Origin of the sequence: Rhizobium hidalgonense, from assembly GCF_002914525.1 — a bacterium.
Lineage (GTDB): Bacteria > Pseudomonadota > Alphaproteobacteria > Rhizobiales > Rhizobiaceae > Rhizobium > Rhizobium hidalgonense.
Genome location: NZ_LODW01000065.1, coordinates 1 through 52319 on the forward strand (window position 1 = coordinate 1; position 52319 = coordinate 52319).

47 protein-coding genes, 1 tRNA gene and 1 pseudogene are annotated in these 52319 nt (G+C 60.6%); 26 read left to right on the forward strand and 23 right to left on the reverse strand.

Annotated elements, in window-relative coordinates; all coding sequences use genetic code 11:
- The 5 genes and pseudogenes from ATY29_RS21080 to ATY29_RS21105 all read right to left on the reverse strand — a co-directional run.
- A pseudogene (locus tag ATY29_RS21080) lies at positions 1 to 141 on the reverse strand (electron transfer flavoprotein subunit beta/FixA family protein); the annotation flags it as partial.
- Positions 142 to 303: 162 nt separating this feature from the next.
- Positions 304 to 1101, reverse strand: a complete 798-nt coding sequence (locus ATY29_RS21090) for a rhomboid family intramembrane serine protease (RefSeq protein WP_097537236.1) — start codon at positions 1099 to 1101, stop codon at positions 304 to 306.
- Between the two features lie 33 nt (positions 1102 to 1134).
- Complete coding sequence (locus tag ATY29_RS21095) at positions 1135 to 1713, reverse strand: cob(I)yrinic acid a,c-diamide adenosyltransferase (RefSeq protein ID WP_097537237.1); 579 nt, start codon at positions 1711 to 1713, stop codon at positions 1135 to 1137.
- 422 nt (positions 1714 to 2135) lie between these two features.
- Positions 2136 to 2339 (reverse strand): twin transmembrane helix small protein, encoded by a 204-nt coding sequence (locus tag ATY29_RS21100; RefSeq protein ID WP_003567034.1) that lies wholly within the window; start codon positions 2337 to 2339, stop codon positions 2136 to 2138.
- A 14-nt stretch (positions 2340 to 2353) separates the two neighbouring features.
- Entirely contained in the window at positions 2354 to 3187 is an 834-nt protein-coding gene (locus ATY29_RS21105; protein ID WP_003567033.1) for an SDR family oxidoreductase, read from the reverse strand.
- Between the two features lie 76 nt (positions 3188 to 3263).
- Between ATY29_RS21105 and ATY29_RS21110 the strand changes: the two genes are divergently transcribed.
- Positions 3264 to 4187: a YihY/virulence factor BrkB family protein gene (locus ATY29_RS21110; RefSeq protein ID WP_097537239.1), complete on the forward strand. Its 924-nt coding sequence runs from the start codon at positions 3264 to 3266 to the stop codon at positions 4185 to 4187.
- Here ATY29_RS21110 and gluQRS read toward each other — a convergent pair.
- Complete coding sequence (gene gluQRS, locus ATY29_RS21115) at positions 4152 to 5033, reverse strand: tRNA glutamyl-Q(34) synthetase GluQRS (protein WP_097537240.1); 882 nt, start codon at positions 5031 to 5033, stop codon at positions 4152 to 4154. The two genes, ATY29_RS21110 and gluQRS, sit on opposite strands and share 36 nt — an antisense overlap.
- On the opposite strand from gluQRS, the gene ATY29_RS21120 reads away from it, so the two are divergent.
- Both ATY29_RS21120 and ATY29_RS21125 read left to right on the forward strand, forming a co-directional pair.
- A complete protein-coding gene (locus ATY29_RS21120) occupies positions 5032 to 5724 on the forward strand; it encodes a DNA-3-methyladenine glycosylase family protein (protein WP_097537241.1) in 693 nt (230 codons plus the stop codon). The genes gluQRS and ATY29_RS21120 overlap by 2 nt on opposite strands.
- 111 nt (positions 5725 to 5835) lie before the next feature.
- Positions 5836 to 6393, forward strand: coding sequence for an HNH endonuclease (locus tag ATY29_RS21125; protein WP_097537242.1), 558 nt, complete (start codon positions 5836 to 5838; stop codon positions 6391 to 6393).
- A 10-nt stretch (positions 6394 to 6403) separates the two neighbouring features.
- Here ATY29_RS21125 and ATY29_RS21130 read toward each other — a convergent pair whose 3' ends face one another.
- Positions 6404 to 6919, reverse strand: coding sequence for a disulfide bond formation protein B (locus ATY29_RS21130; RefSeq protein WP_097537243.1), 516 nt, complete (start codon positions 6917 to 6919; stop codon positions 6404 to 6406).
- Positions 6920 to 6941: 22 nt separating this feature from the next.
- Positions 6942 to 7532 (reverse strand): YqaA family protein, encoded by a 591-nt coding sequence (locus ATY29_RS21135; protein WP_003567027.1) that lies wholly within the window; start codon positions 7530 to 7532, stop codon positions 6942 to 6944.
- 258 nt (positions 7533 to 7790) lie between these two features.
- Between ATY29_RS21135 and ATY29_RS21140 the strand changes: the two genes are divergently transcribed.
- Positions 7791 to 8075 carry a hypothetical protein gene (locus ATY29_RS21140; RefSeq protein WP_173883749.1) on the forward strand — a complete coding sequence of 95 codons (285 nt, stop codon included), beginning with the start codon at positions 7791 to 7793 and terminating at the stop codon, positions 8073 to 8075.
- A 56-nt stretch (positions 8076 to 8131) separates the two neighbouring features.
- Here the strand turns inward: ATY29_RS21140 and ATY29_RS21145 are convergent, their stop codons facing one another.
- Positions 8132 to 9880 (reverse strand): cation:proton antiporter domain-containing protein, encoded by a 1749-nt coding sequence (locus ATY29_RS21145; protein WP_097537245.1) that lies wholly within the window; start codon positions 9878 to 9880, stop codon positions 8132 to 8134.
- A 213-nt stretch (positions 9881 to 10093) separates the two neighbouring features.
- Between ATY29_RS21145 and ATY29_RS21150 the strand changes: the two genes are divergently transcribed.
- The 3 genes from ATY29_RS21150 (at position 10094) to ATY29_RS21165 (ending at position 12420) form a co-directional block, all read left to right on the forward strand.
- A complete protein-coding gene (locus ATY29_RS21150; RefSeq protein ID WP_003567024.1) occupies positions 10094 to 10378 on the forward strand; it encodes a hypothetical protein in 285 nt (94 codons plus the stop codon).
- A 167-nt stretch (positions 10379 to 10545) separates the two neighbouring features.
- Positions 10546 to 10833 (forward strand): hypothetical protein, encoded by a 288-nt coding sequence (locus ATY29_RS21155; protein WP_003567023.1) that lies wholly within the window; start codon positions 10546 to 10548, stop codon positions 10831 to 10833.
- Positions 10834 to 12030: 1197 nt separating this feature from the next.
- Complete coding sequence (locus ATY29_RS21165) at positions 12031 to 12420, forward strand: hypothetical protein (protein WP_097537247.1); 390 nt, start codon at positions 12031 to 12033, stop codon at positions 12418 to 12420.
- A 453-nt stretch (positions 12421 to 12873) separates the two neighbouring features.
- Here ATY29_RS21165 and ATY29_RS21170 read toward each other — a convergent pair whose 3' ends face one another.
- The 3 genes from ATY29_RS21170 to ATY29_RS21180 all read right to left on the reverse strand — a co-directional run bounded on the left by ATY29_RS21170 (position 12874) and on the right by ATY29_RS21180 (position 16307).
- Positions 12874 to 14175: a hypothetical protein gene (locus tag ATY29_RS21170; protein WP_097537248.1), complete on the reverse strand. Its 1302-nt coding sequence runs from the start codon at positions 14173 to 14175 to the stop codon at positions 12874 to 12876.
- Positions 14172 to 14741, reverse strand: coding sequence for a hypothetical protein (locus tag ATY29_RS21175; RefSeq protein WP_133118204.1), 570 nt, complete (start codon positions 14739 to 14741; stop codon positions 14172 to 14174). Before ATY29_RS21175 ends, ATY29_RS21170 begins: the two co-directional genes overlap by 4 nt.
- Before the next feature lie 891 nt (positions 14742 to 15632).
- The gene (locus tag ATY29_RS21180) at positions 15633 to 16307 is read right to left on the reverse strand and encodes a recombinase family protein (RefSeq protein WP_088686542.1); all 675 of its coding nucleotides are present in this window, start codon (positions 16305 to 16307) and stop codon (positions 15633 to 15635) included.
- Between the two features lie 429 nt (positions 16308 to 16736).
- On the opposite strand from ATY29_RS21180, the gene ATY29_RS21185 reads away from it, so the two are divergent.
- Positions 16737 to 18830 (forward strand): AAA family ATPase, encoded by a 2094-nt coding sequence (locus ATY29_RS21185; protein WP_097537250.1) that lies wholly within the window; start codon positions 16737 to 16739, stop codon positions 18828 to 18830.
- A 272-nt stretch (positions 18831 to 19102) separates the two neighbouring features.
- On the opposite strand, the gene ATY29_RS21190 is transcribed toward ATY29_RS21185, so the two are convergent.
- The 3 genes from ATY29_RS21190 to ATY29_RS21200 all read right to left on the reverse strand — a co-directional run bounded on the left by ATY29_RS21190 (position 19103) and on the right by ATY29_RS21200 (position 22080).
- Positions 19103 to 20485 (reverse strand): site-specific integrase, encoded by a 1383-nt coding sequence (locus tag ATY29_RS21190; RefSeq protein WP_103671212.1) that lies wholly within the window; start codon positions 20483 to 20485, stop codon positions 19103 to 19105.
- A gap of 90 nt (positions 20486 to 20575) precedes the next feature.
- Positions 20576 to 20660: transfer RNA gene (locus ATY29_RS21195), tRNA-Leu, on the reverse strand.
- A gap of 124 nt (positions 20661 to 20784) precedes the next feature.
- A complete protein-coding gene (locus ATY29_RS21200; protein WP_097537252.1) occupies positions 20785 to 22080 on the reverse strand; it encodes an MFS transporter in 1296 nt (431 codons plus the stop codon).
- 127 nt (positions 22081 to 22207) lie between these two features.
- On the opposite strand from ATY29_RS21200, the gene ATY29_RS21205 reads away from it, so the two are divergent.
- Entirely contained in the window at positions 22208 to 22786 is a 579-nt protein-coding gene (locus tag ATY29_RS21205) for a TetR/AcrR family transcriptional regulator (RefSeq protein WP_003567021.1), read from the forward strand.
- Positions 22787 to 22834: 48 nt separating this feature from the next.
- Here the strand turns inward: ATY29_RS21205 and ATY29_RS21210 are convergent, their stop codons facing one another.
- A complete protein-coding gene (locus tag ATY29_RS21210; RefSeq protein ID WP_025417165.1) occupies positions 22835 to 23815 on the reverse strand; it encodes an aldo/keto reductase in 981 nt (326 codons plus the stop codon).
- A 233-nt stretch (positions 23816 to 24048) separates the two neighbouring features.
- Here ATY29_RS21210 and ATY29_RS21215 point away from each other — a divergent pair, with 233 nt between their 5' ends.
- A complete protein-coding gene (locus ATY29_RS21215) occupies positions 24049 to 25680 on the forward strand; it encodes an AMP-binding protein (RefSeq protein WP_097537253.1) in 1632 nt (543 codons plus the stop codon).
- Positions 25681 to 25684: 4 nt separating this feature from the next.
- Here the strand turns inward: ATY29_RS21215 and ATY29_RS21220 are convergent, their stop codons facing one another.
- From ATY29_RS21220 to secA, 3 genes are all read right to left on the reverse strand, one after another.
- Complete coding sequence (locus tag ATY29_RS21220; protein WP_003567016.1) at positions 25685 to 26962, reverse strand: GNAT family N-acetyltransferase; 1278 nt, start codon at positions 26960 to 26962, stop codon at positions 25685 to 25687.
- The gene (locus ATY29_RS21225; protein ID WP_097537259.1) at positions 26963 to 28378 is read right to left on the reverse strand and encodes a lipopolysaccharide biosynthesis protein; all 1416 of its coding nucleotides are present in this window, start codon (positions 28376 to 28378) and stop codon (positions 26963 to 26965) included. It abuts the gene before it with no gap.
- 179 nt (positions 28379 to 28557) lie between these two features.
- On the reverse strand, positions 28558 to 31275 hold the full coding sequence (secA, locus tag ATY29_RS21230; protein WP_003567012.1) for a preprotein translocase subunit SecA: 2718 nt from the start codon (positions 31273 to 31275) through the stop codon (positions 28558 to 28560).
- 246 nt (positions 31276 to 31521) lie between these two features.
- Here secA and ATY29_RS21235 point away from each other — a divergent pair, with 246 nt between their 5' ends.
- The 6 genes from ATY29_RS21235 (at position 31522) to ATY29_RS21260 (ending at position 35753) form a co-directional block, all read left to right on the forward strand.
- Entirely contained in the window at positions 31522 to 32403 is an 882-nt protein-coding gene (locus ATY29_RS21235; protein WP_003567010.1) for a peptidylprolyl isomerase, read from the forward strand.
- A gap of 112 nt (positions 32404 to 32515) precedes the next feature.
- Complete coding sequence (argJ, locus tag ATY29_RS21240) at positions 32516 to 33757, forward strand: bifunctional glutamate N-acetyltransferase/amino-acid acetyltransferase ArgJ (RefSeq protein ID WP_025417162.1); 1242 nt, start codon at positions 32516 to 32518, stop codon at positions 33755 to 33757.
- On the forward strand, positions 33738 to 34544 hold the full coding sequence (locus ATY29_RS21245; protein ID WP_003567006.1) for a GNAT family N-acetyltransferase: 807 nt from the start codon (positions 33738 to 33740) through the stop codon (positions 34542 to 34544). The genes argJ and ATY29_RS21245 overlap by 20 nt, the downstream gene beginning before the upstream one ends.
- Positions 34541 to 34969 (forward strand): 8-oxo-dGTP diphosphatase MutT, encoded by a 429-nt coding sequence (gene mutT, locus ATY29_RS21250; RefSeq protein WP_003567004.1) that lies wholly within the window; start codon positions 34541 to 34543, stop codon positions 34967 to 34969. Before ATY29_RS21245 ends, mutT begins: the two co-directional genes overlap by 4 nt.
- Before the next feature lie 230 nt (positions 34970 to 35199).
- A complete protein-coding gene (locus ATY29_RS21255; RefSeq protein ID WP_003567002.1) occupies positions 35200 to 35517 on the forward strand; it encodes a hypothetical protein in 318 nt (105 codons plus the stop codon).
- A 68-nt stretch (positions 35518 to 35585) separates the two neighbouring features.
- A complete protein-coding gene (locus ATY29_RS21260) occupies positions 35586 to 35753 on the forward strand; it encodes a Flp family type IVb pilin (protein WP_025417160.1) in 168 nt (55 codons plus the stop codon).
- A gap of 15 nt (positions 35754 to 35768) precedes the next feature.
- On the opposite strand, the gene ATY29_RS21265 is transcribed toward ATY29_RS21260, so the two are convergent.
- Positions 35769 to 36653 (reverse strand): methyltransferase domain-containing protein, encoded by an 885-nt coding sequence (locus ATY29_RS21265; RefSeq protein ID WP_097537260.1) that lies wholly within the window; start codon positions 36651 to 36653, stop codon positions 35769 to 35771.
- Between the two features lie 77 nt (positions 36654 to 36730).
- Here ATY29_RS21265 and ATY29_RS21270 point away from each other — a divergent pair, with 77 nt between their 5' ends.
- The 4 genes from ATY29_RS21270 to ATY29_RS21285 are packed head-to-tail and all read left to right on the forward strand — an operon-like array spanning position 36731 to position 39104.
- A complete protein-coding gene (locus ATY29_RS21270; RefSeq protein WP_097537254.1) occupies positions 36731 to 37507 on the forward strand; it encodes a ComF family protein in 777 nt (258 codons plus the stop codon).
- Between the two features lie 31 nt (positions 37508 to 37538).
- Entirely contained in the window at positions 37539 to 37796 is a 258-nt protein-coding gene (gene grxC, locus ATY29_RS21275; RefSeq protein ID WP_003566994.1) for a glutaredoxin 3, read from the forward strand.
- 10 nt (positions 37797 to 37806) lie between these two features.
- Positions 37807 to 38679, forward strand: a complete 873-nt coding sequence (locus ATY29_RS21280) for a carbon-nitrogen hydrolase family protein (RefSeq protein ID WP_097537255.1) — start codon at positions 37807 to 37809, stop codon at positions 38677 to 38679.
- Entirely contained in the window at positions 38676 to 39104 is a 429-nt protein-coding gene (locus ATY29_RS21285) for a DUF1178 family protein (protein WP_097537256.1), read from the forward strand. Before ATY29_RS21280 ends, ATY29_RS21285 begins: the two co-directional genes overlap by 4 nt.
- An 82-nt stretch (positions 39105 to 39186) precedes the next feature.
- Here the strand turns inward: ATY29_RS21285 and ubiG are convergent, their stop codons facing one another.
- Positions 39187 to 39933 carry a bifunctional 2-polyprenyl-6-hydroxyphenol methylase/3-demethylubiquinol 3-O-methyltransferase UbiG gene (gene ubiG / locus ATY29_RS21290; protein WP_097537261.1) on the reverse strand — a complete coding sequence of 249 codons (747 nt, stop codon included), beginning with the start codon at positions 39931 to 39933 and terminating at the stop codon, positions 39187 to 39189.
- Positions 39934 to 40228: 295 nt separating this feature from the next.
- Between ubiG and ATY29_RS21295 the strand changes: the two genes are divergently transcribed.
- The 6 genes from ATY29_RS21295 (at position 40229) to clpB (ending at position 49851) form a co-directional block, all read left to right on the forward strand.
- Entirely contained in the window at positions 40229 to 41503 is a 1275-nt protein-coding gene (locus tag ATY29_RS21295) for an aspartate kinase (RefSeq protein WP_097537257.1), read from the forward strand.
- A gap of 89 nt (positions 41504 to 41592) precedes the next feature.
- Positions 41593 to 43860 carry a phosphoenolpyruvate--protein phosphotransferase gene (gene ptsP, locus ATY29_RS21300; protein ID WP_003566984.1) on the forward strand — a complete coding sequence of 756 codons (2268 nt, stop codon included), beginning with the start codon at positions 41593 to 41595 and terminating at the stop codon, positions 43858 to 43860.
- Positions 43861 to 43992: 132 nt separating this feature from the next.
- Complete coding sequence (prfA, locus tag ATY29_RS21305; RefSeq protein WP_049732792.1) at positions 43993 to 45072, forward strand: peptide chain release factor 1; 1080 nt, start codon at positions 43993 to 43995, stop codon at positions 45070 to 45072.
- The gene (gene prmC, locus ATY29_RS21310; RefSeq protein ID WP_097537258.1) at positions 45069 to 45929 is read left to right on the forward strand and encodes a peptide chain release factor N(5)-glutamine methyltransferase; all 861 of its coding nucleotides are present in this window, start codon (positions 45069 to 45071) and stop codon (positions 45927 to 45929) included. Before prfA ends, prmC begins: the two co-directional genes overlap by 4 nt.
- 343 nt (positions 45930 to 46272) lie before the next feature.
- Positions 46273 to 47001 (forward strand): DUF4167 domain-containing protein, encoded by a 729-nt coding sequence (locus ATY29_RS21315; RefSeq protein WP_003566979.1) that lies wholly within the window; start codon positions 46273 to 46275, stop codon positions 46999 to 47001.
- 249 nt (positions 47002 to 47250) lie between these two features.
- Positions 47251 to 49851: an ATP-dependent chaperone ClpB gene (gene clpB, locus ATY29_RS21320; RefSeq protein WP_003566978.1), complete on the forward strand. Its 2601-nt coding sequence runs from the start codon at positions 47251 to 47253 to the stop codon at positions 49849 to 49851.
- An 89-nt stretch (positions 49852 to 49940) separates the two neighbouring features.
- On the opposite strand, the gene ATY29_RS21325 is transcribed toward clpB, so the two are convergent.
- Both ATY29_RS21325 and ATY29_RS37320 read right to left on the reverse strand, forming a co-directional pair.
- Positions 49941 to 51881 (reverse strand): M23 family metallopeptidase, encoded by a 1941-nt coding sequence (locus ATY29_RS21325; RefSeq protein ID WP_003566976.1) that lies wholly within the window; start codon positions 51879 to 51881, stop codon positions 49941 to 49943.
- A 95-nt stretch (positions 51882 to 51976) separates the two neighbouring features.
- On the reverse strand, positions 51977 to 52319 hold a 343-nt coding region (locus ATY29_RS37320), incomplete at its 5' end, for a hypothetical protein (protein ID WP_133118205.1).

Genomic DNA, 52319 nt, shown 5'->3' on the forward strand with positions numbered 1-52319 from the left:
CAGCGCCTCTTCCACCGAGATCTCGTCGAACGGGTTCATCGACATCTTCACATTGGCAAGCTCGACACCGGAACCATCCGGCTTCACCCGGATCTTCACGTTGTAGTCGACAACCCGTTTGACTGGGACGAGAATCTTCATGGGGTCCTTCCTTCAGGGAAATTGGCTTCAGCGAAAATGCGCCCTCGCGCGCCATTTCGATTGTCGAATGGCGACATGGATACGCGCTTTTCCTCCAAATACAACGCTTCCATGCCGCAGGCGGGCGATTTGCCGGGCAATATATGGACGTTTACGTTCACGTCAATATTCTTGTCGACGCCGCCCCCAGGGAAGACGTTGTGCGTTCCGCCCGGCTGCGTCGGCGGTGATGGCCGGACCGGTGCCGGCATCGCTTCTGACGGCGCGGGGCGTGACGATCTCCCTGTCGAAGAGCGGCACACCTGGTCGGCGCAACACCAGAATCAGAAGAGCGCCGGCAAGGATGCCGCCGACATGCGCGCCCCAGGAAACGTCGCCGTCGGGTGCGATTGCCAGCATGAAGAACTGCTGGCCGATCCACAAAAGCAGCGGCACGAAGGCCGGTAGCGGCAGCGGCAGGCGGAAGAACACCAGAACCCAGACCCTGACGCGCGGATGCAGCAAGACATAGGCGGCAACCACACCGGAAATCGCCCCCGAAGCGCCGACCAGCGGCGCTTGCGACGTCATGGCCAGCAGGCCGTGGCAGAGCGCGCCGGCGGCTGCGCAGGCGAGGTAGAAAATCAGGAAGCGCAGATGTCCCATGGCGTCCTCGACATTGTCGCCGAAGACCCAGAGGAAGATCATGTTGCCGGCGAGATGCCAGAAGCCGGAATGGACGAAGGCATAGGTGAGGTAGGTCAGCGGCTCCGGCACGATTTCCAGCCCTTGCGCCAGCACCGCGTCGCCAAAGGCGATCGCCGGGATATAGCCGAGCCCGACCGTCGTTGCCTGGGCTGCATGCTCGCTTTCCAGGCTGGTCAACAGCCAGATTGCGACGTTCAGGGCGATCAGCAAGAGCGTCACCCACTGGACCTTGATGTGTTTCAGCGTATTGGCGTCGTGAAGTGGTATGAACATAAAGGCCCCCCGGCGATCGTCGTCACGGCGAACCTATCTGTTTTTTCCGGGAACCCAAAGCACATCCGCTTGGCCCCGGTTATTTGCATGTCGCGCGGCGACGAAGAGGAAATCGGAGAGCCGGTTGACGTATTTCCTTGCCGGCTCGCTGACGATTTCGCCGTCGATGCGGGCAAGCGCCACCATCAGACGTTCAGCGCGCCGGGCAATCGTGCGAGCCAGATGCAGATGTGCGGCAGCGGGGCTGCCGCCCGGCAGGATGAAGGATTTCAGCGGCTCGAGATCGGCGTTCAACTGATCGATGTCGTGCTCGACGCGGTCCACCTGGGTCTCGACGATCCGCAGCGGCTCGTAGGCCAGCGTCTCACCGGTATCAGGCGTGGCGAGATCGGCGCCGAGGTCAAAGAGGTCGTTCTGGATCGACATCAGCATGGCGTCGAGCTCGGGCAAGCCTGATGTGTGCAGCCGCGCCAGGCCGATCGCAGAATTGGCCTCGTCGATCGTGCCATAGGCTTCGACGCGCAGGTCGTCCTTTGTCCTGGGCGGGCCGGAAACCAGACCGGTCGTGCCGTCGTCGCCGGTTTTGGTGTAGATTTTGTTGAGTTTCACCATGTCGCACCGTCCATAGGCGGGAGGGCTTTCGCAAGGCAGGAGATCGGCGAGGCCGGCCCCTCATCCGGCTGCCGCCACCTTCTCCCCGTGTTTACGGGGAGAAGGGAAGATGCCGCACCCTCTCCGCTCCTCGACGACATCTCGGAGGGCACGTCCCCTCTCCCCGTCAGAACGGGGAGAGGGTTAGGGTGAGGGGCAGCCATTGGTACGAACCGGGCAACCGCGGGCTTGACCCGAGCATCCACACGGCGCCCACCAGCAGCCAAGGCATGGATCCTCGGCTCAAGGCCTGGGATGACGGAGAGTGGGGTTGGCTTTTTCGCCAAACTTGACGCTGCCTGGAGAGACACCTCATCCGGCATCGCCTCGCCTCTGTCATTGCCATTCGTGCCCATCTTCGGAATCCCCACTCCACGATCTTCTCAAGTCGGCCGGCCGCCCCCGGTGATCCAGAGTGTGATCATGATCAGGATGACGGCGATTGCCTGTAATAGGACGCGAAGCTGCATCAGCTTATTGGAACGGTTGGCGTCGCCGCCCTTCATCATGTTGAAGAGGCCGCGGATCAGGACCAGGGCAACGCAGCCCATGACGATGATCGCGAGGATATAGGTGACCGTGGACATGGCATTCAGCTTTCTCAGTCCGTCCAGCGCATCAGGCGGTAGAAGAGGTCTGCCGGAAGCAACCGCTTCAGGACCATGCCCTGTTTAGCCGGTGTCGTTACAGGATAATGTGGCCTTGGATTTTGCGAGTTCAATGCGTGCTTCAATACCGAATAGACCGCTTCCGGGCCAAGCTTGTGGCGGTTGACCGGCCCCGATCCGTCGAGCCTTGCCAGTTGCCTGACATAGTCGGCCGCGTGCGGCGAATTCCGGACGTCGATATGCTCCTTGATCTTGGCGAGCGCATTGGCGGTGAAACGGGTGGCGATCGGTCCCGGCTCGATCAGGCTCACATGGATGCCGCTACCCTGCAACTCCATGCGCAGCGTGATGCTGAGGCCTTCGAGCGCGAATTTGGATGCGGTATAGGCGCCGCGATAGCGATAGGGCACGACACCGAGGATGGACGAGCATTGCACGATCCGGCCCTCTTTGCGTTTGCGCATCGCCGGGATTACCTGCCGCGTCAGTTCATGCCAGCCGAAGAAATTCGCCTCGAATTGGGCGCGTAGCGCTGATGTCGAAAGATCCTCGACGGCGCCCGGCTGGCCATAGGCGCCATTGTTGAAGAGCGCGTCGATGCGGCCACCGCTGCGTTCGAGAACAGCGCCGACCAGCTCGGAAATCGTTTCGGTCCTCGCATAGTCCATCAGCAAGGCTTCAATGCCGTCGGCTTCCAGCCCCGCCAAATCTTCCGGTTTGCGCACCGTTGCGAAGACGCGCCAGCCATCGGCTTTCAGCGCCCGCGCGCAGTGAGCGCCGATGCCGGACGAGCATCCGGTGACGACGATGGTGCGCTCTTCCGCCATGGAATGATTCCTGTACAAAATGGGACTCGTTTCCCATATTCGGCCAGAGGATACAATCTGGAAAGCCGGGGACGGAATGCCGAAGGCGCTGCGCACGATCTACGACGTGGTCTATGACGCGATCTGTCACATGGTCGAGGATGACGGCTTTGCCATGGCGAGCCACGTCGCGCTGTCGAGCCTGCTTGCGGTTTTCCCCTTCCTGATCTTCGGCACGGCATTGGCAAGCTTTCTCGGCGCCGATCAGTTCTCCTCTACCGCCATCCATCTGATCTTCGATACCTGGCCGGAGGCGATCGCCAAGCCGCTCGCCGACCAGGTGTTGCAGGTGCTGACCATTCAGCGCGGCGGGCTGCTGACGATCTCGGTGCTGGCGGCTGCCTACTTCGCCTCGAACGGTGTCGAGGCGCTGCGCATCTCGCTCAATCGTGCCTACCGGGTGCAGGAAACGCGACCATGGTATTTCACCCGCCTCGCCAGCCTCGGCTACGTGCTGATTGCGGTCATCATCTTTGCCGCGATCAGCATCCTGCTGGTGGCCGTGCCATTGGCTCTCGACTATGCCAGGAAGTGGCTTCCACTGTTTGCCGATACGCTCGACGTCGTCTTCAGCTGGCGCATCTACGGCACGCTTGTGGTTCTGACCGTCGGGCTGCTGGTCATGCATCTCTGGCTGCCGGCCGGCAAGCGGCGGGTCTTCGACGTCATTCCGGGCGTGCTGCTGACCCTGCTGCTTTGGCTCGCCGGGGCGCTGATCTTTGCCTACTATCTGGCGACCTTCGCCAATTATACCGCCACCTATGCCGGTCTCGCCTCCGTCATGATCGTGCTAATCTTCCTCTACATGGTCGGCGTCATCTTCATCATCGGAGCGGAGATCAATGCGGCGCTGATCAAATTTCGCGTCTTCCGGATGTTCTCCCACACGCTTTCGATCGTCGGCAGAGAGCGGGTCGAAAGGCGGTCAGAGCCCGACAAGGCGGCGAATATCGGCCGCTGACAGGCCACGGGCGCGCAATTCGTCAAGCCCGCTGTCGCCTTCGCTTTTCGAAAGTTTGCGGCCGCTCGCATCGAGAATGAGACGATGATGGTGATAGACGGGCTGGGGCAAGTCGAGCAGCACCTGCAGCAGCCGGTGGACTGATGTCGCCGGGAAGAGGTCGAAGCCGCGTACGACATGGCTGACGCCCTGCAACGCATCGTCGACGACCACCGACAGATGATAGCTCGACGGGGCATCCGAGCGCGACAGGATGACATCGCCCCAGACTTCGGGCTCGGCGGCGATCTCGCCCGATCTGCCGTCGCCGGTTTCCGTCCAGAACAGCAACTCGCCGATCAGCGCGAGCGCCTTGCGCATATCGAGCCGCCAGGCATGTTTCTTCCCCGAGGCCAGCATGTCCCGCCATTCCTCTTCCGGGCGCTCGCGATCGGTCGCGGGATAATGCGGCGTGCCGTCGGGATCGCGCGGCCAGGATTGACCGGCCGCCTCATAGGCGGCGACACGCGCCTTCACTTCGCCGCGGGTCAGGAAGGCTGGATAGACCAGGCCGCGCTCGATCAGCGCATGCAGCGCCGCCTGATATTCGGGGAAATGTTCCGACTGGCGCCGCACCGAACTTTCCCAGCTGATATCAAGCCAGTCGAGATCCCTGAGGATGCCGGCCTCGAACTCGGGCGTGCAGCGCGCCTGGTCGATGTCCTCGATGCGCAGCAGAAGGCGGCCATGCGCGGCCTCCGCCATGTCATGGTTCAAGAGGGCCGAGAGGGCATGGCCGAGATGCAGCTGTCCGTTCGGGCTCGGCGCAAAACGAAATACAGGTTTTTGACGCTCACTCGTGATCATGCTTTCTTCTGCCATGGATTTGAGTTTCGAACCACTGGGAGGCAATGTGCAGATCATCCGCAACGACGACGACCTCAGGCGGGGGCTGGAGGCGCTGCTCGGCCTCGATCCGCGCCTCGCGCCGATCGCTGGGGATATCGGACCCCTTCCGTTGCGGCTGCGCGAACCCGGTTTTGCCGGCCTTGCCCATATCATCGTCTCGCAGATGGTATCGCGCGCCAGCGCCGAGGCGATCTGGCGGCGCATGCTGCCGGCAGACGGCCTGCTGACCGCGGAAGGCTACGTGCTGCTTCACGCCGAGGCCTGGCGCGAATTCGGGCTGTCGCGCGCCAAGGCCGAAACCCTGTCGCGGATCGCCGAAGCCGTTGCCTCCGGCCGCCTCGATCTTTCCGGGCTCTGCCTGAAGCCGCCTAATGAAGCGCTTGGCGCATTGACGGCGCTGAAGGGCGTCGGTCCGTGGACGGCGGAGGTCTATCTGATGTTCTGCGGCGGCCATGCCGATGTGTTTCCGGCTGGCGACGTCGCGCTGCAGAATGCCGTCGGTGCGGCATTCGGTCTCGCGGCACGGCCTGAAGCAAAGGCGCTTGCCGCGCTTGCGCAAGCCTGGTCGCCATGGCGCTCGGTGGCGGCGCGGCTTTTCTGGGCTTATTACGCAGTGAAAACGCGCCGCGACATGGTGCCGACCGGCTGATCGGCGTTACTCTTCAAATTGCCTTTATCCTCTGAATTTATTGGACTTCACAATCCTGTAACAACCGGCCTAATATACAGGTGCAGATGCCGAATCGATCAGGAGAGTCCCTTGACGATTGCAGTCTCCCCCCAGGCCCTGCCAGCGCTCGTTCTGAACGCTGACTACCGGCCACTGAGTTATTACCCCTTGTCGCTGTGGTCCTGGCAGGACGCGATCAAGGCGGTATTTCTCGACCGTGTGAACATTATCGCAGAATATGAGCATTCGGTTTCTTCGCCGAGCTTTTCGATGCGGCTTCCGAGCGTCGTATGCCTGAAGACTTACGTTCAGCCGTCTCGCAATCCGGCTTTCACCCGGTTCAACGTCTTCCTGCGTGACCGGTTCGAATGCCAGTATTGCGGCGCCCATGACGACCTGACTTTCGACCACGTCATCCCGCGCGCCCATGGCGGCGAGACGACCTGGGAGAATGTCGTGGCGGCCTGTTCGCCTTGCAATCTGCGCAAGGGCAGCAAGCTTCCCAAGCAGGCAAGCATGTTCCCGTCGCAGAAGCCCTATCAGCCGACGGTGCAGGATCTGCACAATAATGGCCGGCTGTTCCCGCCGAACTATCTGCATGACAGCTGGCTCGACTATCTCTACTGGGATACCGAACTGCAGCCCTGATCGCGTCGCCTTAGGCGGCTTTGCGAACGCCTGCAAAGGCGAAGGCTGCGAGCAGAACTCCCGCAATCACGTTCCAGCCCGCAAAAGACAGGCCGAGCACCCGGAGCGCCGCATCGGTGCAGGACGGGCCCTTGATCGTGTTGAGCTCGGTGAGCAGATCGCCGGCATTGCTCGTCATGCTGCTTGCCGTCGTCGAGCAGGTGGCCGGACCGGGCCAGAAATGCCATTCGACGCCGGCGTGATAGACGCCCATGCCCGCTGTGACCAGCATCAGCATTCCGGCGGCGAGAATGAGTGCGCGGGTGATCCAGTTCGGCAGGCCGACGAGCTCGGAGATGGCGGCCAGGATCGCGATCGGGATGGCGTAATAATAAGGCTGGCGCTGCAGCAGGCAGAGCGCGCAGGGAATATAGCCGCCGATATATTGGAAACCGAGCGCCGTGCCGACCGCCGCCGCCATGCCGATGGCGAGCAATATGGAATAGACAAAGCCGGGGCGGGCGAGCGGTGAGGAAGTGGCAGTCATGGCGGAACTCCGCAAAGTAGGCTTAGTGAGCGAAAGAGCGGTAGCCGACGTATAGCACGATCACGGCACCCGCACCGATGCCGACGATCTGGCCGAGGCGCTTCTCGATGAAATCCCGGATCGGCTCGCCGAAACGGCGCAACAGCCAGGCGAGGAACAGGAAACGCGCGCCGCGCGCAACAATCGCCGAAACGATGAAAAGGCCCAGGTTGACATGGATGACGCCGGACAGGATGGTCACGATCTTGATCGGCGGCAGATGTGCAAGACCCGAGGTGACCAGCAGCAGCAGGATCCATTCGTAGGTGACGTAGGCCTTCATCTGTTCGAAGGCTTCGAGCTTGCCGTAGAATTCGAGAACCGGTCGCGCCACCGTCTCATAGGCATAAAAGCCGAGCGCCCAGCCGGCGATGCCCCCGAGCACGGAGGCGACGGTCGCAATCAGCGCGTAGCGATAGGAGCGCTCCGGCTTGGCAAGCGCCATCGGCAGGAAGAGCACATCGGCGGGGACGAGAAAGACGGAGCTTTCGACGAAGGCGATGACGGCGAGCCAGACTTCGGCCGATTTGCGCGCGGCAAGAGACATGGTCCAGTCGTAAAGTCTGCGGAGCATTCCGTTTCCTTCCTGTTGCGGTGCAAAAAGCTTTAGGGGCCGTGCGCGGCGCTGTAAATGCTCGCCCGTGTCCTTCATGCCACCGCCATCCAAAAATTTTCGTGATGGGGGGCCTCGACGCCTCTCCCAAGATTTCACGTGATTGCGAATCGGCCATTCTGCGGCAAGCTGTCAGAGCATGATGCCGAAAAGTGTGGGCGGTTTTCTCATGACATCATGCTCCAGCTGAATTGGGTCGACGTGCAGGGTGGCAAAAGAATGTTCAAAGTGATCGAAGGCGGCCTTGGGCGGGCTGTGGAAATGACTGTCCAGGCCGAAGAGAGCGGCAGGCCGAGCCCGGACGATGTGCGCCGGGAGGCGGCACGGCGGCTCAGCGAAAGCGGCTATCATCCGTCGCGTATCCGGGAGTTTGCGACAGGCAGGCCGATGCTGGCGGCTCTCAAGCACCTGTCGCTACAGATCGATTTCGCCGCAGAAGCCTTGTCGCGGCTCGACCCGATCCCCGAGGATTTCCGCTCCGATGGCTATTGGCCGGCGCGCTGAGACTTTCACCGCAGCCGGTCAGCAGCGGGGGATTTAATCCCGCTGCTGTTTGCGATTCAGGACAGATCCATCGACTTTTCCCATTGCTGACGCAGGACGTTCATCTCCGTGCGCTTCTGGGCCATCTCGCTGACGGCGGCGCGTAGATTGGGATGGTGTGACATGAACATGTTGAAGTCGCGCCGCTCGAGCACTTCGAACTGGCAGAAATCGACGGCAATGACATCGGCGGTGCGTCGTCCGCCGGTGAGAAGCGCCATTTCGCCGAAGAAGGCGCCAGGTTCCAGGCGGATTGCGCCGCTGGCGAGCCGCACCTCCACCGCTCCGGACGAGATGAAATACATGCTGTCGCCGCGGTCGCCGCGGCGAATGACGCGTTCGCCGGGTGGAGCGGACTTCGCCTTGAAGAGCAGCAGCAACTCCTCCTGGGCGTCCTCGCTGACCTGAGAGAACAGCGGGAAGGTTTCGATCAGCTGCTGCATCTTCAACTGATGCTGGCGCTCGCGCTCCTCGCCCAGCGCCCTGATCTTTTCCAGTTCCTTGCCGAGCGCCTTCTGCCTCTTTCTGCCGTAGTTTTCGAACAGCGAGGGCCATGTCGAATGGGCGTATTTCTTCAATCCGTCGGTCGCGAGAATAACGATCGGGTTGAGCGTGATCGACAGGATTGCGGCGGCCAGGATCAGATCCTGGCCCTCATGCGGCAGAAGCCCGAGCGACACGCCGAGGCCAGCGAGGATGAAGGAAAATTCGCCGATCTGGGCGAGGCCACCGGCCAATGTCAGCCCCAGGCTGATCGGATATCGCAGCAGGATGACGAGCGCGAAGGTGATGATGCCCTTGCCGAGGATGACGAGCGCCAGCGCGCCGATCACCGCCAGCGGCTGGCGCACCAGGATCGATGGGTCGAAGAGCATGCCGACGGAGACGAAGAACAGCACGGAGAAGGCGTTCTGCAGCGGTAGCGAATCGGCCGCCGCCCTGTGGCTGAGCTGGGATTCGCTCATGACGACGCCGGCAAAAAAGGCGCCGAGCGCGAAGGAAACCCCGAAGATCGCCGCCGAACCGAAGGCGATGCCGAGCGCAATCGCCAGCACCGTCAGGGTAAAGAGCTCACGCGAGCCGGTGCGGGCGATCATCGTCAGCAGCCAGGGCACGATGCGCGGGCCGAGGAAGATCGCCATGGCCGCGAAGGCCACCACCTTCAACAGCGTCAGGCCGATCGTCAGCGCCAGGGAAAGCTCGCCGAGGCCGTGGTTGGTGGTGGCGGCGGCGTTGCCGCCGAGAAGCTCGGCGAGCGCCGGCAGCAGCACCAGAGCCAGCACCATCACCAGATCCTCGACGATCAGCCAGCCGACGGCGACGCGTCCGCTTGGCGCATTGACGAGATTGCGCTCCTCCAGCGCCTTCAGCAGAACGACGGTGCTTGCCACCGACAGGCTGAGGCCGAGGACGATGCCGGCCCCGAGGCTCCAGCCCCAGAGTTTGCAAAGGCCGATGCCCAACAGGGTGGCGAGGATGATGCGTCCGATCGCGCCCGGCACGGCGATGCCCCGCACGGCGAGCAGGTCGGAGGCGGAAAAATGCAGGCCGACGCCGAACATCAGCAGGATGACGCCCATTTCGGCGAGCTGGCCGGCAAGGGCGGTATCGGCGACGAAGCCGGGCGTGAACGGCCCCATCAGGATTCCGGCCAAGAGGTAGCCGACGAGCGGCGGCAGCCGCAGCCGATCGGCACCATAGCCGAGAATCGCTGCGAAAACGAAACTGACGGCGACCGTCGCTATGAGTCCTACTTCCTGATGCACGTCTGCTCTCTCTTGTTTGGCGGCGGCCACTTTGGACGAAGCGCGAGCAAAATTAAACAGGTGATTTGGGTGGCCGGCGCTGCTTGTTCTCAGTCTGGCCGGTAAGGCGCAGATGATCGTCTGCCGTCGTCGGCGGTAGGACCGGGCGGTTGGCGATGTTGGAACCAGTTCCGTCTTGTCTCGTTGCCCTTTCATCAAGAAAGGAGAAACGACATGCGGAAGATCATCCTGAACTATACTGTGGCGGCCCTTGCCGCCTGCTCGTTTGCAGCGCCTGTTCTCGCCGACAGCGTCTATGTCAGGGAACGTTCCTACGATGATGGCTATCGTCATGAACGAGTACGGCCCGGCATCACCATCAGCGAGCGTGGCGTCACTTTCGGTGCGGTGCGCGAACGTGACCACCGCCGCTATCGCGACAATGGCTGCGAAACCAGAAGCGTTACCCGCCAGACCGACGAAGGCGAAGTGACCAAAACGGTCCGGCGTTGCGATTAATGAAAAATCCCCAACAAAGACGGAGCCCGGTTCAAAGAGCCGGGTTTTCGTCTTTCATGGCGCTGATACCTCAATGCAGTGGTGAAACTCGTCCGTCGGTGTTATGAGCACGCCTTTGGTAGAAGCGCGCTCCCAGCGCAAACACCGCCTGCACAGGATTTTCCACGATGATTGAACTTACGCCGTCCCAGATTGCCGCACTGAAACTCGCCAGGGATGGAGACCTTTACCCTCAGCCAGCCAATAAATGGACGCATCAGAACGCGACAGTGACTTATGCAAAGAACGACCGTTGGAAAGAACGGCCGCAGAAAATCAAATCGGTCACCGCCAAGACGCTGGGCGAGCTGAAGGAGCCGGGTTTCCTCGAGCGCCGGCATCTGGATGACGATGGCACGAAAGACGTCTACGGCATCACCATGGCCGGCAAGATGTGGCTGTTGAAGAACAAGTAGGTTGGGTGGTGCAGCTAATCGGAGCATTGTTCGGTCCGCCTACGTTCCTGACGGAACTACGGCGCGACAGCCTCCGCTTAGCTGCTCTCTTCGGCTCGCCGAGCCGAAGCTCGGCAGAGCGAAGGCTGGTGCCCCATGCCGGTCTCTCTGGCCATTATCGAACCATCGCATTCCGGATAAATTCACCTGCTATGTCAACGCTTTGAGATAACTCGTCGCTCCGACAGCTTGAGGGATACAGTACCCCGACAAGCATTGCAACAGTACCCGAGCGGTGCCTACTTGATCCAGCCCGTTGCGCTCAGCTCACGTCCTGAGAAGTCCGGTAGTGCGAGCATTTACTCAGATCATCCACGCCTCCATTGAGGCCAGCAGAGACGCCTGCGTGCGCTTTAACGGCGGCTAGGGTCATTGCCCTTCCAACTACGGAAGCGCGTCAAGTGAGTCGCTGTGAGGAAATGCAGCGGTCTGTAATGGCGGGGTGATCTGGTTCGTACGCATCGGGGCATTGACGCCGACGTGGCCGTTGTTTGAGATGTGCGGTCTAACGCGGGCGACCTCTGCACCAGCGAGCGCCTCGTATACACAGGTCTTTCGGTAAGGGATGTTGCGGGCCCTCTTTCCGTCATCTACCTAAGTATTTACATTGGCAAGTTGTTGAGGGGCACTGCGTGATGGCTCAAGGTTGGAATTTTCTTCAGGCATTCGCTGGGCCGTCCCTATTGATCCGCAGTATCCTATCCCGACTTGACGGCGAGGATCGGGACATCTCACGTTACCGGGTTCTGCCGGATAGCAAGTACGTTGAGTTTAATTTGAAAGGTGATGAGTGGACCCCGCTCGCATTTCGTCCGTCTCATCAAGAAGCCGCCTCGCTCTTGGAAATCATTGCCAGAGAACCGGCCAGGAAGCGACCTACGTCTCGGACTTTCGACAGGTGGTATGACGAATACCGCGCCGAATGGCAGCGAAACGTAGTGAGCCAACCTGGGGCTCAAGAGCTGGAGAACCTGATTTCAAATGTCAAAGATTTGGTTACTCCCCCCGGAGGACGACGTCCGACCACCGACGAGCTCATGCGGGCGATCGAGGAGGTTGACAGAAAGGGCTAGGGAAAAGACCAAGCATCATTGGCTCCAAGTGAATCGTCACCTTTCTCAAGAATCCTGCACCAATAGCCCGAATGAAGGGAAACTCATGCAGACGGCCTTTGTTGTCAGGCAGATAGTTGCGCGATCGTTCTATCTATTGCCGTTCCTGCTGGCGCTGTTCACTATCCCGGCGCCTTTCAAGGTGCTTGCGGTCTGTTTGCTTGTCATCAAGATCAAGATGACGGACGAGACCGAGAGATCGGAAGTCATGCACCTGCTCGGTTACATCGCCTCGAATATGAAGACGCAGGATGAGCCGACGGCCGATAAATGGTTCGGGTCGGTCAAGAAGGCGTTTCTACTTGATGAGGGGATAGATGCCAGTGAAGTCGAACTTGGACCACTGAAGATCAAGGTCGATATTGTATTCAATATCCTCGAAATGCTGCTAGCTATCGTATTTATCTTCGTATCGCTGTGGATGGCATTGCGCTGACACCTCCTCAAATAATATCCCATTTGGGGAGGGGACGGTCCGGTCGGTATCTGGGGTATTCTACAAATGACTGGTAGAACTCGTTGGTAATGAAACCACGTTCCCGACCCTTGCTTAGCCTCCATTTCACCTGTGGGATTGTAAGCTTCATCGCGACCGCAAGCTGTTCGATAGTCTTGAACTTACCGGTTTCGAGGAAGGCAATCGAACTGGCTATCCCTTCAACGTTGCTCGCTCCCTAGAGAGCTTCCACTTGAGGTAGCGCTGGCGTTTCGGGTCGATGATGATGTGAGGGTAAGGGGTGTCGCGTTCGGTCATGTCCTCTTACGGGTCCTCCTATGAGTAGTACCATGGTTGATAATAAGGGTTACGAAGGTAAGCATTGGTAGCCATTGGTGTCGAAGGTGTAAGGGCCCTCCCCATCAGGGGGCCCCCAACTATGGTAGACCGAGATCAACCTACGTACGTCGAAGACACATCGACCAGTCCAGGTAAGCCGACATGGTGTGAGAAGACATCACCCATCACCTGCTTGGCCACCATCGCATTGGAAGATGCCACAAGGATCGCGTCGTGTACGGGCAGGGCAACGATCCCATGAGATTTCAAGCTCAGCAGGATGTCGACCATGATCTGGCTCTCTTGACGTTGAACATGATGCCCAACTCCGGTGAAGAAGAGGTGTGCTATCGCGGGATGGTGGCGGATGATGGCTTCGGTGATTTCGGATATGTGAGTGCCTTTAGGAAAGTTCCCCACAGACCCCCGCAGCATCTTCCTCATGGGAGTTTCGCGGAAGACCATCGAACTGAAGACGACCTTGATACCCTTTCGATGCTCCTCAAAGCCGGGGATGGCGTAGAGGTCGGATGCAGCCGGAACCGCACCCGCCATGCCGTAGAGCTGCCTTGGTCCCATCTGAGCGTAGTCCAGCTCGACTATTGCCTCGCCGTCGATGACAAGGCGGTCAAACCGGCTTTCCTTGCTCATCCCCTGCCAGAAGCCACCAAAGAGACGACCGCCGCTTTCGAACCGTCCCCGAGTGAAGATGCGGCGCAAGTCTCGGTCGCTGGTGTCGGGAACGGGGCTGCTGTCAGTCTTGTAGGTCCCGTAGTCGATGTCGGCAGACCGCAGCCAATCGTTGATGTCCCGCATCTCTCGCCGAAAGAGGCTCGTCTCCTCCGTATCGTGGTAGTCGATAACCTGTGCTTCGTCCCAGAAGTCCGCCTTCTCGCTCTTCAGGATGATGGGTTCTGCCACGCAAGCTAGCCCGAGGTCGGCGAAGGTGATCCCCCCGGTGTCCAGACGTGCAAATAGCTTCGGACCGGGACGGATGGACGTGCGCCGCGCATCTTGCCGCCAATCGCTGTCGCCAATCTCTTGGACTATCCACCCAAGTTCTGGAGCGGCCAGCCTGTTAAGAACATCGGGGAAGGTCTTACCGTATACCCGTGGACGGTATCGGTTCCGGCCTCCAAGCACGGCATGTGACCGGGTCACGTAGATCGCATCTGGACGCCTGTAGAGGGCGTGATGCATCAGGTCACATAGGATGGCTTCCACTGTAAGCTCGAAGGTTTCTTGGTCATGTTGCTTTCGCCTACGGGTGCGGTGCCCGCCGCACTCTTCGTAGCGCTCAACTTCCGCAATGGCTTCCGTGATCAGCGCCTTTGACGCCTCGGTCCTAGCGAAGCGCCACGGGCTGAATGGCCTGTCCACGGGCTTGCTGGTGTCTTTGGTGGCAGGCGTGTTCAAGCTGCGTCCCCGCTCAGCTCTGGTCCAAGGATCGCGTCCCGCTCGGTCCTGACCTTCTGTCGAGCAGCCTCCAGGGCTTTCGCCTTGCGCCTCGCAATTTCCACGCCGTAGGCTGTAAGCTTGCTGGTTTCGATAATCGACCAGAGAGCCGCTATGGTCCTCGGAGGCACCTCTCGGTAGACGCTGCGCGTCATCCCGTTCATGGACCAGTTGTACGCGGCCTCACGAGGGTTCAGGCGCAGCAACATGCGTACGGTCTGGAAACGGAACCCGTTGTCGTACTTCCAACGCCTGTGGTCATCCTCGTGCCAGTAGCCCATTGCCATGAGGAGCTTGGCTATGGTGATGCTGTCGGTCTCTTCGGACAGAGAGACGATTGCCTTGGATGCCTGAAGCTCGTGCACGTTGGCTGCAACGCCACGTTCTGTAGTCCTGATGTGGGCCTTCGCCGCAGCGACGGTGCGAGCCCAGATGTCGTTCATCGACTCGTAGGCGTTGGTCGCCGAGACGGTGTTCAAATAGCTGTCGATTTCTTTGATGTAGGGTTTGAGGTCGGATTTCTTCACGCCGGTCTGGAGAGGGTGACCGTGGCGAGCTTTCGTCCGCTTATGTTGTTCGCAGAGTGCACTGTAGCCGTTGACCTGAGCGGAGCATCCGCCAGCCTTGCAAGTTCTCATATGTGCGTGTGTTCTCAATCTTTAGGAATGGGTCTTGGCAGAGGATAGAACCCCTGTTCATGCAGTACCCGCTGCATGGCTGACCGTACCGGGACCCTGAGGCACGGGAGCAGGACTTAGTTGAGCAGTATCGATGATGTGATGTGTCGCCCGTAGGCTTGGTGGTGTCTCGTTACGAAGGTGGCGGCTGTGCCGCTCGGTGTCGGTAGAGTGACCCGTAGGTTCGGTGGTGTCGTCAGGGGACGCGGGTTTGCTTCCCGGCCAATCCCTCACCGCTCGGTTCAACATTCGGGCCACTGCCGTCTGCCTTGCCACTGCTTGCGGCCAATGACCGCTCCCGATTTGGTGCTTTAGTTCCGCTATACGGGGCGCTTCCGCTTCCCCTGCGCCGGGGTGGTGTCCCCAGACCGCTAGGCGGCATACATATGACGCTATCAATCACACCCGTCAAGGGAAAACGATAAAGAGATAGCAATAACAATGACTTGAGTAGATGCGGATCTGGTGTGGGAACGAGGGAATTCAGGGTGTCTGAGGTTGGCGTGGGAGAATATGTGGCCCCAAATTGGGAAAATATTAGTGCGGAGAATGAAGGCAAATCAAACCACCTGGCCGCAGCACCCAAGCGGCCACCTCTTCCGCCACCCTGCAACCCGTGCCTGTTGCCTCTTGAACAATGTTCCGCTCCTAAGAGCCGGAGAGACGCACCGATTACCGATTTATACCCTCCTCCAAGTCTGACTCACCCACAATGTTCGCAGGGCCCTGGCGACGCGTGAGCTATCCTCTCCGCTTCTTTGGTGACTTCCGCAACTCCTCGGCTTGCTCCCAAGATGCCACCTGCTGAGCGGCCTTGGCAGGGTCGGCTTTGATGCGAATGATGGTCTGCCGCACCAGTCCAGTCTTTCTGGCAATCTCACTGTTGCTGGTGCCGAGGCCAAGCAGGCGCATGACCTCGACAAGCTGGTCGCCATCGAAGGTCGGCTTGCGCCCGAGGAACTTCTCAGGCTCTTTGGTCTGCGCGTGAGCAATCCCAATCCTCTGGGCGTCCTTGGTAGCCTCAAGCTGCGCCTGTGCCATGCCAGCCATGAATGTCATCATAGCGTCTCTGAGGGCCATCCCCATGGGGTCAGTGCGCGACCCGTCGAACTCCATGTCGTTGATGATGGTCTTGATGATCACGCCCCTGCGCATGAAATCGCGGATGGTGTCCGTCACGTCGTTGTAATCGCGGCCAAGACGATCGACCCACCGGACAACCAAGGTGTCACCTCGGCGTAGCAGATCAAGCAGGCGTTTGCCCTGTGGTCTGTCCTTCAGCGATACGCTGCCCGAGACGCCATCATCGGTGACCACCTCATCGAAGACGTATCCCTTGGCCTCTGCTGCCGTCTTCTGGTGGTCTACGGTCTGATCAGCGGTCGAAACGCGGGCATACAGAACTGTCTTCGTCATTGTCGTGCATCCTGTCCATTGTGGCTATGTACACAGACATGAGATGTCCATAAGGCAATGTCAACCCTTGTGGACATGCCGCCAACCCTCCAGACGGATGTACACTGCCGTATACCGCTGTGGACACGCCGCAATACGGTGGCTCTTTAGCCGGAGAACTCGTTCAATCGAGCTCCTCTCCCAAATCGGAAACTATGAACGCGCGACAGCGAGCGCTCTAGGGGCGCAGTTTGGCAGAAGACAAAGACGCCAATCCGTTATGGTAGATACCTTCACGATGACCTCACTTCGCGAAATTGTTGATAAAGTCGTCGTGGACAGAACGCGGAACAACCTACGTTGGTTAGTCTGGGAAATGCGTGACAATATGAGTCGCATAAATTGCGATTCGAGAATTACCCAAACCGGCTAATATACAGTGAAGGTCCTATGAAAATCGACCAGTTGAAAGTTATCAACTTCCGCGGAATTAAAGAAGTTGAGCTCTCGAATCTCGGTACAATGGTGATCGTTGCTGGGCAAAACGGATCAGGAAAGTCGTGTATATTCGACGCAGTTCGGCTGTTGAAGTCTGTTTATGGAGGGTACCAGCAAAACGAGTGGCAGCAGTGGCTGGGCGAGTTCCAAATACAGATGACGAACAGGGCTAGCGATTTCGCGTCTATGTTCAACGATGCTACGCGACCACTATCAATCTCTTGCGGCTTTAGGCTCTCCGCCGAGGAGAGAGCTTACATTCAGACGAATGCGCATGACCTTCTAACTGAAGCGACTTGGCGGATGCTCATACCGGAGGCTTACGCTTGGGGCGGAATGCGAATGGCGCCCTTTGCCGCTCAATTCAGGGATAGAGAGTCTGAAGTTAAGGGCCGTGTGGAGGCAGCACACGCTGCTTTGGTCACAGAACTCGCTCAACCGTTACTACACGCTGAATGCACCATTCCTGTTGGTGGAGTGCCGCATATAATGCCCTCGGTCGCGCTTGAGGCGATATTCAGTACTTTCAGACCGCGAGACATCGGCGTGATCGATTACCACGGTGCGCAACGTCACTATGGCCGCGAACTCGTACAGGGGGTCAACCTAAACCTTGGCTCTAATGAGCAGCAGCATAGCCAATCAGCGCTTTACAACTACTCTGCTAAGTACATGAATGTTAAAGCTGAGATGGCGACTTCGTACATCCGTGAGATTCTATCTGAGCAAGCGGGGATACCAAGAGCCGCGCAATCCACTCTGACAAATACGCTTAAAGAGTTATTCGAGACTTTCTTTCCCGAAAAGACGTTCCTCGGTCCTCAGCCCACCGAGGACGGGAGACTCACTTTTCCAGTCAGAACCTCGGGCGGCAATATCCACGACCTCGACGAATTGAGCGCGGGTGAGAAGGAGATCCTGTATGGGTACCTACGCATACGCAACTCTGCTCCTCAGCATTCAATCATTCTCTTGGATGAGCCGGAGCTACATCTCAATCCGAGGCTGATCCGTGGACTGCCGGGTTTCTACCAAAAAAACCTCGGAATAGCTCTGGACAACCAGATTTGGCTTGTAACTCACAGCGATGCTCTCCTTCGAGAAGTTGTTGGTAGAGAAGGTTACAACGTCTTCCACATGCTGCCCTGTGGGAACGTGCCGGATGGTGAAACCCAGTTGAAGCCGTTGTCAGTAAATGCGGACTTGGACTTAGCGTTGATTGATCTCGTCGGCGACTTAGCTGCATATCGCCCGAGCGGAAAAGTAGTGATCTTTGAAGGCGGCGGCGATTCCGATTTCGACCAGAACATAACAGGGAAGTTGTTTCCTGAGCTACTTGAACATGCAAACCTTGTATCCGGTAGCAACAAGGCGAGGGTGCAAGCTCTTCAGGAGGTATTGGAGAAAGCGACAGAGAAAGCTCAGTTGCCTTTCAAATTCTTTGCGATAACCGACCGAGACTCGGACACCGCGATCAATCAGAACGAACGAGTGCGTTCCTTTTCTTGGGACGTGTACCACGTGGAGAACTATTTCATAGAACCTCGGTTCATTGCCAAGGTCTTAGAATCCCTTGGGTATTCCAATGTTTCGAGCGAGGCACAGATTACTGACGATCTACGTGAGTGCGCTCGTGAAGGCATGCCAGAACTGATCCGCCACGAGTTAGCAGAGTTCGCTAACACTACGATGGTGCGGGCCATCAACACAGGAACCGACCCAAAGGCTGGCAATCTTGGCATGGCTTTGTCGCAAGCAGTTGAGCGATCGCTTCAACGTCTGCAGTCCGCCACAGCTGATTCACTTAGCTCAGCATCTTTGTCTGCCAAAGAGGCGGAACTTCGGAGAAAATATGAGGAACATCTGGCCAGTGGTGAATGGATCAAGTCATTCAGGGGACGGGACATTCTGAAGAGGTACGCCGGGAAATGGGCGTCGGGGATTGCATACGAGGTGTTCAGGAACCTGATCACATCCCAAATGCGCGACGCTGGTCATCAACCGCTGGGAATGAAGACCGTTATAGATCGGATCATTGCTGATTGATAGCCGATCGACGGGCAGCAAATCCAAGCGTATTCAAACCGACTGGCAACGAATGACTGAGCCCGCCCCTGTCTCGAAAAGGGTGGGTACCCCGGGGGACAACCCCAGCTGCCGTTCTCTATGATGGTGGCTGAGAAATTTTCGCTGTTTCTACGGCGGGTTCCGCTGAACGCACCGCAGGCATAGTTCGTCCTTTGTCGTGCCTGTGCGTTTAGGGCAGCTCATTCCGTTCTTTACAAGATTGACTGTCCAGTATCACCAGCGCCCAGGTGTCAGTTCTCCCCGAACGACAGCTTCATAGCTTTCGATGTCGCCACCAAGCGAGCTTCATCGGAACCGTAGCGATTGGCCTCGCCAGTCACTGCATGCCCGAGGATCAGCTTTCGCTCATGCTCGTCTACTCCAGCGCGGATCATGCGATCCTGCATGTTATGCCTGAGACTGTGCACGACCACCTTTGGGTCCGTCACGACCTTTCTGACGCTCTTCATGAGAGCGGCGCTTGCTGCATCCCCGCCGCCCCTCCGACCGTACTTGGCAAACAGCGGGGCTTCGGTAGCAGTGGTATCGGGAGCCAGCTCTAGGGCTTCCTTTGCTGCCGCGAGAGCGTCTCCAACGAGAGGCACCTGACGCCGCGAAGCTTTGTTCTTCAAACGCCGGATTCCGTTGAAGCGAATCACAAGGTGCGGCAGGTCACCGTCCAACACTACGTCCCTAATCTCCAGCCCAGTCGCCTCGCTGACACGCAGGCCGCTCCCTTCAAGCAAGCGCCAGACTAGCCGAAGGTCTGCGCCAGCATGCCCAAGGACGTACGATCGTGTGGCCGTGAGCTGCTTCGCGGTGAAGGGGTCGCGCTCATCACGGTCGGCTTTCTCGGCGGCCTTGAGACCCTTGATATCAAGGTTCTTAAATGCATTTATGGCCAACCGCTCCAGCTCAAATTCCCTGATACCAAATTCGATGATGGCGCGAATGTCGTTGCAATAGCGGTCCACGGTGGTTGGCTTTGCACCCGAGCTCAACATCTCAGCGACTACTTCGCGAGCATGAACACGCGTGAGTTCAGAGAGTTTCGGGTCCTTACCTAATGCTGTCTTCACGAAATGGGTTACGCGCTCCACCCGCAGCCGTTTTCGCTGCTCCCCAGGATCTCCAGTAACCTTGGTTTCCACATAAAGTCGTGCGGCATCCACGAAGCTTGCTTGTGGTGGTGTGACGTTACCGCTGCCGGTTAACATTCCGTAGGCTAGGCTGTCGATCTTGTCGCGAACCTGCCAGCTCTCAGCAAGCGCGTCGGCTGAGGTTAATTCGGGGAAGACGTCCACCGCCGCATTGTAACTGGTGTGCAAGGGCCCGGTGGGATCGACGCCAAGTGCCTTCAATCGAGCCACTGCTTCGCGCCAGTCGTCCAGAGCTGTTCTGACGCATTCCATTGTGGGCGCAGCGGCCGCTGGTAGCTTCGCCGCAGCTAGCTGCCTCTCGACAACGTCGTGATAACCCGGCCACGCCTTAATGGCTGACGATTCGGTGAGCCCCAAGACCTTCTTGAACTCGTATTTGCCAATACGTTCTCTCAGGGCGGTCGGGACTTGGCGGCGGTACTCAAAGCTGCCGCTGGGTGTCTTCGACAAATATTTCAAGATGATTGTCTTCACTGTCCGGTCCTCTGTCAGTACCTAATGCAGTACCCCGAGGACGAATTAACCTAGCGTTTCCAGCAATTTGATAGGCTGTAAGCCCGTAAGTGGTGCCCCATGCCGGGGTCGAACCAGCACTTCTTTCGAAACTCGATTTTGAGTCGAGCGCGTCTACCAATTCCGCCAATGGGGCAACGGAGTGAACGGGCGGCTGTCTAACATGCGAGCGCCCGCAGACGCAAGACGGGCAATCGAAGTTATCAGACTGATCCGGTAGAGAGAGCCGGCCTCGTTTCGAGGCCGGACGCTGTCCGATATCAATGAGCGGCGGCGGGCGCCGGGGCGGTCAGGCCTGATTTCTTCAGGGTGATTGCCAGGATCGAGGCCAGCAGGCAGAAGGCGCCGGCAACGAAGAAGGCGGGCAGGTAGCTCGAAAGCTCGGTGCGCGAGAGGCCGGCGCCATAGGCGGCGGTGGCGGCGCCCAGCTGATGGCCGGCAAAGACCCAGCCGAAGACGAGGCCGGCCTTTTCACGGCCGAAGCGGTCGGCGGCGATCTTGACGGTCGGCGGCACGGTGGCGATCCAGTCGAGGCCGTAGAAGACGGCGAAGATGGAGAGGCCGTAAAAGCTGAAATCGTTGAAGGGCAGATAGAGCAGCGAAAGGCCGCGCAGGCCATAATACCAGAAGAGCAGCCAGCGATTGTCGAAGCGGTCGGACAACCAGCCGGAGCCGATGGTGCCGAAGAAATCGAAGATGCCCATCACCGCCAGCACGCTGGCGGCGGCCACCGGCACGATGCCGAAATCGCCGCAGAGGGTGACGAAATGGGTCTGGATCAGGCCGTTGGTGCTGAGGCCGCAGATGAAGAAGGTGGCAAAGAGGATCCAGAAGGTCGACGTCTTCGCGATTTCCCTGAGGGTGGTGATCGGCGTCATCAGCGCGGCGCCGAGCGTGATGCTGGCCGGCGGCGGCGTCACCTGGGTTTCGCCGAGGGAGGGCAGGTTCAGGTCAGCCGGGCGATCCCGCATGAAGGCGAGCACGGCGAGAGCTGCGACCATGATCATGGCGCAGACGAAAAACACCGTCGATCGCCAGCCGTAGCGTTCCGTCAGTTCGGCCATCAGCGGCAGAAAGACCAGCTGGCCGGTGGCGGAGCTGGCCGAAAGCATGCCGACGACGAGGCCCCGATGTTTGGTGAACCAGCGGGTGGAAATAGTCGCAGCCAGCACCACGGCCGTCAGGCCAGTGCCGAAGCCGACGACGATGCCCCAGAGCGCCAGCAGATGCCAGAGCTTGGTCATGAACAGCGAGCCGACGAAGCCGGCGCCGATCAGGGCGAGCGCGAAGACGATGACCTTGCGCACCCCGAAATAATTCATGAAGGCGGCAGCGAAGGGGCCCATGAAGCCGAACAGGATCAGGCGGATCGCCAGCGCCGAGGAAATCTGCGAGGTCTCCCAGCCGAACTCGTCCTGCAGCGGCTTGATGAGCACGCCGGGTGCGCCCATGGCGCCTGCCGTCACCAGCATGGTGAGGAAGGTTGCGGCAACGACGACCCAGCCGTAGTGGATGTTGCGCCGGGCAAGGGTAGAGGCAAGGGCTGCGGAGACCATGGGCGAAATTCCGTTGAATTCGGGTTCGGGAGATTAGGGGCCTGATTTACATGATGGTCATCATATTTGTTGCTTATTCATGATGGACGTCATATATTTTGTCAAGCGACTATTTCTGGAGATGAGAATGCGGGTCAGCCGCGAAAAATTTGCCGAAAACCGAGAGAAAATCCTGAGCGTTGCCGGCGTGCTCTTCCGTGAGAACGGCTTCGACGGGGTCGGTGTCGCCGACATCATGAAGGCGGCGGGGCTGACGCATGGCGGCTTCTACGGTCATTTCGGCTCGAAGGATGATCTGGCGCTCGAGGTCAGTCGCCAGCTGATCGACAGGGTCGAAACGCGTTGGAAAGAGCATATCGCCGAGTCGCCGGAACGGCCGCTGGAATCGCTTCTCGACCACTATATCCACTGGCGAACGGTCGACGATCCGGGCGGCAGCTGCGTCTTCGCAACCTTGATCCAGGAGGTGAGCCGCAGCCGCGGTGCGGTGCGCGCCGTCTTCAGCGATGGGCTGTCGGTGCTGGTCGACACGCTCGCCGATATCGTTCCCGGCGAGACCGAAGAGGAACGCCGCGCCAATGCCGCGACGACACTCTCATCGATGATGGGCGCCGTCATCCTTGCGCGCGCGGTCGAGGACCGGGCGCTTGCCGAGCACTTTCTGGTGACGATGCGCCGGCAGCTCGATCCCGGCAGCCGAATCTAGCCATACGATGCTGCCCCCCCTTCTCGAAGGGGATGGTCGACGATGTCTTTATTTGAAACCGGCGATGGCATGCGGGACGTAGGGCGCTTCCAGCGCGGCGATTTCTTCGGCGGTGAGCTTGACGGAGAGTGCGGCAACCGCGTCGCTGAGGTGGTTCGGCTTGGAAGCGCCGATGATCGGGGCGGTCACGGCACTCTTCTGCAGGATCCAGGCGGTTGCGACCTGGGCGCGGGAGATGCCGCGGGCCTTGGCGATCTCAGCCACGGCTTCGACGATCTTGCGGTCGGCGTCGATCGATTGCGTGTAAAGTGTCTTGCCGAATTCATCGGTCTCGCTGCGCGCCGTCGCTTCGTCCCAGTCGCGGGTCAGGCGGCCGCGGGCTAGCGGGCTCCAGGGGATGACGGCGATCTTCTGGTCCTCGCAGAGCGGCAGCATTTCACGCTCTTCCTCGCGGTAGAGCAGGTTCAGGTGGTCCTGCATGCTGACGAACTCGGTCCAGCCGTTCAACCTGGAGACGTAAAGCGCCTTGGCAAATTGCCACGCGTACATGGAGGAAGCGCCGATGTAACGCGCCTTGCCCGCTTTGACGACGTCGTGCAGCGCTTCCAGCGTTTCCTCGATCGGGGTCGTGTAATCGAAGCGGTGGATCTGGTAGAGGTCGACATAGTCGGTGCCGAGGCGGCGCAGGCTATTGTCGATTTCATCGAAGATCGCCTTGCGCGACAGGCCGGCGCCGTTCGGGCCCGGCCGCATGCGGTTGAACACCTTGGTCGCCAGCACGATGTCCTCACGCTTGGCGAAGTCCTTTATGGCGCGGCCGACGATCTCTTCGGAGGAGCCGTTGGAATAGGTGTTGGCGGTGTCGAGGAAATTGATGCCGAGCTCGATCGCCTGACGGATCATCGTCCGGCTTTCTTCTTCCCGCAGGCTCCAGGCATGATTACCGCGGCCGGGATCGCCGAAGGTCATGCAGCCCAGGCAAATTTTCGAGACTTCCAGGCCGGTCTTCCCAAATTTTGCATATTCCATGAAACAACTCCGTGATGAATTTGCTGACCCAATTCGCTGTCCCCGGCGGCTTTCCATGATCTAGCGCGGAAACCGGGAAAGTCGCAGGGCGCCCGCCGAAAAATCCGATTTGCGATGCGCACAACAATGCGTGATGAGCTTTGAAGCCCGGCCGGTCATCACCGTCTGGACCCGTTGCTTGCGCATTTGGAGCACAAGGTGTTAGCTGGTGCAGCATTCACTGGATTTCACTTATGATACTGCCGTCCCATGATCGCTACGACGATCTCTATCGCGATTTCTCGTGGCGGATTCCCGAGGATTTCAATATCGGCCGCGCCGTCAGCGACGACTGGGCGGCGAGGGCGCCGGAGCGCGTCTGCCTCGAACATTTCAGCCCGGACGGGTATCACCGCACCCTGACCTATCGCGCGCTCGCCGACCAATCCTCGGCCTTTGCCAATGCGCTGGTTTCACTGGAGATCGAACGCGGCGATCGCGTCGCGCTGTTGCTGCCGCAATCCTTCGAGACGGTGATCGCGCATGTGGCGATCTACAAGACCGGCGCGATCGCGCTGCCGTTGGCGTTACTCTTCGGTGTCGAGGCGTTGGAATACCGGCTGAAGGCGGCGGGCGTGGCCGCTGTCGTCACCAATGGCTTCGGTCTCGAGCGCATCCGGCAGATCCGCAAGGGTCTGCCGATGCTGAAGCATGTCGTCAGCATCGATGGGGCGAGTGCCGATGCGGCTGCTTTCGGCGAACTGGTGGACGGCCATTCCTCCGTCTTCGCCGTCGTCAAGACCGGTCCGGATGATCCGGCGCTGATGATCTTTACTTCGGGCACGACGGGGCCGCCCAAGGGTGCGCTGCATGGCCACCGCGTCCTGCCAGGCCATATTCCCGGCATGCAATTTGCCCATGAGGGTTTTCCGAAAGCGGGCGACAAGGTCTGGACGCCGTCCGACTGGGCCTGGGCAGGCGGGCTGCTCAACGCGCTGCTGCCGAGCCTTCTCCTCGGCGTTCCCGTCGTCTCCTCGCCGGCGCAGAAATTCGACGCAGACATGGCCTATCGGATCATGGCCGAGATGGGGGTGCGCAACGCCTTCATTCCGCCGACCGCATTGCGGCTGATGCGATCCGTTGCCGATCCGCGGTCGAAATACGATCTGGTTCTGCGCACCATCGGCTCGGCCGGAGAGGCGCTTGGCCGCGAGACCTATGAATGGGCGCAGCGCACCCTTGGCCTCACAGTCAATGAATTCTACGGCCAGACGGAGTGCAATTTCGTGCTGTCGTCGAGCGCTGCCTATGGCGTGACCAAGGCGGGCGCCATCGGGCGGGCGGTGCCGGGGCATCGCGTGGCGATCGTCGATGATGCGGGTGACGAGCTGCCGGCCGGCGAGCCGGGCCAGATCGCCATCGCCAGTCCCGATCCCGTCATGTTCCTCGGCTATTGGGACGATGCGGCGGCGACGACGCGAAAATTCGCCAAAGGCTGGCTGCTCACCGGCGATATCGGCCGACAGGACGAAGACGGTTATGTCACCTTCGAAGGCCGCGACGATGACGTCATCACCTCATCCGGATATCGTATCGGCCCGGCCGAAATCGAGGATTGCCTGATCGGCCATCCCGCCGTGCAGCTTGCCGCTGCCGTCGGCAAACCGGATGCCGTGCGCACCGAAATCGTCAAAGCCTATATCGTGTTGTCGCCCGGCCATCACCCAAGCGAGGCGCTGGCGGCTGACATCAGGGAATGGGTGAAGACGCGGCTTTCGATGCACGAATATCCGCGCGAGGTAGAATTCATCGATGCCCTGCCGCTGACCACCACCGGCAAGGTGATCCGCCGGCTGCTGCGGGAGAAAGCGGCGGCCGAAGCTTAGCTGTTCAGCTCCGGCCGGCCAGCGACATGATCTTTTCGCGCAGCATCTTCGCCATGTTTCGGGTGCTGCGGTACATGTGGAGCTGGGCTGTGACCTGACGCATGTCGCGGTCGCTGTTCTGCGTTAGGCCGATCACCAGCGTTCCCATCTCCTCGCGCTCCTGCCAGAAGCGGCTCATGATCGGGTGGTCGGAGACGGCGCAGGAATCGGAGCGGACGATGTTGGCGTCGTCGAGATGCCATTCGGTGAGTTCGCTCATCAAGAGCTTACCCGGCGAATAGCGGGCATAATTCTCGTCATAGGCAGTCTTCCAGGTATAGGCCTCGCCACCCATCATCAGTACGACGATGGCGGCGATCGCCTTGCCGTTGAGGTCGATCGTGTGAATACGCACGGCATCGACGGCGGCAAGATTCGAAACCGCCTCGCGGGCGAAGGCCGTATGATAGCGATCGGTGACGAGGGCGCTTCGCCGCTTGCCCTTCCAGCCACCGGCTTCCATCGCCAGGAATTCCTCGAAGCGGATGTGGATTTCGCGGGGCTGGCGGGCGACGGCATAAACCGCCGTTCCCTGTTCCTCCAGCAGACGCCACTGGCGACGCATCTCGCGCATGTGCGAGGAAGAGATGGTGCGGCCGAGATAGGCCGGCGCCTCTTCGTCGCTCTGCAGCATCGGGCGCAAATAGGGATTGGTGACGGTGACGGGAAGATTGCGGCTGAGCGCCACGGCCTTGATCATGCGCACGAAGATACCGTTCAGCCTGAGATCCGGCAGGACCACGATTCCGGGCAGATTGAGGTCGCGAGCCGTCAGTCCCTCAAAGAGGTTGTCGAGGGTCTCGGCGGCATCCTCGCTGTCAACGAGCGGCGTACCGAGCGGGCCGAAGCTGTTCGACCAGCCGCGGATGATCGACGGGCCGACGGCAAAACCCGGTTTGTCGACCGAAAACGGCATCAGAAAGCGCATGCGGCTGCGGCCGGCATTATGGTCGCGGATCAGGGCGAAGTTCACCTGTCGGTCTTCGAGCCGCGGCATTGCGGGGGCGAGGAAGCGGCCGGAGAAGAAGACGTTCGGCTCCATCGCCCGGTTGGAGAGAAAGTCGAGTTCTTCCTGAAGGTCATAGCCGAGCTTGCCGGGATAGAGGCAGAGTTCGCGCCCCGGCCGGCCGATCTCGGCGCGCGCCTCGGCCCGCGGCGCTTCGAAATGCAGCGCGGCGAGATCATGCACCATGCGGTTTGCAATGCTGTCGGTGCTTTCGGTCACGGGGGGAATACGCACCATCTATCGAACTCTCATTTCTGGCGTTGCGGCGGGGGGGCTGGCAAAGGCGAAAAGGACGATGCCGAGCGTGCGGCGCACGGCAAGATGCAGCAGGATTGCCTCGACCGCCATGGCCGATGCCGTGGCGATCGCGGTTCCTTCGATGCCGTAATGCGGTATTAAAGCAAGGTTGAGACCGATATTGGCGGTCAGCGCGCCGGCATAGAGCGCGACGCAGAGGTTCTGCTTGCCGGCCATCATCAGCAACGTTTCGGCTGGGCCGACCAGTGACTTGGCGAGGATGCCGGCAAGCAGGATCGCCATGACCAGATAACCTGATGTGAAGGCGCCACCGAAGAGCGAGAGCAGAAGATGGCCGGCGGCAAGCACCAGAAGACCGACGCCGAGTGCCGGCCAGAAGGTCCAGCGGGCGGCGTCGATGGCGGCGCTCGCCAGCTGTGCATGGTCGCCTTCGGCGATGATCGAGGAAAAGCGCGGGCCGGAGGCTGCCTTGACCGAGAAATTGATGAAATGCACCAGCGCCATGGTTTTGGCGGCGGCGAAATAGATGGCGACGTCGTGCGGCTCGAGGAAGATGCCGACGACGACGACATCGGAATTGGTCAGCAGGAAGCTCACACCCTCGATCAAAAAAATCGGGAAGGCGACGCTGAACCAGGCGAGGAAATCGACCTTGCGCGGCCCCTCGTCATAATGCCGGCGAAGGCGATAGAGCGTTGCGGCATACTGGCCGAGCGCGGTGACGAAGGTCGCGGCGAGTGCTGCCTGCATGGCGGTGACGGCCGTATGTTCGGCGCCGATGGCAATGGCGATCAGCATGAAGAGGATGATCAGGATCGGTCGGACGATATAGACCGGGCCAAGCGCCATGACCGGCCAGTGGTTCGCCCGCGACGTACCCTCCAGAATGTCGCCAAGCGCGATCATCGGCATCGCGAGCAGGCCGAGGAAGATCGGGACGAGATAATAGACCTGGATCATATGGCCGAAGAAATGCAGCCCGAGCATGCCGGCGGCGAGTACCGCTGTGCCGGAAAGCAGCGCGAAGATGCGCGCGGTGCCGGTGAGGCCGCGGATTTCCTCGAAGGCGCCCGCTGCCTTGTATTGCGGCAGGAAGCGGATGATTGCCGTGTGGAAACCAAGGCATGAGAGATCGCCGAAGACGACGACCAGCACCCAGACGAAAACGAAGATGCCGTATTCATATTCGCCCATCAGCCGGGCAAGCAAGATCTGCGAGATGAAGGCAAGGGCTGCACTGAGAATGCGGATCGAAAAGGCCGTCAGCGCCATGCGCTGGGCGGTCGCCTTCTCCCCACGTTCGGTGAGCACGGCCACAAGCATGCGCCGCGTGCGGCCGCCGATCGGGCGCAGGCCCGCGGACAGCATTTTTTCCGCTGTTTCTATGACCGCCATGATGAACACGCAAAACTCTGAAAGTCAGGCAAATCGTGCCCGAAGTCTTGACAGAACAGGGTTAAGAAACGGTTCCGGATCGGACCGGTCGGTCGGCGCTGAAATTGCGGTTTTCCAGCATTGCCGCGGAAAGAAAATGCCGCCCGAAGGCGGCATTTAAACGATCTTTGCGGTTTGCCTCAGACCTGCTCGAAGGCGCCGTGGCAATGCTTGTATTTCTTGCCGGAACCGCAGGGGCAGGTCTCGTTGCGGCCGACCTTGCCCCAGGTGGCCGGGTCATCGGGGTTCCGGTTCTCAGGGGAAACAATGACTTCCGATGCCTGGTAGATCGCCGGGGCGAAATCGTCCTCGCCGGTCATCGGATCGAGGTGATGGGCCTGCATCAGCGGCGGTTCGGGTTCAGCAGGGGCCTGCTGCACCAGCTCAACGCGCATCAGCTGGGCGGTCACGGCCTCGCGCAGATTGTTGAGCAGTGCGGTGAACAGCTCGAAAGCTTCCGACTTGTATTCCTGCAGCGGATCGCGCTGGGCATAGCCGCGGAAGCCGATGACGGAGCGCAGATGATCGAGATTGACGATGTGCTCGCGCCAGAGATGATCGAGCGTCTGCATGACGATCGAGCGTTCGACATAATGCATGATGTCGTCACCGAAACGCTCGGCCTTTTCGGTAAAGGCGGCATTGGTGGCTTGCGTCAGGCGCTCGCGGATATCGTCCTCGCCGATGCCTTCTTCCTTCACCCAGTCCTCGATCGGCAGGTCGAGATTGAGGATGTTCAGAGCACCGGTTTTCAGGCCGACGGCATCCCATTGTTCGGCGTAGGCGCGCTCGGGGATATACTTTTCAACCATGTCCTCGATCACCTCACGGCGCATGTCGGAGACGGTCTCGGAAATATTGGTCGATTCCATCAGTTCGAGGCGCTGCTCGAAGATCACCTTGCGCTGATCGTTGAGAACGTCGTCATACTTCAGGAGGTTCTTGCGGATATCGAAGTTGCGGGCTTCGACCTTCTTCTGAGCGCGCTCCAGGGCCTTGTTGATCCAGGGATGGACGATCGCCTCGCCCTCCTTGAGGCCGAGCTTGGTCAGCATGCTGTCCATGCGGTCGGAGCCAAAGATGCGCATCAGGTCGTCCTGAAGCGAGAGGTAGAATTTCGAGCGGCCGGGGTCGCCCTGACGGCCGGAGCGGCCGCGCAGCTGGTTGTCGATGCGGCGGCTTTCATGGCGTTCGGTGGCGATGACGTAGAGACCGCCGGCGGCGAGCGCCTTCTGCTTGAGTTCCTTGATCTCCTCGACGATCGCCTGGATCCGGGCCTCTCGCTCCGGACCAGCTTCGACTTCGCCGAGTTCGCGCTCGATGCGCATGTCCAGGTTGCCGCCCAGCTGGATGTCGGTACCGCGGCCGGCCATATTGGTGGCGATGGTGATGGCACCGGGCACGCCGGCCTGGGCAACGATATAGGCTTCCTGCTCGTGGTAGCGGGCGTTCAGCACCTGGAAGTCGTCGAAGCCCTGCTTGCGCAGGCGCTCGGCGAGCAGTTCCGATTTCTCGATCGAGGTGGTGCCGACCAGCACCGGCTGGCCGCGCTTATGGGCGTCGAGGATCTCCTCGATGATCGCCTTGAACTTCTCGTCGAAGGTCCGGTAAACCTCGTCATCCTCGTCGAGGCGCTTGATCGGCAGGTTGGTCGGAACCTCGATGACATCGAGATTGTAGATGTTGGCGAATTCTTCCGCTTCCGTCTGCGCCGTACCGGTCATGCCGGCGAGCTTGGAGTACATGCGGAAGTAGTTCTGGAAGGTGATCGAGGCCAGCGTCTGGTTTTCCGGCTGGATCCGCACCTTTTCCTTGGCCTCGAGCGCCTGGTGCTGACCTTCCGAATAGCGGCGGCCAGGCATCATGCGGCCGGTGAACTCGTCGATGATGACGACCTCGTCGTTGCGGACGATATAGTCCTTGTCGCGCTGGAAGAGCTTGTGAGCCTTCAGCGCGTTGTTGACGTGGTGGACGATCGCGACGTTCTCGATGTCGTAGAGCCCATTGCCTTTCAAGAGACCGGCCTGGCGGAGCAGGTTTTCCAGCTTCTCGGTGCCCTCTTCGGAGAAATTGGCAGAGCGCTGCTTCTCGTCGATTTCGTAATCGCTGGGTACGAGCAGCGGAATGTAGGCGTCGATCGTGTTATAAAGTTCGGAGCGGTCGTCGAGCGGGCCGGAGATGATCAGCGGCGTGCGCGCCTCGTCCACGAGGATCGAGTCCACTTCGTCGACGATCGCGAAGTTGTGGCCGCGCTGAACCATCTGGTTCTTCTCGTACTTCATGTTATCGCGCAGATAATCGAAGCCGAGTTCGTTGTTGGTGGCATAGGTGATGTCGCAGGCATAGGCCGCGTGGCGTTCCTCGTCGGAGAGGCCATGGACGATGACGCCGGTGGTCATGCCGAGGAAGCCGTAGATGCGGCCCATGGTCGCGGCATCGCGCTGGGCAAGGTAATCGTTGACGGTGACGACGTGCACGCCCTTGCCGGAAAGCGCGTTCAGATAGACCGGCAGGGTGGCGACGAGCGTCTTGCCTTCGCCGGTCTTCATCTCGGCGATCGCATTCGAATGCAGGATCATGCCGCCGACCAGCTGTACGTCAAAAGGCCGCAGGCCGAGAACGCGGCGCGAGGCTTCGCGCACGACCGCAAAGGCCGGTATCAGAATGTCGTCGAGCGTCTTGCCTTCGGCGAGCAAAGCACGAAACTCCACGGTCTTTGCCGCGAGCTGCTCGTCCGTCAGAGCCTTGGTCTTCTCTTCGATAGAGTTGATGGCAGCGACGTTCGGCTGGAAGGACCGCACGCGGCGGTCGTTGGAAGACCCAAATAACTTGCGGGCTATACCGCCAAAGCTGACCATATGACTGGTCCTTTCTCAAATATTCATCCCCGGCGTTTGTTGTTCGCGGCCCAGCCGAAAATCAGGCGCGCGCCTTAAAACGCCCGGAAACTGTTCTGGACGCGAGGTTGCGTGACAGATAAGAGGGGGGTCGAATGATGTCAACGGATTTGGCGGATACAGAAAGGCCACAATCCGGTGTTGATGGCTATTTTGGGCCGTTTCAGGCGATGCTGAAACCGTCGATGTAACTGTGAAGGGTATTTCATGTTGAGCACCAACAAACTTGCCGTTCTGGCGTTTGCAACTTTTGTTGCGCTCCAGGCCCCGGCCCATGCCGATGACGCCGTCATCGCCAAGGTCGGCAATCTGGAGATTCACCAGTCGGAACTCGACCTCGCCGTCGCCAATCTCGACCCGCAGCTGGCACAGCTTCCCGATGACCAGAAGAAGGTCGCTGCCCTTTCCGCCGCCATCGACGTGAAGCTGCTCGCCGCCGACGCTGCGGCCGAGAAGCTCGATCAGACCGACGAATTCAAGAAGCGCATGCAGTATCTCACCGACCGCGAGCTGCACAACGCCTACTTCAAGAAGCATGTCGTCGACATCGTGACGCCTGAAGAAGTCAAGGCACGCTACGACAAGGAAGTCGCCGCCCTGCCGAAGCAGGAGGAAGTCCACGCCCGTCATATCCTCGTCAAGACCGAGGACGAAGCCAAGGACATCATCAAGCAGCTCGATGCCGGCAAGGATTTCGCCGAGCTTGCCAAGGAAAAGTCGACCGATCCGAACAAGTCGGAAGGCGGCGACCTCGGCTATTTCTCGCGCGGCCGCATGGTCAAGGAATTCGAGGACGCAGCCTTTGCGCTTGAAAAGGGCACCTATTCGAAGACGCCCGTCAAGACCGATTTCGGCTATCACGTCATCAAGGTCGAGGATAAGCGCGACGCCCCGCCGCCCCCCTTCGAGCAGGTGCAGGATCAGGTTCGTCAGCTCGTCATGCGCGACAAGTATCTCGAGCTTCTGAACAAGGCGAAAGCCTCCGCCAAGATCGAAATCAGCGACGAGACGCTGCGCAAGGGTTACGACCAGGCCAACAAGCAGCCGGAGCCGGGCAGCGAGCCCGCAGCACCTGCGCCGAAGCAGTAATAGTCGCGTCAGGGCCCGGTTTTTCCGGGCCCTTTAGTATCGTTGTTGTTGTTGCATTTCTGAACGGCGCACCGCTGCCGTCGCCTGGAAATGCCCATTGGCAGGTTTCATCATGTCCGGTTCCGTCTCTCCGCTCGCCCCGAAATCCTTCGTCTCGATGCCGCCGCTGCGCGGCGTGCGCATGGCAACGGCGTCCGCCGGCATCAAGTACAAGAACCGCACCGACGTGCTAATGATGGTCTTCGACAAGCCGGCCGCCGTTGCGGGCGTCTTCACGCGCTCGAAGTGCCCGTCGGCGCCGGTGGATTTCTGCCGTGCCAACCTGCCGCATGGCAGTGCGCGGGCGGTTGTCGTCAATTCCGGCAATGCCAATGCCTTCACCGGCTTGAAGGGCCGCCATGCGACCGAGCTGACGGCGAAGTCGGCGGCATCTGCTGTCGGCTGCGACGAAAACGAAGTCTACCTGGCCTCGACGGGCGTGATCGGCGAGCCGCTCGATGCCACCAAATTCGCCGGCGTCCTGGACCGGATGCAGACCGAAGCCACAGGCGATTTCTGGTTCGAGGCCGCCAAGGCGATCATGACGACCGACACCTATCCGAAGGTTTCCACCCGCAGCGCCGAGATCGGCGGCGTAACTGTCACGATCAACGGCATTGCCAAGGGCGCCGGCATGATCGCGCCCGATATGGCGACGATGCTTTCCTTCGTCGTCACCGATGCCGATATTGCGCCCGCAGCGCTGCAGGTGCTGCTGTCTGATGGCGTCGGCCCGACCTTCAATTCTATGACCGTCGACAGCGACACCTCCACATCCGATACGCTGATGCTGTTTGCAACGGGTGCTGCGGCCGAGGACGGCCAGGCCCGCATCGAACGCGCCGACGATCCCCACCTTGCCGCCTTCCGGGCCGCCCTCAACGAAGTGCTGAAGGATCTGTCGCTGCAGGTGGTGCGCGACGGCGAAGGCGCCACCAAGATGCTCGAAATCACCGTGACGGGTGCCGAGAGCGATGCCGCCGCCAAGCGTATCGGACTGTCGATCGCCAATTCGCCGCTGGTCAAGACGGCAGCCGCCGGCGAGGACGCCAATTGGGGCCGCATCGTCATGGCCGTCGGCAAATCCGGCGAGATGGCCGACCGCGACCGGCTCGCCATCTGGTTCGGCGACGTCAGGGTCGCCGTCAATGGTGAGCGCGACCCGGATTATTCCGAGCAGGCCGCTACTGACGTCATGAAAGCGCAGGATATCCCCGTCAAAGTCGATATCGGCCTCGGCACCGGCACCGCAACCGTCTGGACCTGCGACCTCACCAAGGAATATGTTGCGATCAATGGCGACTATCGGAGCTGATCGTTCATTGGCGCAGGCATCCATTTCTTCACAGAATCTTCCGCTGGTGCGCAGGCTGGAGGCCGTCGGCTTCCGTGCCTGGCCGGCGGCGTCCGTACAATATGACGGCAGCTGGCAGGTGCGGCTAACGGCCGGCCACCCGTCCAACCGGCTGAATTCCATCGTGCCGCTCGATCCCTCGGATCATCGCGACGTCGAAATCCGCCTGGAAAAGGCGAGCCGGAAGTTCGAGGCCTATGGCCGCGCCGCCGTCATCCGCCAGACGCCGCTTGCCTCGCCGGTGCTGATCGAGCTTCTCAGCACGCAGAACTGGACGCGGTTCGACGAGACTGTCGTGATGACCTGCGACCTCGCCGAAGCCGAGCTGCCGGATACGCTCGACCACCTGCCGACCCATGATGTCGGCCGTTTCGTCGACGCCAACCTTGCCGTCGAACGGGCGCCCCTGAGCTTGAAGCCGGCGCTTGCCGAAATCATTTCGGCAATCAAGCCGCCGTCTGGCCTGTTCATGATCGAAAATGCTGTCGATGGCCCGTTGGCGACGGTGCTTTGTGTCCAGGACAACGACCTTGCCGGCATCATGTCGCTTTCGGTCTGCGAGACGCGGCGGCGCGAGGGGCTCGGCACCGAGATCCTGACATCGGCGCTGCGCTGGGCGCGCATGCGCAGCGCCCGATCAGCCTGGCTGCAGGTGAAGCTGTCCAACCGTCCGGCCATCGCACTCTATGAACGCCTCGGTTTTCGCGACGCCTATCATTATTGCTATTGGCAGCAGGAGCCGCGATGAGCGAGCCTCTCATACAGTGCAATGGCCGAAAGATATTGCTGGTCGCCGCCTGTGCGCTGATCGATACCGATGGGCGTATCCTCCTGGCACAGCGTCCCGAGGGAAAGTCGCTGGCCGGGCTCTGGGAATTTCCCGGCGGCAAGGTCGAGTCCGGCGAGACGCCGGAGGAAACGCTGGTGCGCGAACTCGAGGAAGAGCTCGGCATTACGACCAAGATCGCCTGCCTGGCACCGCTGACCTTCGCCAGCCATTCCTACGAGACCTTCCACCTTTTGATGCCGCTTTATATCTGCCGGCGCTATGAGGGCATTCCCCAGGGGCGGGAGGGCCAGGCGCTGAAATGGGTGCGTCCGCAGGCGCTGCGCGATTATCCGATGCCGCCGGCCGACGAGCCGTTGATCCCGATGCTGCAGGATTTACTTTAAAGCGCGTCTCGTTGACCTTGATTCGTGCGACGCGCTTTAAATTTTTATTTTATTGCATGTCGTTATCCTGAAACCGCGGCACACTTCCAGGCGACATGCATTAGCGTTACCTGATTATTATCGCGCCGCGCCGTTTTCGGCTGTGGATATTAATGGATCGTTTAACACCTTCTGCCAAAGATCGACCTCAATCAAGCATCTGGCGTGCGTGTATTAAAAGGCTTGACGTCATGGACGATGATTTCTGGAAAGCTGTCCGGGAAAAGGAACGGGTTTCGTCTGCCTCGCGCAGGACGGGTGCGCTCAATATCGCCCTTCTGTTCGGCACGGCGGTGGTCGCTCTAACGCTTATCCTGACGCCGATGCTTGCGGATTCCTCGAAGAAGAGTGTCTTTGCCAGCGCGCCGGCGGAATTCGATACGATGACGACGGGATCTATTCCAAAGAGCGAAAGCGGCAAGCGTTATACGATCCGCCGCAGCGTTCTCCAGGAAACGCCCGGCTCGGTCTGCGTCGTTCAGGGCTATGGCGTCGGCGCCGGTTGCTGAAACATGCCGGCCATCGCCTGATGGTCATGGAATGGTCGTTTGCTGTTACGCGCTAAGGGTTGGGGATAATGCGTATTTTGAAAGCATTTCTTGCAGATAACAGAGGTGCGACGGCCATAGAATACGGTCTCATCGCCGCCCTCATCGGTGGCGCAATCGTCTCCGCTCTCGGAATTTTCACCGGTAGCCTGCAGGGGATTTTTAACGTGATCGGCAACAATCTGCCTGCAAATTAAAGCAGCAACCGGCCGTCACTGCCTAAGCTTGTGCTCGTCCACCTTCAGCGCATCGGCAAGGCGTGCCTTGGCCGAGCCCGGCTTGAGCGGCTTTTGCTGGCTCTCGTGCGGCGCCCATCCCGAGACATAGATGATCGAGAAGGTCGCGCGGATGCGTCCGTCAGGATCGGAGTAACGGTCGGCGTAAATCTCGGCTGCGCGCAGGAAGAAGGCGCGCGTCAGCGGCGCCCGGCCCCGGGCGGCAAGCGGGTTGCTCATGCCCATGGCCCTCAGATCCCGCATCAGCGGAAAGAGCGAATCATAGCGTACCGTGTAGTTTTCCGCATCGATCACCGGCAGCGTGAAGCCGGCGCGCTGCATGAGGCTGCCGATATCGCGCACATCGGCGAAGGGAATGACGCGCGGGCTGGCGCCGCCCGTCAGTTCGGCCTCGGCGGCGAGCAGCACCTCGCGCAATTCCTGCAGCGTACCGGCACCGGGGATCGCCGCCAGGAACAGGCCGTCGGGTTTCAAAGCGCGGCGGATCTGGATGAAAACACCAGGCGTATCGTTGGTCAGATGCAGGCTGAGCGGCGCAAGGATGAGATTGGCCGATTGCGGTTCGAGCGGCACGTCCTCGAGTGGCGCCTCGATCAAGGTTTCGCCTGGGCGCGCATAGGCCTTCTCGCTTTCGACACGGATCATCGTGCCGATCTTGCCGGTCGCCATTGCCGCGCGGGCAGCCGCTCCCGTTGCGCCGTGTAGTTCGAAGGCAGTCTCGAAGGTCCGCTCGACGACGCCAAGCCTCTCGCCCATTTCCTCAGCGGCGATCTCGAGCAGGAAGGCGGCTTTCGGATCGTTGTTGGCAAGCGCGCGATGGCGATGCGCGGCGATCAAGGTCTTGTCGAAGATCGTTTCCATGACGATGTCCTTAGTCCCGCTGCGGAGCAGCAGCAAGACGATTTTCCTTTGGAGGAGAACAAGCTAGTCTCGACGCCATGGGACCGATCGATTTCGAAAAACCGGCGGAATTCTTGCGGGCGCAACTCTTGCGGCCGTTTTCGGCGCTTGCCGATTTTCTCTATCCGCCAGCCTGTTCCGTCTGCGGCATTTCCACCGGCGGCCATCGCGGTCTCTGCGCGAAATGCTGGTCCGGCATTCGTTTCATCGAACGGCCCTATTGCGAAGTGCTGGGCATTCCCTTCTCGCACGATCTCGGCGCCGGCATCCTCAGCGCCGAGGCCATCGCAAACCCGCCGCCCTTCGACCGGCTGCGGTCGGCGGCAACCCACGACCATGCGGTCCGCGATCTCGTTCATGGGCTGAAATATCGCGATCGTACCGATCTGGCGCCGATGATGGCGGCCTGGATGCTGCGCGCTTCCGATGGAACGGTCGAAAGCTGCGATGCGCTGATCCCGGTGCCGCTGCACCGCACCCGAATGCTGGCGCGCAAATTCAATCAGGCAGCCGAACTTGCCCGCCATATGGCACGTCTCTCGGGCAAACCGCTGCTTGCCGCCACGCTTGTTCGCGTCAAGCGCACCAGCCAGCAGGTCGGTCTCGGCGCCAAGGCGCGCGAGGACAATGTCAGGGGCGCTTTCGCGATTCCCAAGGGGCGCGAAAACGACATTTTCGGCAAGCGCATCGTCCTTGTCGACGACGTCTATACGACAGGCGCGACGGTTGCTGCAGCAAGCCGGACATTGCGCAAGGCGGGCGCGGCCGAGATAACGGTTTTGACCTTTGCAAGGGCTCTCTCCGAGCCTATATGACAGAAATACCCGGCATCGGTCTGGAGAGATTATGGTACCCGTCACCATCTATACGCGGCAGTTCTGCGGCTATTGCAGCCGCGCCAAGTCCCTACTCGAAGAAAAGGGCGTCGACTACGTCGAGCACGATGCGACATATTCACCGGACCTTCGCCAGGAAATGATCGGCAAGTCGAACGGCCGCACCACCTTTCCGCAGATATTCATCGGCGCCGATCATGTCGGCGGCTGCGACGATCTCTTTGCGCTCGATCGGGCCGGCAAGCTCGATCCGATGCTGGCGGCCTGAGGACGAACCGATGAGCTTCAAGGCCGCCGCCATCCAGATGTGCTCCGGGGTCGACCCGGTGAAGAACGCCGCCGCCATGGCGCGGCTGGTGCGCGAGGCCGCCGCCCAAGGCGCGACCTATGTGCAAACGCCCGAGATGACCGGCATGCTGCAGCGCGACCGCGCGGCGGCGGGCGCTGTGCTCGCAGACGAGACGCATGACATCATCGTCAAGACCGGCTCCGAGCTCGCGGCCGAATTCGGCATCCACATGCATGTCGGCTCGACGGCAATCGCGCTGGCCGACGGCAAGATCGCCAATCGTGGTTTCCTGTTCGGTCCCGACGGCCGCATTCTCAATCGCTACGACAAGATCCATATGTTCGACGTTGACCTCGACAATGGCGAGAGCTGGCGCGAAAGTGCCGCCTATACGGCCGGCTCGGAGGCACGCGTCCTGTCGTTGCCCTTTGCCGAAATGGGTTTCGCCATCTGCTACGATGTGCGCTTTCCCGCACTCTTCCGCGCCCAGGCTGTTGCCGGCGCCGAGGTGATGACGGTTCCGGCCGCCTTCACCAGGCAGACCGGCGAGGCGCATTGGGAGATCCTGCTGCGCGCACGCGCGATCGAGAACGGCGTCTTCGTCGTCGCCGCCGCGCAGGCCGGCCGGCACGAAGATGGGCGGCACGAGGACGGCCGGGAGACCTTCGGTCATTCGATGATCATCGACCCCTGGGGCACGGTGCTGGCCTCGGCCGGCGCGACCGGCGAGGCGGTCATCATCGCCGAGATCGATCCCGCCGCGGTCAAGGCCGCGCATGACAAGATCCCGAACCTCCGGAACGGCCGGGAATTCTCGGTCGAGAAGATTGCGGGGGCAGTCGCCGGAGGCGTCGCCGCTTGATCCGCTATTCCCTCCGCTGTGACAATGCCCATGAATTCGAAGGCTGGTTTTCCGAAAGCGCCGATTTCGACCGTCAGGTCGCGACCGGATTCCTGACCTGCCCGGTCTGCCAATCCGCTGCCGTCTCCAAGCTGCTGATGGCGCCATCGGTATCGACGGCGCGCAAGAAGGATGAGCGGCAAACGCTGGCGATGGATGCGATGCGTCAGGAGGCCCTGCAAAAACTGAAAGAGGCCGTCGCAGCCGTCAAGGCCAATTCCGAGGATGTCGGCACCAAGTTTCCCGAGGAGGCCCGCAAGATCCATTACGGCGAGGCAGATGCCCGCGGTATCATCGGCCAGGCGACGGTCGACGAGGCGCAGGCGCTCGTGGAAGAAGGCATCGAGATTGCCGCCATTCCTGTTCTGCCTGAGGATGTGAATTGACATGCAGTCCGCGCCTGCCCCTCTGCCCCGTTCGGCTGGCACGTCGCTCCTGCTAAAAGTATAGGCTTACTATCGGCGGAAGTTATGCAGGCCGCTTCGCCAACAGCATATAGTTCACGTCCATATCCTTGGCGAGGTTCCACTGGTTTGACAGCGGATTGAAGAAGACGCCGATGCGGTCGGTGATCTCAAGGCCGCTTGCCGTCAATGGCTTTTCCAGCTCTTCCGGGCGCACCAGCTTTTCATATTGGTGGGTGCCGCGCGGCAGCCAGCGCAGAATGTTTTCGGCGGCGAAGATGGCAAGGGCTGCCGCCTTCATCGTGCGGTTGATGGTGGCGACAAAGATCAGGCCGCCGGGGCGGACCATTTTCGCGCAGGTCGTCATGAAGAACTCGACATCGGCGACGTGTTCGACCACTTCCATGTTGAGGACAATATCAAAGGTTTCGCCGGCCTCGGCGAGTTCCTCGGCGGTGACGGCGCGGTAGTCGACCGAAACGCCGGAGGCCTTGGCGTGGGTCGAGGCGATGCCGATATTTTTCTCGGAAGGATCGGCGCCGACGACAGAAGCGCCCATGCGGGCGACAGGTTCGGACAGCAGGCCGCCGCCACAGCCGATATCGAGGACGCGCAGACCTTCGAGCGGGCGGGCGCTTTTCGGATCATGGCCGAAATTCTCGCAGGCCTTGTCTCTTATATAGGTGAGGCGGACAGGATTGAACTTGTGCAGCGGCTTGAACTTGCCGGTCGGGCTCCACCATTCCGCGGCCATCGCCGAGAAGCGGTCCACTTCGCCCTGGTCGATCGTGCTTCTGGCGCCTTCCGTCATCATCCACTCCTTGCGTTCTGACACGTGAAGTCGGACGATCGAGGGCATAAGTCAAGGGGCGCGGACCAGAGCACCGATGAGCGCGGAGCCGCTCGCCGATCGCTTTTATCGCGCGCGCTTGCCTCCCCCCGCCAAACTCGCTAAGAGACGCCGCAACTTGGGGCCTTGGGGACCCGCGCTTTAGAGCGGTTCCAGAAGTCGGGAGCCGGCTCTCTGGCCAAGCGGTCTGCCCCAGAGCTTTCGTGATGCCGGGTCGGGTTTTCCGCTTTCCCGGCGCCAGTCGTGGTAGAGGCATATGGCACGCATCGTAATGAAATTCGGCGGCACGTCCGTCGCTGACCTGGACCGCATCAAGAATGTCGCCCGCCATGTGAAACGCGAAGTCGATGCCGGCCATGAGGTGGCAGTGGTGGTGTCGGCCATGTCCGGCAAGACCAATGAACTGGTCGGCTGGGTGCAGGGCATGCCGAAGGTGATCGGCGCCAATTCGCCGTTTTACGATGCGCGGGAATATGATGCGGTGGTCGCCTCCGGCGAACAGGTGACCTCGGGGCTGCTGGCGATCGCTTTGCAGGCGATGGATATCAATGCGCGCTCCTGGCAGGGATGGCAGATCCCGATCCGCACCGACAATGCGCATGGCGCGGCGCGGATCATGGAGATCGACGGCTCCGACATCGTCAAGCGGATGGGCGAGGGGCAGGTTGCCGTCATCGCCGGCTTCCAGGGACTGGGACCCGACAACCGCCTCGCGACGCTTGGCCGCGGCGGGTCGGACACGTCGGCCGTCGCCATCGCGGCAGCTGTCAAAGCGGATCGCTGCGATATCTATACCGATGTCGACGGCGTCTACACGACCGACCCGCGCATCGTGCCGAAGGCGCGCAGGCTGAAGAAGATTGCCTTCGAGGAAATGCTCGAAATGGCCTCGCTCGGCGCCAAGGTGCTGCAGGTGCGCTCGGTCGAGCTTGCCATGGTGCACAAGGTGCGCACCTTCGTGCGCTCGTCATTCGAAGATCCCGATGCTCCGGGCATGGGCGATCTGTTAACCCCGCCCGGAACGCTGATTTGTGACGAGGATGAAATCGTGGAACAGGAAGTAGTCACCGGCATCGCCTATGCCAAGGATGAGGCTCAGATCTCGCTTCGCCGTCTTGCCGACCGGCCGGGCGTTTCCGCGGCGATCTTCGGACCGCTCGCCGAATCCCATATCAATGTCGATATGATCGTCCAGAATATCTCCGAGGACGGCTCGAAGACCGACATGACCTTCACCGTGCCGTCGGGTGACGTCGAGAAGGCAATCAAGGTGCTCGGCGACCATAAGGAGAAGATCGGCTACGACGTCGTGCAGAACGAATCGGGGCTGGTGAAAGTGTCGGTCATCGGCATCGGCATGCGCAGCCACGCCGGCGTTGCCGCGACCGCATTTCGTGCACTTGCCGAAAAAGGCATCAACATCAAGGCGATCACCACCTCCGAGATCAAGATTTCCATCCTGATCGACGGTCCTTATGCAGAACTCGCTGTCAGGACTTTGCATTCCTGCTACGGTCTGGATAAGAATTGATTCCCAGTGGGCGGCCTGCCCCTTCAGGTTGAGGAGGCGAAGGCCGGCCCGCCGGGACTGAGTGCGTTGTTTCGGGAGCTTGAGACGCCATGAGAGACCTTTCCGGCGGTCCGCGCGTGCTGCTCAGGCGGCTGCGCGAGTTGATGGCGGAGCCGCTGGAGCCGCAGGATCGTCTCGACCGGATCGTCCGCCAGATCGCCGGCAACATGGTGGCCGAGGTCTGCTCGGTTTACGTGCTGCGCGCCGACGGCGTGCTCGAACTCTATGCGACCGAAGGCCTCAACCGTGAGGCCGTGCACCTGGCGCAATTGAAGATGGGGCAGGGCCTCGTCGGCACGATCGCGGCCTCGGCCCAGCCGCTGAACCTTTCCGACGCACAGTCGCATCCGGCTTTCCGCTACCTGCCGGAGACGGGCGAAGAGATCTACCATTCCTTCCTCGGCGTGCCGATCCTCCGGACCGGACGCTCGCTCGGCGTTCTCGTCGTGCAGAACAAGGCAAGCCGCAACTATCGCGAAGAGGAGCTGGAAGCGCTCGAGACGACGGCGATGGTGCTTGCCGAGATGATCGCGACCGGCGAGCTGAAGAAGATCACCAAGCCGGGCCTCGAACTCGACCTGACGCGTTCAGTGACCGTCGACGGCGACACTTATAATGACGGCATCGGCCTTGGCTACGTCGTGCTGCACGAGCCGCGCATCGTCGTCACCAACCTGCTCAACGAAGATGCCGAGAAGGAAATCCGGCGGCTGGCCGAAGCCATGGGCTCGCTCAGGATATCGATTGACGACATGCTGTCGCGCCGCGACGTGTCGATGGAAGGCGAGCACCGCGAGGTGCTCGAAACCTATCGCATGTTCGCCCATGACCAGGGCTGGGTGCGCAAGCTCGAGGAAGCGATCCGCAACGGCCTGACGGCGGAAGCGGCAGTCGAGAAGGTGCAGAGCGACACCAAGGCGCGGATGATGCGGTTGACCGACCCCTATCTGCGCGAACGCATGCATGATTTCGAGGATTTGGCAAACCGGCTGCTCAGACAATTGACGGGTTATACCGGGCGGACGACCGCCGAGGGTTTCCCCAACGATGCGGTCATCCTGGCGCGCGCCATGGGGGCGGCCGAGCTGCTCGATTATCCGCGTGCCAATGTGCGCGGGCTGGTGCTAGAAGAAGGCGCGGTGACGAGCCATGTGGTGATCGTCGCGCGCGCCATGGGTATTCCGGTCATCGGCCAGGCAGCAGGTGTGGTGGCGCTCGCCGAGAACGGCGATGCCGTGATCATCGACGCCGACGAGGGACATGTGCATCTGCGGCCGATGGCCGACCATCGGCGCTCCTACGAGGAAAAGGTTCGCTTCCGCGCCAGGCGGCAGGAACAGTTTCGGGCGCTGCGCGCCGTCGAGCCGGTGACCAAGGACGGGCAGCGGATCGCCCTGATGATGAATGCGGGGCTGCTGGTCGACCTGCCGCAGCTTTCGGAATCGGGTGCCGAGGGCATCGGCCTGTTCCGCACCGAACTGCAGTTCATGATCGCCTCCACCATGCCGAAGGCGGAGGAGCAGGAGCAGTTCTATCGCAATGTGATCAAACAGGCGGCAGGCCGCCCCGTCACCTTCCGTACGCTCGATATCGGCGGTGATAAGGTCGTGCCCTATTTCCGCGGCCATGAGGAAGAAAATCCCGCACTCGGCTGGCGCGCCATCCGGCTGTCGCTCGACCGGCCAGGGCTGTTGCGCACTCAGCTGCGCGCCCTGTTGAAGGCATCGGCCGATACCGAGCTGAAGCTGATGGTGCCGATGGTGACCGAGGTTTCCGAGCTGAAGATGGTGCGCGAACTGTTGCAAAGGGAAGTGCAGCATCTCTCGCGCTTCGGCCACGGGCTGCCGCGCAAGCTGCAGTTCGGGGCGATGCTGGAGGTGCCGGCACTGCTCTGGCAGCTCGACGAGCTGATGGAGGCGGTGGATTTCGTCTCGGTCGGTTCGAACGATCTCTTCCAGTTCTCGATGGCGGTCGATCGCGGCAATGCGCGGGTCTCGGACCGGTTCGACCCGCTCGGCAAACCGTTTTTGCGCATCCTGCGCGATATCGTGCGCGGCGCGGACCGGAACAAGACGCCGGTAACGCTCTGCGGCGAACTCGCCAGCAAACCGATCTCGGCGATGGCGCTGCTCGGTATCGGTTTCCGTTCGATCTCGATGTCGCCGGCCTCGATCGGACCGGTGAAGGCAATGCTGCTCGGGCTCGATGTCGAGGCGCTGGCAACGGCGATGGACGAGGTGCTGGACGATGTCCATTCCATGACGCCGATGCGCGAGGTGCTTGCCCGCTTCGCCGAGAGCCACAATATTCCCCTTTAGAGCGATTCAGCTTTTTCACGGAAACGCAGAACTGCTCTAACATTTTGTTTTTACGCAATTCCGGACGGAAAACCGCTTCGCACTTTTCCTGGAATTGCTCTAGGCAGACATTAACAAGAATCGGAGTGAAGGGTGGCGAAGCTTCCCGTTGAAAAGATGCGCGAGCTGGAACGCCGTTTCGGCGAGATCGAGGCGCGCATGTCGGCCGGCCCGGCTGCCGATGTCTATGTGAAGCTCGCATCCGAATATTCCGAGCTGCAGCCCGTCGTGACGAAAATCCGCGCCTATGAGAAGGCGAACGCCGAGCTTGCCGATCTCGAAACGCTCCTCGAGGATAAGTCGGTCGATCGCGAAATGCGCGACCTCGCCGAGCTGGAGCTGCCCGAGGTGAAAGAGCAGATCGAGGCGCTCGAGCAGGAGATGCAGATCCTGCTTCTGCCGAAGGACGCAGCAGACGAAAAGAGCGCGATCCTCGAAATTCGCGCCGGCACGGGCGGATCGGAAGCGGCCCTTTTTGCCGGCGACCTCTTTCGCATGTACGAGCGTTTCGCGGCGGAGAAGGGCTGGAAGGTAGAGGTTCTCTCGGCAAGCGAAGGCGAAGCCGGCGGCTACAAGGAAATCATCGCGACGATCACCGGCCGAGGCGTCTTCGCCAAGCTGAAATTCGAATCCGGCGTGCATCGCGTGCAGCGTGTGCCTGAGACCGAGGCGGGCGGACGCATCCATACATCGGCCGCAACGGTTGCGGTGCTGCCGGAGGCCGAGGAGATCGACATCGAGATCCGGCCGGAGGATATCCGCATCGACACGATGCGCTCTTCGGGCGCGGGCGGCCAGCACGTCAATACGACCGACTCGGCGGTGCGTATCACCCATCTGCCAAGCGGCATTGTCGTCACCAGCTCGGAAAAATCGCAGCATCAGAACCGCGCCAAGGCGATGCAGGTGCTGCGCTCCAGGCTTTATGATGCCGAGCGGCAGAGGGCCGACAGCGAGCGCTCCGCCGACCGCAAGAGCCAGGTCGGTTCCGGCGACCGCTCCGAACGCATCCGCACCTATAATTTCCCGCAGGGGCGCATAACCGATCATCGCATCAACCTGACGCTCTACAAGCTCGACCGGATGATGGAAGGCGAGATTGAGGAGGTCGTGGATGCGCTGATGGCCGATTACCAGGCAAGCCAGCTGGCGCAGCTCGGCGAGCAGCAATGAGCTCGACGGTTGCCGATACGCTCGCCGAAGCGCGCCGCCGCTTCACCGAAGCGGGTATCGCCGACCCGACGACCGATGCGCGGTTGCTTGTCGCGGGCCTTCTGAAACTATCGCCGACCGAGCTTTTGACGCGATCGGCCGAGACGCTTTCGCCTGAGCAGGCGGTGGTGATGTCCAAGGCGCTGGAGCGGCGGCTCGGCCATGAGCCGGTGCACCGCATTCTCGGCGAGCGGGAATTTTACGGCCTGCCGCTTCGGCTCTCGGCGGAAACGCTGGAGCCACGGCCGGATACGGAAATCCTGGTCGATACGGTGCTTGCCTATCTCAAGGATCTTGCAAAGGCGCATGGCCATCTCCATATTCTTGACATGGGAACCGGGACCGGGGCGATATGCCTTGCGCTTTTGAGCGAATGTCCTGATGCGTCAGGTGTCGGGAGCGACATATCGGCGGATGCATTGCGCACAGCAAGATCGAACGCAGAAAGAAACGGGTTGCAGGATCGTTTTCAGGCCGTGCAGTCGAGATGGTTCGAGAGCATCCAGGGTTCGTTTCACGCGATTGTCTCAAATCCGCCCTATATTGCTTCCAATGTCATTCACGATCTCGCTCCCGAAGTGACGAAATTTGATCCGGTCGCGGCACTGGATGGCGGCCCGGATGGGCTTGACGCCTATCACGCCATCGCCAAGGATGCGGCAAAGTTCATGAGGCCCGATGGGGTCGTCGGGCTGGAAATCGGTTACGATCAGCGCAACGATGTGACGGCGATCTTTGAAGCGAAAGGCTTCAGGTGCCTCAAATCCGTAAGAGATTATGGTCAGAACGATAGGGTGCTCGTGTTCGCGCTCGCGTGACAGGCGATAATCGCTGCCTTGAACGGGACATTATTGTTATTGCGAAGAAAAGGCTTGGATTTCCCAGGGAAGCAATATAGGTTGCGGTCACGTGTTGGGCAGATAGGAATGAACGAGATTCGTTCGGTACTTGGTTTGCCTCGGGGGTCCGCTCTTTTAAACGAGAGTTTCAACGGTTGAACACGACCCAACGCGTGAATCAGTCAAACTGACTTGAGAACCAAGCGGCAGGTCGGCGCAAAGGCGCAGTATGCTCGCGGCACAAAGGTCCTGACCCGGTTTTCCGGTCATGGCGGTTGGTGCCATGTATCCATCACAAACAGAGAATTCAGGTGAACGATCTATGAGGCCAGGACAGCAGAACAAGCGCGGTCGAGGGCGTGGTAACAACAATAATAACAACGGCGGCGGTGGAAATAACAATAACAACAATTTCAACCGCAAGGGCGGCAATCCGCTGACCCGGACCTATGACAGCTCCGGCCCCGATGTGAAGATTCGTGGGACTGCCCAGCATATCGCCGAAAAATACGCGCAGCTTGCCCGCGATGCTCAAAGCTCCGGCGACCGCGTGATTGCCGAGAACTATCTCCAGCACGCCGAACATTACAACCGGATCATCGCCAGCGCCCAGGCGCAGATGCAGGAACGCTTCCAGCGCGACGATCGCGGCGAATATAATGACGCCGCGGAGCGCGACGGCGACGACATCGATAACAGCGACAATGACGGTGATGATGTCGTTGTCGTCCAGCCGCCGCAGAACAGGCAGCATCAGCCGCGGCCGCAACCCGTGTCTCAGCCCCAGGCGGCTCCTGCTCCGGCGCCGGTAGCGTCGCAGGCCGAGGTTATCGACGGCACCGGGCCGCAGCCGGAGATCGACGGGATTCCGGCCGAAGTCGCGATGGACGAGGAAGGTGCCGGCGGCCAGCCGCGCGAACGCCAGCCCCGCCGCCGCAGCACCGGCAGCCGTCCGCGTCGCCCGCGTCGCGGCGCTGAGGGCGAAGCCGCTGCCGAGGGCGAGGGCGCTTCCGGCGAGGCACCGGTGCTGGCCGATGCCGCATCGGAATGAGGGTTTCGCTTCTCCTCCGGGGGACGCGTGAGCTTCATGCCATCTGCTCGAATTGCAATGAAAGTCCCCGGCCTCGCGCCGGGGATTTTCGTTTTATCGGCTCTTTAAACTCGCAGAACAGCTACCATATTCTCCTCGACTGCTTCGGCCAAATCAGAGATGGGCCAAGCGCGGCCTGCCTTTTCAGGGGGACGATCTCAATCATCGGTCTGCGCCTCATTAGGGCAGGGCGATCCATGGAGGTAGACTATGAATATCGAGAAATATTCCGAGCGGGTGCGCGGCTTCATCCAGTCGGCGCAGACCTATGCGCTGGCGCAGGGTCACCAGCAATTTTCCCCCGAACATGTGCTGAAAGTCCTGCTGGACGACGATCAGGGCATGGCGGCGTCGCTGATCGAGCGTGCCGGCGGCGATCCCAAGGCTGCCCGCCTTGCCAATGACGCGGCGCTGGCCAAACTGCCGAAAATTTCCGGCGGCAACGGCAATATCTATCTGGCGCAGCCGCTCGCCAAAGTGCTTTCGACCGCCGAAGAGGCGGCGAAGAAGGCCGGCGACAGCTTCGTCACCGTCGAGCGCCTGCTGCAGGCGCTGGCAATTGAATCCTCAGCCTCAACTTTTTCGACGCTGAAGAATTCAGGTGTGACGGCCCAGGGTCTGAACCAGGTCATCAACGATATCCGCAAGGGCCGGACGGCGGATTCCTCCAATGCCGAGCAGGGTTTCGATTCGCTGAAGAAGTTCGCACGCGATCTCACCGCCGAAGCCCGCGAGGGCAAGCTCGACCCGGTGATCGGCCGCGACGACGAAATCCGCCGTACCATCCAGGTGCTTTCGCGCCGCACCAAGAACAATCCAGTGCTGATCGGTGAGCCCGGTGTAGGCAAGACTGCGATCGTCGAGGGCCTGGCATTGCGCATCGTCAACGGCGACGTGCCGGAATCGCTCAAAGACAAGAAGCTGATGGCGCTCGATATGGGCGCGCTGATTGCCGGCGCGAAATATCGCGGCGAATTCGAGGAGCGGCTGAAGGCCGTGCTCAATGAAGTCCAGGCCGAGAACGGTGAGATCATCCTGTTCATCGACGAGATGCACACGCTGGTCGGTGCCGGCAAGGCCGATGGGGCGATGGACGCCTCCAACCTCTTGAAGCCCGCCCTTGCCCGCGGCGAGCTGCATTGCGTCGGCGCAACCACGCTCGACGAATATCGCAAACATGTCGAGAAGGATCCGGCCCTTGCCCGCCGCTTTCAGCCGGTTGTCGTCGACGAGCCGACGGTTGAAGACACGATCTCGATCCTGCGCGGCCTCAAGGAAAAATACGAGCAGCATCACAAGGTGCGCATCGCCGATGCGGCGCTGGTGGCGGCGGCGACGCTTTCCAACCGTTATATCACCGACCGTTTCCTGCCCGACAAGGCTATCGATCTCATGGATGAGGCGGCCGCACGGCTGCGCATGCAGGTGGATTCCAAACCGGAAGAACTCGATGAACTAGATCGCCGCATCATCCAGCTGAAGATCGAGCGTGAGGCGCTGAAGAAGGAAACCGACGTTGCCTCGGCCGACCGGCTGAAGCGGCTGGAGACCGAATTGACCGGCCTCGAAGAGGAGGCCGATGCGCTGACGGCCCGCTGGCAGGCGGAAAAGCAGAAGCTCGGCCTTGCCGCCGATCTCAAGAAGCAACTCGACGATGCCCGAAACGAATTGGCAATCGCCCAGCGCAAGGGTGAATTTCAGCGGGCCGGCGAGCTGACCTATGGTGTCATTCCGGATCTGGAGAAGCAGCTGGTCGACGCCGAAAAGCAGGATGGCGAACGCGGCGCGATGGTGCAGGAGGTCGTGATCCCCGACAACATCGCCCATGTCGTTTCCCGCTGGACCGGCATTCCCGTCGACAGGATGCTGGAAGGCGAACGCGACAAGCTCCTTCGGATGGAAGACGAGCTGGCGAAATCGGTGATCGGCCAGGGTGATGCGGTTCAAGCTGTATCGCGGGCGGTGCGGCGCGCCCGCGCCGGCCTGCAGGATCCGAACCGGCCGATCGGCTCGTTCATTTTCCTCGGACCGACCGGCGTCGGCAAGACGGAGCTCACCAAGGCGCTCGCCCGCTTCCTCTTCGACGATGAAACGGCGATGGTACGTATGGACATGTCGGAATATATGGAGAAACACTCCGTTGCCCGGCTGATCGGTGCGCCTCCCGGCTATGTCGGTTACGACGAGGGCGGAGCGCTGACGGAAGCCGTGCGCCGCAGGCCTTATCAGGTCGTGCTGTTCGACGAGATCGAAAAGGCGCATCCCGACGTCTTCAACATCCTGCTGCAGGTGCTGGATGACGGACGCCTGACGGATGGCCAGGGCCGGACGGTTGATTTTCGCAACACGATGATCATCATGACCTCGAATCTCGGCGCCGAATATCTGACGCAGCTCGCTGACGGCGACGACAGCGATACGGTTCGCGAGCAGGTGATGGAGGTCGTGCGCGGGCATTTCCGGCCGGAATTCCTGAACCGCATCGATGAGATCATTCTCTTCCACCGCCTGAAGCGTGAAGAGATGGGCGCGATCGTCGATATCCAGCTGAAGCGGCTGGTGGCGCTGCTCTCCGAGCGCAAGATCGTCATCGATCTCGATGAGGACGCCCGTCATTGGCTGGCGAACAAGGGTTACGATCCGGTCTACGGCGCCAGGCCGCTGAAGCGGGTGATCCAAAAATTCGTGCAGGATCCGCTGGCTGAGCAGATTCTGTCCGGCCAAGTGCCGGACGGTTCGACGGTGACGGTGACGAACGGCTCGGACCGGCTGCAGTTCAGAACGAAGCAGCCGGTAAGTGAAGCGGCATAAACCGGTTTTCCGGATGCATCAGAAATGGCGGCTTTGGCCGCCATTTTTCGTTGGCGGGTGCGATGACGACGAGGGACATCGGCTCGAGACTACTTGCTTGCCACCTGATCCGATGTCTGGTTGTTCAGCAGTGTATCGATGCGCTTGCGCTCGTCCTCGAATTTCGCCAGCGTCTCGCCCTGCAGTGATTTGCCGCCCGGCAGGCGGATGCGCAACGGATCGACCTTGGTGCCATTGACGATCAGCTCATAATGCAGATGCGGCCCGGTGGACTCGCCCGTCGTGCCGACCCAGCCGATCACTTGACCCTGGCGGATCTTGGCGCCGGGGGTAACGCCCTTGGCGATGGCGCTCTGGTGATTATAGGAGGATTCGTAGCCGTTGGCGTGACGGATTATCGTCTGGTTGCCATAACCGCCGGAATCCCAGCCGGCTTTTTCGACGGTGCCGTTGCCGGCGGCAATGATTGCGGTGCCGCGGGGTGCGGCCCAATCGACGCCGGTGTGCATGCGGGCGAAACCGAGGATCGGGTGACGGCGCATGCCGAAGCCCGATTTGAAGATGCCGTTCGGGACCGGGTTGCGCAGCAGGAACTGGCGGATGCTTTTGCCGTTCTCGTCGAAATAATCGACCGTGCCGTCGTCGGGATCCTGGAAGCGGTAGAAGCGTGTCTGCGTATCGCCGAAACGAGCGTTGACATAGAGCAGTTCGGAATCCTCGGTTGCCTGGCCGGCGCTGTCGGCGACGGAGAAGAAGGCTTCGAGACTGTCGGTCGGCCGCAGCTGTGCCTGGAAATCGACATTGCTGGCAAGCAGCTTGATGATCAGCGCCGTCATATCCTTGGTCATGCCGTAGGACAGGGCAGCGCGATAAATACCGTCATAGACGCGCGGCAGGTTCTGGCCCGGCGGCGGCGCGAAGGAATTGTCATCGAAGGCGGTGGCGATAGCGTCCAGCATCGGCGGCTCGCTGCCGGGCACGTATCTGCCCTTGTCGTCGACGGCGACGGTGACGAGATGGCGCGTGCCGCGATAGACGCTGGCCCGGATGATCTTTGCCTGCTCGCCCTTTTGAATGATGCCGATGCGCAGCACGTCGCCCTTGGCGAGATCAGTGGAACCCAGTTGTTGCGAGATAAAACCGGCAATGCCATCGGCATATTGCTGCGGATAGCCTGAATCCGTCAGCGCCTTGGCGATCGGCGTGTCGGCGCGAACGGGCAGGATGTCGTCGGCGAATTCCTCGGTCTGCGGCGTGATCGATTCCGACGCGGAGACGGTCATATTCTGTTCGAGCACGCGGGCGGACAGGCCGGCGGTCAGATCCACATCGGCGTCCTCGTTGGAGAAACGGCGCGGATCGACGTAATAGAGGGCTGCAAGCTGGGTGTTGCCATCCGTCAACACCGAGCCGTTGGAGCGCACATTCTCTTCGACCTCCTCCAGCGACAGGCCCGACGCCATCTTCATGCTGGTCTTGCCGGTCGGGAAGGAAATGGTCTTCAGGCTGACTTCGGATTCGACATCGGAGCCGTAAATCGCGCCGGTCCGGCTTTGCGGGGCGGGCTGCGGCTCGTCGGCGGAAAAGATCGCCAGCGGATCGAAGTCGGGATAGTCCTCGGTCGCCACATGGTTGGCGGCCAGCGTCATCTTCACATGTGCGAAGGGCTGGCGGCGCACCACTTCCTTTTCGCCGTCGTGGACGACGGTCGAAACTTCCATGATCGCCCGGTCGGACGGTTTTGCGGCGATGGCGGGCGCAATCAGCCTTCCGCCGCGCACCACTGTCGTATCCTCGTGCGCGTCCGCCGCCGCACTGGCATAGGCTTCGGCCGGAATCGCCAGTTGCTGGCGGCCGTCAAGGGCGGCAAAAAGCGCGACGCCCATCAGGACTGAGGATGTAATGCCGGTGAGGAACGTACCCGAGAGCCAGCGGAGAGACACTTCGCGGCGGTCGGGCGCACGCCTGCCGTCGGCCAGAAGCGGAGGCTCGTTGCCCAACGAGCGGATCATCATTTTCTCCGTCATCATGGCAGTCGGGTCCGCGTCCTTACATCAGGCGTCTCTGGAAGCATGTCTCGGCCATCCTGGCTGGGCAAAAGATGTGCATATTTTGGGCATGGAAGTCAAATCGCCCAGGGAAAGGCAGTCTGCCTGCATTTGCCTGTGTGAATCATGTGTCTCTTAAGACCAGCAGATTGTGATGATGTCGGGGCGCAGGGAGGCAAAAGAGCGTTCTTCTCTCGAAAAGTCGAAAGACGCTCGTTTTCTTGGCGGGGGTTGGGCCAGTCGGAATCCGGGAAACGACCGTATTTACGCCTCGGCTGAAAATTGATCTTGAAAAACAATAACATGAAAGAAAAATCAGTTTTTTCGAAAACGGCTGTTGACTGCTTGGGAGGGTTAGTTCTATAAGCCCACTCACTGAACGAGGGCGGCGGCGCTGCTGGCGACGAAGTCTTTCGTTCT

Bases quoted from the DNA above. Each gene is read 5' to 3' on its own strand.
- gluQRS (WP_097537240.1), bottom strand. From the start codon at position 5,033: ATGATCACGAGTGAGCGTCAAAAACCTGTATTTCGTTTTGCGCCGAGC.
- ATY29_RS21100 (WP_003567034.1), bottom strand. From the start codon at position 2,339: ATGTCCACGGTCACCTATATCCTCGCGATCATCGTCATGGGCTGCGTT.
- ATY29_RS21270 (WP_097537254.1), top strand. From the start codon at position 36,731: ATGGGACCGATCGATTTCGAAAAACCGGCGGAATTCTTGCGGGCGCAA.
- ATY29_RS21200 (WP_097537252.1), bottom strand. From the start codon at position 22,080: ATGGTCTCCGCAGCCCTTGCCTCTACCCTTGCCCGGCGCAACATCCAC.
- ATY29_RS21315 (WP_003566979.1), top strand. From the start codon at position 46,273: ATGAGGCCAGGACAGCAGAACAAGCGCGGTCGAGGGCGTGGTAACAAC.
- ptsP (WP_003566984.1), top strand. From the start codon at position 41,593: ATGAGAGACCTTTCCGGCGGTCCGCGCGTGCTGCTCAGGCGGCTGCGC.
- ATY29_RS21110 (WP_097537239.1), top strand. From the start codon at position 3,264: ATGCCGAAGGCGCTGCGCACGATCTACGACGTGGTCTATGACGCGATC.
- ATY29_RS21185 (WP_097537250.1), top strand. From the start codon at position 16,737: ATGAAAATCGACCAGTTGAAAGTTATCAACTTCCGCGGAATTAAAGAA.
- ATY29_RS21150 (WP_003567024.1), top strand. From the start codon at position 10,094: ATGCGGAAGATCATCCTGAACTATACTGTGGCGGCCCTTGCCGCCTGC.
- ATY29_RS21235 (WP_003567010.1), top strand. From the start codon at position 31,522: ATGTTGAGCACCAACAAACTTGCCGTTCTGGCGTTTGCAACTTTTGTT.
- ATY29_RS21155 (WP_003567023.1), top strand. From the start codon at position 10,546: ATGATTGAACTTACGCCGTCCCAGATTGCCGCACTGAAACTCGCCAGG.
- clpB (WP_003566978.1), top strand. From the start codon at position 47,251: ATGAATATCGAGAAATATTCCGAGCGGGTGCGCGGCTTCATCCAGTCG.
- ATY29_RS21260 (WP_025417160.1), top strand. From the start codon at position 35,586: ATGCGTATTTTGAAAGCATTTCTTGCAGATAACAGAGGTGCGACGGCC.
- ATY29_RS21180 (WP_088686542.1), bottom strand. From the start codon at position 16,307: ATGACGAAGACAGTTCTGTATGCCCGCGTTTCGACCGCTGATCAGACC.
- ATY29_RS21120 (WP_097537241.1), top strand. From the start codon at position 5,032: ATGCTTTCTTCTGCCATGGATTTGAGTTTCGAACCACTGGGAGGCAAT.
- ATY29_RS21090 (WP_097537236.1), bottom strand. From the start codon at position 1,101: ATGTTCATACCACTTCACGACGCCAATACGCTGAAACACATCAAGGTC.
- ubiG (WP_097537261.1), bottom strand. From the start codon at position 39,933: ATGACGGAAGGCGCCAGAAGCACGATCGACCAGGGCGAAGTGGACCGC.
- ATY29_RS21140 (WP_173883749.1), top strand. From the start codon at position 7,791: ATGTTCAAAGTGATCGAAGGCGGCCTTGGGCGGGCTGTGGAAATGACT.
- mutT (WP_003567004.1), top strand. From the start codon at position 34,541: ATGAGCGAGCCTCTCATACAGTGCAATGGCCGAAAGATATTGCTGGTC.
- ATY29_RS21215 (WP_097537253.1), top strand. From the start codon at position 24,049: ATGATACTGCCGTCCCATGATCGCTACGACGATCTCTATCGCGATTTC.
- ATY29_RS21165 (WP_097537247.1), top strand. From the start codon at position 12,031: ATGCAGACGGCCTTTGTTGTCAGGCAGATAGTTGCGCGATCGTTCTAT.
- ATY29_RS21225 (WP_097537259.1), bottom strand. From the start codon at position 28,378: ATGGCGGTCATAGAAACAGCGGAAAAAATGCTGTCCGCGGGCCTGCGC.
- ATY29_RS21210 (WP_025417165.1), bottom strand. From the start codon at position 23,815: ATGGAATATGCAAAATTTGGGAAGACCGGCCTGGAAGTCTCGAAAATT.
- ATY29_RS21205 (WP_003567021.1), top strand. From the start codon at position 22,208: ATGCGGGTCAGCCGCGAAAAATTTGCCGAAAACCGAGAGAAAATCCTG.
- argJ (WP_025417162.1), top strand. From the start codon at position 32,516: ATGTCCGGTTCCGTCTCTCCGCTCGCCCCGAAATCCTTCGTCTCGATG.
- ATY29_RS21095 (WP_097537237.1), bottom strand. From the start codon at position 1,713: ATGGTGAAACTCAACAAAATCTACACCAAAACCGGCGACGACGGCACG.
- ATY29_RS21325 (WP_003566976.1), bottom strand. From the start codon at position 51,881: ATGATGACGGAGAAAATGATGATCCGCTCGTTGGGCAACGAGCCTCCG.
- ATY29_RS21255 (WP_003567002.1), top strand. From the start codon at position 35,200: ATGGACGATGATTTCTGGAAAGCTGTCCGGGAAAAGGAACGGGTTTCG.
- ATY29_RS21130 (WP_097537243.1), bottom strand. From the start codon at position 6,919: ATGACTGCCACTTCCTCACCGCTCGCCCGCCCCGGCTTTGTCTATTCC.
- ATY29_RS21220 (WP_003567016.1), bottom strand. From the start codon at position 26,962: ATGGTGCGTATTCCCCCCGTGACCGAAAGCACCGACAGCATTGCAAAC.
- ATY29_RS21105 (WP_003567033.1), bottom strand. From the start codon at position 3,187: ATGGCGGAAGAGCGCACCATCGTCGTCACCGGATGCTCGTCCGGCATC.
- grxC (WP_003566994.1), top strand. From the start codon at position 37,539: ATGGTACCCGTCACCATCTATACGCGGCAGTTCTGCGGCTATTGCAGC.
- prmC (WP_097537258.1), top strand. From the start codon at position 45,069: ATGAGCTCGACGGTTGCCGATACGCTCGCCGAAGCGCGCCGCCGCTTC.
- ATY29_RS21280 (WP_097537255.1), top strand. From the start codon at position 37,807: ATGAGCTTCAAGGCCGCCGCCATCCAGATGTGCTCCGGGGTCGACCCG.
- ATY29_RS21245 (WP_003567006.1), top strand. From the start codon at position 33,738: ATGGCGACTATCGGAGCTGATCGTTCATTGGCGCAGGCATCCATTTCT.
- ATY29_RS21295 (WP_097537257.1), top strand. From the start codon at position 40,229: ATGGCACGCATCGTAATGAAATTCGGCGGCACGTCCGTCGCTGACCTG.
- ATY29_RS21265 (WP_097537260.1), bottom strand. From the start codon at position 36,653: ATGGAAACGATCTTCGACAAGACCTTGATCGCCGCGCATCGCCATCGC.
- secA (WP_003567012.1), bottom strand. From the start codon at position 31,275: ATGGTCAGCTTTGGCGGTATAGCCCGCAAGTTATTTGGGTCTTCCAAC.
- ATY29_RS21135 (WP_003567027.1), bottom strand. From the start codon at position 7,532: ATGCTCCGCAGACTTTACGACTGGACCATGTCTCTTGCCGCGCGCAAA.